The following is a 40,960-nucleotide window of genomic DNA, read 5'->3' as shown; positions in this document are numbered from 1 at the left end:
GGCGGATGAACTACCGGGACGGGGAGCTGTTGCCCACCGGGACCTACTATTACGTGGTGCGCTACGACAGGGACGGCACCAAGGCCCCCAAGACGGGATGGGTCTACCTGAGGAAATAAATGTTAAATAATTTGAATCGATCAGGGCTATCAATACGGTCTAGGTCTTTTAACTAACACGAAGTAAAGATGATAAGAGATAATTACAAAAGAATAGTTTTACTGCTATTGTTAATGCTTATATATAAGCACAATAGTTTGTATGGACAGCAGGATCCCCATTATACTCAATATACCTATAATATGGGAATTATCAACCCTGCTTATATTGCTACTAAAGAAGCATTGAACGTAAGTCTTTTGGCCCGGTCGCAATGGGTGGGTGTTGAAGGGGCTCCGCAAACAGCTACGTTTTCCCTTAGTTCACCTGTGGGGAGGAATGTGGGGTTAGGGCTTTCTGTGATCCATGATGAGATTGGTCCTGTACTTGAAAATAATATATATGCGGACTTTTCCTATACATTGAAACTGTCGGAAAGCTCAAGGCTTGCATTGGGACTAAAGGGGGGAATAACCTTTTTGGATGTGGAACTATTGAATCCCAATGAGGAGTCGGATCCGTTGAATGAACCGGTTCATACATTATCACCGAACTTTGGAGCGGGAGCTTTTTATTTTACCAATAAGTTTTATTTGGGCTTCGCAATTCCCAATATGTTGGAGACAAGGCACTTGGAGAAATCCGGGGAAGCAGTGTCAACAGCCGCTGAAATCAGTCACCTTTTTTTGACTTCAGGATTTGTGTTCGACCTTTCAGATCATTTACAGTTTAAGCCTTCAACAATGGTCAAGGCTGCTATTGGTGCCCCAGTCTCTGTTGACCTGTCGGCAAATTTATGGATAAACCAGAAATTTGAAGTAGGGGTATCCTTCAGGTTTGAAGATTCCCTTAGTAGTGTGGTTGGCTTTAATGTCACCCCTGATTTCAGGATTGGATATGCCTATGATCACACCTTGTCGGGTATAGGAAATTATAACGCGGGATCTCATGAGGTCATGCTTTCCTACACGTTTAACAGATCGAGGATCAAGAGTCCGCGATTCTTCTAATTTATAAATCAACTTAAAATAAAGATAAAATGGAAAGAAAAGGTATTATTGTTTTCCTCTTATTTATTTTGATGTGCCATCCTTTAATTGCGCAAGAGCAAGAGGAGCACACAATTAAAAAATTGTCGGTAAATTCAAGACAGTCGGATTTTGGAGTGTCATTTAAAGGCAACAATGCAGTAGTGTTTGCTTCTTCACGTAAATGGAAGGGAGACAGGACAAAAATATGGAGAGGGAACGGACAGCCGTATCTGGATCTTTATATCGGGGAAATAGCCCCAGACAAAGATATACAGAATGTGAAGAAATTCGGGGGAAGGTTTATCAATACAAAATATCATGAATCCAACGCTGTTTTTACAAGAGACTCTTCAACAGTGTATTTCTCAAGAAACAATTACTTGCGCAATAAGTACCACAAGGACTCTACGGGGTATAATTTGATTCAAATGTACAAGGCAAGGGTAGGTCAAAACGGGGAGTGGGTGGACATAGAACCTATGCCCTTTAATAGTGATGATTACCAAACAGGACATCCTGCATTGAACATTGCAGAGGACAAATTGTATTTTACATCCGATATGCCGGGTACTTATGGGGAAACTGACATTTTTGTTGTGAACATCAAAGAAGACGGGACATACGGACAGCCTAAAAACCTGGGGCCGGAAGTCAATACACCTAAAAGAGAGATGTTTCCTTTTGTAGACGAAGATAACTTTTTGTATTTCTCTTCTGAAGGCTTTTCTGATGGCAAAGGAGGTCTGGATATCTATGTGTCTAAATTGGAAGGCGATCAGGCTGTTGGATTGGTAACAAATGTGGGGGAGCCCGTAAATAGTGCTGATGATGACTTTTGTATTGTTATGAAACCCGGAGAAGACTGGGGGTATTTTTCTTCAGACAGACACAGAAGGAATGTCGATGACATCTATTATTTTGAGTTTTACGATGGCTTTAAAGATAATATTAACATGGAAGCAGCATGTGTGAATGTATTTGATGGGATCGTTAGGGAAGAAGGAACGGGAGCCTTGTTACCCGGAGCCCTGGTGACTGTATATGACGGGAGCGGGAATATGATAGAGTCAACCCGGGCGAATGATTTTGCAAAGTATGCCTTAAGGCTGCCTTGTGGTGATGAAACATTTAGGGTAGTGGCATCGAAACAGAATTACCATGATGACAGTGATACCTTCAAAAATCTGAATACCCGTGTGCCCGGAGGCGTAAATCTTGCAAGTCTGAATCTGGAATTGTCGCTCAAACCAGAAGATTTTGTAAGGGGTTATGGGGATTACCTGATGGTGGACAACCTGAACCCGATCTATTTTAACCTTGATAAATCCGATATCAGGCCGGATGCTGCTGTTGAATTGGAAAAAGTAATACGGATTATGAAAAAGTATCCGGAAATAGAAATAGAAGTAGCTGCCCATACTGATAGTAGGGCGAATGACGGTTACAATATGAAATTATCCGAAAGACGTGCAACATCAACAAAAAATTGGTTGATCGAACGTGGAATTAGCTCTTCCCGTATAAGTGGCAGCGGATATGGAGAAACCCATTTGGTAAACAGCTGCGGGAACGGCGTCCGGTGTTCTGAAGCAGAACATCAGCTAAACAGGCGGACAGAGTTTGTTGTTAAAAACCCTGAAGTTATAAGAAAAAGTACAGAGGAATAAAAAAGTTTTCAGATTGTTGAACAAATGATAGCCGGATGATGTTCGGCAATAGGTGTAAAAGCTTTTTAAAAAGATGTGGATTTGAAAGAGATTTTAAAAAAAATATGGTTGCAGGTACTGACGGATATAAAAAAGTTAAAAGATGAGGAAATTGAAATAAAAGTTGATGAGGAAGAAGAGACAAGAAAATTCAATAAAGCATTGATTTATGATAGTCAGGGGCGTTTTTCCAACTTGTTAACACAGGAATTTTCTGAAAAATATGTTTTTGAGGTTTACACTAACAATACTTTTGAAAAGTTTAAAGAAGAGTCTGAAGATTACACACTGGTTGTGTTTGTTGTTTATTCAAATGGGGATCTTCTGGATTTCTTAAAAATTTATGAAAGAAGTTTCCCCATTTTTCTTTGTTCCTTTGAGAAAAGGATTTATAAAGAAACAAAAAACATCCATGGGCTGATTACTGTTGATCTTACAAGGCATAGGCTTGAAGTGCTTAAAGAACTTGAATGGTATTTTAATATAATGTCAATTGAAAAAACTGATGGGCTTAAAATGTAATGCTTGAAAATGTAAAGGGGGGTGGAAGGACAAGTATTGACCGCAATTTGAATGTAGAATGAAAAACATATCAATCGAATTTTACTAATTAGTCCACATTTTAGGATCAATAAAGGCATCAATAGTCAATGAACATATGCTGATCTGACACATAGCTATCAGGTGACCAATTATGTCCCCCGGTCAGGGAACATATAGTTTTGACTGCAGAAGAGCTAAATGCAAAGTTCAATATTAAAAAAGTCTTATTGCGGGACGGATGGTGGGACAAAAGAAGAAATATGATAGATTCGGGTAAAATCCCGAATACAGCCACTTTTGACTCTTATGTAATATAGTGGAATTGAAGTTGAACAGAGGGACAATATGATGGCTAACTGATAGATAAAGAAGGGAATTTATGTTTTTGTATGTATTGAAATAGGATGGGATATTATGGAATTAAGTAAAGTATTGATATATGATTCAAAAGGTTGTTTTTCCAGGCTGTTGAGCGCTGAATTCTCAGATGAATATGTTTTTGTAGTAAACAAAAACTTTGATAGGGATTATGTCTTTGAGGAATATAGTATGATTATATATGTCGTTTATTCATGTGTTGAATTGATAGACCTTTTTAAGGTATACGATAAGAAATTACCGCTGTTGCTTTGCTCTTTCGAAAGAGAAGTTTATAACAAAGCAAAGCATATAGATGGAGTGATCCCGGTTGACTTGACCAAACATAAATTTGAAATTCTTTGGGATTTTAAGAATTATTTTGATGTAGTAAATAAATCGTATATCATAATTAACAAGTAGTGATTTGTTTAAAATTGTTTGCGGGATAGTAATGAAATTGATATTTTCATATAATGCCTTTTAAAGGACTATAGGGATAAAGTCCAACATCCAATTTTGGGTTTGGATTATGTGATGAAAACTCACCGATAAATAATAATGGGAAGATATGAAGGCATCTGACTTCTATAAATGCGGGCGACTGACACTGCTTCTAACTTTATTTTGCTTTTTCTTTCCGATTCGAGAGAGTATTTCGCAGAATATTGAAATAAAACCTATTCCGGTAAACAACAATGGGTATAGCAGCACCCTGAAGAAAAAACTATTTATTGATGGCGATGGGTTTTTGTGGTATTCCACCTTTAACGGGGTTGTTAAATATATGGGAAGTGAGAGTTTGTTTTACCCATTAAAACTCGGGGATAACAGGGACGTTTTTTTTGTTCATGATATTGTTAAGTCAACAGCCGGGAATTTATGGGTAGCTACTTCTGAAGGGGTGTATTTCCAAAATTTGACTTCTGGAAATTCTTTTTGGTTAATTAAAACCGATTCAAATACAGAAAAGGATATAGCATTTGTCTCGTTAAAAGAGGGACAACATGGGGATATGTGGGTTGGAACCAATACAAATTTAATATATCACTACAGCGAAGGGTTAAAAAAACGATATAGCATAGACAAGAAAAACGATTCGAAGATAAATGGTCGGAGCGAGAAAATTATCATTGAAGAAATTCTGGAAGACGGCTCTTTGATCCTAAAAAGGGGCAGTAAATGGATGGTGTTTGCCAATGGTGAAAGTACCTTAGTTGATTACAAAGAAGCGGAATCCGGATTAAATGGAAAAGAGACCCTGTTGTCGTATAACGGAGCGTTTTTTGATAGGGACAGTACAGGGTATTATTATTATGAAGGGGAGCCGTATTGTTATATGTATTTACCTGAGATAAACCGACAAATCATTGAGGTGCCCCTTAAAGGACAAAGTTTGTTGTATAGACATGAAGACGGACATCCGTCCAATGGGGATGTAGACCTGGTTACTTCGGAAATGAATTTTGTGAAAACATATGTGTTTAGGAATGTTTTGGGGAAGATTCATTTGAAGGAAGAAAAGGAAATTACATTTAATAACAAGATAACAAATTTTACTATAAGTCCCGGAGGGTATTTATGGGTACATACAGATGGGATATATAAAGTACATTATAAGGATGCCAAGTTTACCAAGTTTTTATATAAAGAATCTATAACCGGAGGGGAGAGTGACGAAAACCCGGAAATACCCATCAGTTGTAGGGGATTGATGGAAACTGGACAAGGAGAGCTTTATATTTTTACCAATGATGGATTTTATAAACAGGAAGGCAGGGAAGATGATTTTGTCAAAATTGATTTTGAGAATGAAGCCTTAAACGGGACACCACTCCCAGTAGATTTACTCTACAATTTTTATAAAGAAAGTGATGATGTTTTGTGGGCCTATGGTTTTTTCTCTTCGCTTTATAAATTGAATTTAAAAACCCAGACCTTTGTTGAGATTGCTATTCCTGAGAATCTGCTGGTGCCCAATCCTACAGTTTTTGATATAGAAGAAACTATAGAAAGCAATAAACTGCTCTTAGGGGGGAATTTCGGGTTAATTGAATTTGATATAAACACATCCCGATTTAGAAATGCAGCAAAGCTTAATGATCGTTTTGATATTACGGGAAAACATATTTTTGAAATCCACATTGACAGGGATAAAAAGTACCTCTGGTTAGGGATGGGGACTCATTTGGGGCTTTATAGAAAGAATTTGCATACTGATGAAGTCGATCATTTCGATACAGATACCGAGTCTTTATCGCTGATCGATAATACGATACGGTGTTTCTATGAAGATGATAAGAAAAATATCTGGATAGGGACCGAAAAAGGCTTGCAAAGGATAAACCCCAAAACATTGCAAACCGTTGCCTATAGGGAACAGGATCAGTTAAAAAATGGGAATATTACCGGAATATTGGAAAGTGGGGATTATTTGTGGTTTGGGACTTTTGACGGTTTGGTCAGGTTAAACAAAAAGAGCGATACAATTCAAGGTTTTTATGTTGAGAATGGGATTCCCCATAATGAGTTTAATACAAGATCGGTTTTTGAGTCAAGTGACCATCATTTTTATTTTGGGGGATTAAACGGATTGGTTCGATTTGATCCGAATGATTTTTTTGGAAATAACAGGCAAAACAAGCTGTACTTGACCAGCTATAAAATGTTTTCAAAACGCGATGGGGAGGATATATTGAATCTCTATGGGCTTGGGGATATTTCAACCTTTAAAATTCCATATAATAACAACCATCTGGCTTTGAGCTTTGCTATTAATGATATATTCAATACGGAAAAAAACGTATATCAATACAGGATTAAGGAAACCGATAACGATTGGATTAGCCTAGGGAATTATAATACGGTTCAACTCAGGGGACTGTCTCCGGACAATTATACCCTCGAAGTAAGGGGTTTTTCAAGTACAGGGCAAACTACCAATACACTTGCGTATACGATACACGTCGAGGAAGTTTTTTATAAAAAGATATGGTTTATATTTTCTTTTACCATAGCAATATTGGCAGGAATGTTGTTTTGGTTGCATAGGAAGAAGGAACATTTAAAAGTTCAAATAGAGCATAAGACACGCATTACTTATTTGGAAGCCAAAACGTTCAGGGCCCTTATGAACCCGCATTTTATTTTTAATGCGGTTAACAGTTTACAAAGTGTTTTGTTTTTAAAATCAGAATTCGAAGCAAACAAGTTTTTTGGTGCATTTTCAAATTTGGTACGGCTTACCATGGAAATGGGAGATATGGACACTATTTCCCTGAAGGAAGAGATCAACTATTTAAAAGCTTATATTGATTTTGAGAAACTAAAACTCAGAGGAGATCTTACGGTTTTTTTCGATGTAAGTTCAGAGCTAGATATAGGAAAGATAAGGATTCCCAGCATGCTTTTTCAGCCCATAGTTGAAAATGCCATTTTACATGGATTAGCTCCTAAAAAGGAAAATCGGGAATTAAGGGTAAGTTTTGTGAAAAAAGACCAGAAACTAATAGTGACTGTTATTGATAATGGGATTGGAAGAGCCGCTTCAGAGCGAATGAAAAAATCAAGAAGACGTAACCATAAATCACGGGCTACTTTGATTATGAATGAACGGATCAGCATGTACAACATAATTAACGGAAAAAAAATATCGGTAACAACACATGATTTAAAAGAAGGCAAAGATCCCTTAGGTACTAAAGTGGTACTTTCTATCCCTTTAAAATTAAAGAGAAACTTTATAGACAGAAAATAATTTAGTCACAAATAATCCCGAAAAATGAAAGGATTTGGAACAAAAAGCCGGATAATTTTTTAGGTAGTATGCCCATAAGGAACTACGGCGATATTTTAAATCAGTTCTCTGCAACCTATTAAAAAAGGGGCAGACTTTAGGTGAAAATCTGACCCTTTGGTATTTTAGTTTATATACTCTTTTTGGGATATATTTATTTCGAGCCTCAATACCCAAAAATATCTTCCAGACTGAACTTTTTGAGTTCACCTATTTTCTTAAGGTCGTCATCGCTGATGACCTCTTCTGAACCTATGATACAGTAGGTAAAGGGTTTTTGGGATATTTTACTGTTGTGGAAGGTGTTTATATCTTCAAAAGCAATCCTATCCATGGCCTCATACACCTCTTTGCGTATGTCGTAATCTATTCCCTTGTCTTTTGCTCCCAGATAAAGGTAAATTGGATTACTTTCTGTGATGCGCTGGGTTTGTATGGATTTTTTTATGGATTCCTTGGAGTTCTCAAAAGCTTTTTCGTTTAACGGAAGCATATTTAAGAGCTCGTTCATACCGTCCACCGCTTCCAACATTTTATCTGCCTGACTTCCTACGTAGGCAAACATGTTAAATTTTTGCTCTTTTTTGGAAGGGATTGAATAATTGGCATAAGTCGCATAAGCCAAGGCTTTGGACTCCCGAATGGTTTGGAATACTATAGAGCCCATCCCCCCACCAAAATATTCATTAAAAACAGTAATTACCGCTTCTTGGCCTGGGGTGTAATCCTCTATGTTCCTTACCCATTGTATCTCGCTTTGTACCATATCGTAATCTGCAAACAGCACACGGTTTTTGTCCTGTACTTCATAGGTGTACCTCACCTTTTCAGGATAGGCTGTAAACTTTTTCGGCATTTTATGGATGGATGCCAGTTCTTTCTTCAACTCTTTTAGGGGTTTTGGCCCGAAATATACCACTGAGTGTTTGTAATTCAACAGATTGTGCAAAATCGATATAAGCTGATTGGAAGTCAGGGCTTCTATCTCCTCATTTGGGATGACATCGTTAAACGGATTTTTGGCACCATACACACCATAGTTCACCAAACCCCTTAAGATATTCTGTTTGTTCAGTTTACTATCCGCCCTACCCTTTAATATCCTGCCTTTTAACTGTTCCAGGGCTTCTTCATTGGGCTTACAGTTGTATATGACATGCTCAAACAGCTTGGTTATTTCGTTAAAGTTCTCCTGCAGGCCTGTAAAGGTTACATTAGTCACTTCACCTGAAGCATTTACCGTATAACCGCTGGCTAGTGAATAGAGTTTTTTATTCAGTGCTTCTGAAGTGTATGTGCCGGTTGACAAATAATTAAGGTAGGCAAGGGCTATGGGCAGGTATTTGTTGTTATAACTTCCCATGTCAAAACGATATTGCATGGTAAACAGATCGCTTTCTTTATTCTGTATGTAAAGCAGTTCGGTGTTTTGGAACCTGTCTTTGGTAAGATCTTTGTCAAAATCCACCCATTGCGGCTGTATGGCTCTTACTTCCGTGTTTTTGATTTTGCTGACAAAAGCCGATTCCTTTCCTGCATTGGTCTCTACAGGGGTAATGGCCGGTTTGTCCACCTTTACCATGTTTTTATCCTCTCCCTGCCTTTTATAAATAGTGAGGTTGTTGACCGTAAAATACTTGTTGGCTACCGATACTATATCGTCTTTAGTAAGTTTGGACAAATCATCCAACCATGCCACATCCTTGTCCCATTCACTGTTATTGCTTTTGATGAATATATTCAATAAAGCCCCTAACCTGCTGTTGTTGGATTTTAAGGCCTCTTGCTCGCCCAATTTATAATTGGCGATAATAGCCGTTAATAAATCTTCATCAAACTCCCCTTGCTTTAATTTTTCCATTTCTTCCAACAGGATGTTCTTTACATCGTCTAAGGTCTGATCTGCTTTTGGGGAACCCCCCAGCATAAAAACCCCATAATCCTTGTACTGCAACAGATGATTGTATGCTCCCTGCATTTTCTGTTTTTGATTGATATTAATGTCCAACAACCCTGCTTTTCCGTTGCTCAACACAGAGGTAATAAAGTTCAATATCATGGCTTCTTTGGTATAAGCTGCAGGGGTGCGCCAGGCTATCCGTACATTTTCCGCATTAGGGCCATATACTTCCCTAACCATTGGGGATGTAATAGGCTTTTCGGGAACCGGATTGTAGGTCTCGACCGGTTTTGACTGCATATATGAAAAATGCTTGTCAATTTTCGCAATTAGCTCATCGGTATCAAAGTCACCTACCATAATCACTGCCATATTGTTGGGGACATAGTATTTATTGTAATATTCTTTAATGGCAGTGATTGATGGGTTTTTAAGGTGTTCTATAGTTCCAATAGTAGTTTGTTGCCCATAATTATGTGTTGGGAACAAAGCATCGTTCATCACCTCATTCATTTTTTGTCCGTCATTATCCAGCGATCTGTTCTTTTCTTCATATACTGCTTCCAGTTCGGTATGGAACAGCCTGACCACCGGATTCCTGAAACGCTCGGCCTGTATGGTCAGAAACTTGTCCAGGGTGTTGGAGGGGATGTTTTCCTTATACACCGTTTCCTCTACCCAGGTATGTGCATTGGTCCCCTGTGAACCGATATCAGTCATCAGTTTATCGTACTCCCCCGCTATGGCATATTGGGACGCCTCATGAGAAACCTTATCTATTTCCTTGTAGATTTCCTTGCGCTGGGCTTCATCGGTAGTGGAGTTATATTTTTCGTAAAGTATTTCTATTTTATCCAGCAAGGACTTTTCCTTTTTCCAATCCAATGAACTAAACTGATCAGTACCCTTAAACAAGATATGCTCCAAATAGTGCGCTAACCCGGTATGGTCTTCCGGATCTGTATTACTTCCCGCCCTTACAGCTATGTTGACCGCTATACGTGGCTCCCTGTGGTTTTCGCTAAGGGCAACTTGCAGATCGTTGTCCAACGTATAAAAGCGGGTATTCATCGGGTCGTTTGTCACGTACCTATAGGTATACCCTTTGGAAGTAGCCTCCTTCCATTTGTATTCCTTGTTCTGGGCAAGGCTCATGCCGGAAATAAACAATATGGCACAGACTGTTGCCAACCTTTTGTAATTATTAAATATTAACCTCATATGATCTATAGTTTTTAGTAATTTATATCCATCTGTCTAAAAAAGACCGCCCCGTTGCAGGGCGGTCAAAAACCCTAACTAATTCAAAAAGAAACAAGATTTGGTTTATAGTTTGTTTTTTGGTCTACCTACTTCCTTTAATAATCTCTAATATCCTTTCATTTTTAATGATCATCATACCTTGTCTATCATTTGTAATCCCTTTTTCCAGTTGGTAGGTGTAGGCAGGCACTTTACCTTCAACTATTGTTGGCAGGTATTTGAAGAACAAGCTGTGGTTGTTCTTTCTAAGTGCTTCCCCGGCTTCCATGATATGGGTAGAGACAATGAAAGTTCCCTTATTTTTAGAAAAGGCATCTATTATGGATATGGTAGCCTCTGAAGCATCTTTTACATTGGTCCCTTTAAACAGTTCGTCAAAAACAACGAGCAACTGTTTCTTGGAAGCCACTTCCTGGGCTATATGCTTTACCCTTAACACTTCTGCATAAAAATGACTGTATCCTTTCGATATGTTATCAGGGACATTAATGGAGGTGTATATCCCATCATGTACGGAAAATGTCATTTCCTTTCCCGCTATAGGAAATCCCATGTGTGCCAGGTATACAGCTACGCCAACAGATTTCATAAGGGTGGATTTTCCGGCCATGTTGGCCCCGGTTAAAAAGAAAACATTTTTATCTTTTCCAATGTATATATCGTTAGCCACAGCATTAGCAATAGCGGGATGATACACCCCTTTGATGTCAATATACTTTTCGCTTTTATCCACGGCTTTTGCATAGGCATATTTGTTTTTACGGGCGACATTGGAAACCGTTATATAAACATCTATAGCATAAACGCCTTGTAACAAATCTTCCATTTGGTCATAAAACAAGCCTCTAAGGATATAATCCAGTTTTAAAAGTTGCTTGAAGCCTAAGTGACGAACTTCCTTACATTCCCAAACTGGTTTAAACTTCTTGTTGTTCAGTATTCCCAACAGTCTCTTTACCTCGTCCCGGTAAGGTATATTAGCGGCTTGCTGATCAATGCTTTGAAGAAACCTTTTTAATCTAACAAGCACTGCTATGGTCTTCTCCAAGTCTTCCCTTATCAGAACATACGCTTCATCATTGGCTATCACGTTTAACAGCTTGCCCCGGATGATAGCAAAACCTGCTGTTACCCGATTTCTTGGTGCCGGGGTGTTAAGGTAGTTTTCAAAGACTTCAAATTCCTGGGTGTCAAATGGCAGGGAAACCCTTATTTTTTCAAAAAAAGAAATTATCGAACTCCTTTTGTTGATTTGCTCTACCTTGGTAAATGGATGCTGAAACATCTTTTCCAAAAGCCTATCTCCCCCTTCGGTAATAGTACCGCTGAAAAAACTGAATATAGAATCCCTCTTGTATCGCCCTAGGATATTTAAATCGTTCAGGGTCTGTTGGTCGATTACAAACGCCATGCTTTTAAGGTTTTAAAATGTCTAAAATATTTTCATTTTGAATAATCAACATCCCGTGTCTATCACTGGTAATCCCTTCGGCAACGGTGTAGGTATATCGGGGATTGTTTCCTTCCATAATGGTTGGCAGATAGAGGAATTTGATATTGTCACGCAGTTTTTTTAAATCTTCCCCCGCTTCAATAATGTGGGTTGAAATAATAAAGGTACATTTACCGTTGCCGGCAAAGGCATCCATCACGGCGACCGTTGCTTCATGGGCATCTTTAACGTTGGTTCCCCTGAACAGTTCATCGAATATCACTATCAATCGGTCGTTTTTATTAACGCTCTCCGCCACCTTCTTAACACGGGTCACTTCCGTATAAAAATGACTAAAGCCCATATTTAAGTTATCGGCAAGGTTAATGGTGGTAAACATGCCGTTCTGGATAATGAAGCGCATGCTTTTTGCCGGCACAGGAAAACCAATATGTGCCAGATACATGGCTATGCCAAAGGTTTTCATAAAGGTGGATTTACCCGCCATATTGGCCCCGGTCAAAAAGACCATATTGTCCTTTTCTGTTATACTAATATCATTGGAAACGGCATCAGGTACCAAGGGATGGTAAACCTCATTCATTTCAACGATACAGGTGCCGGTTTCTTCTATTTTAGCAAAGGAAAATCCCAACTCTTTGGCTACCTGTGCTACCGCAATGAACACATCAATCCTGTATGCGTAATGCAGTAGTTTTAACAGCTCTTTTTTAAGGGAAAAGCGAAAGAGTTGGTCGTATTCAGCGGTTTGAGCATGGGACAACTTGCCTATCTTATCCATGTCTTTTATAAAAGAAAGCTCAACCCTATCCAAGATAGCATATATGCCCTCCATGTCCTGAACAAAACAGTCCCCCGCTTTCCTCTCTTTTATAGTTGACATAAAAGAATTAAATTCTTTTAACAAGGCTATGCAACTGAGTACTCCATTTTGAAATTGTTCATACTGAACATTGGCTCCAATGATGCGGTCGAACTTATGTTTTAGCTTATCCTCATCACCAGTAATCCGGGTGCGTTCATCAGTATTACTTAAATAGAATTCTATAGTGTCAAAAATCACAGTAGTGAAAGGGAACGTAAAATCCTGTTCCTTAAAATAACGGATCACATTAACCCGATAAGAAATCTCTTCTGCCCGGGAACAAGGGTGAAGAAACATGTCTTTGAGGATTTTTGCGCCTCCATTGGTGCTGGTATTATTGAAAAGTCCATACACATCTTGGCTTTTGGGCCTTCCTATAATATTTAAATCATTAATGGTTTGTGAATCTATCTTAAAGGTCATAATCTTTGAATAGGATTAAATAATACAAATCGCTACTGAACAGTCTACTTTTACCGTCCCTTTCGTCGTAACCATACGATTAAAAACACCAATGCCAATACGGCCGGAAGAACCACCTTATACAGGACATTTAAATAAGTCAGGCTGCTTTTTTTAAGGTTTATTTCATTATCCGAGGGAATCGGGCGGCGTACATCTATCGGTACTTCATTATCCGATAACCAAAAGAATATTCCTGTAGCCATATTAAAGTTCATTCCTTTAACCCAGGCTCTTTGTTGAGAAAGTTCCGCATTACTAAGGCAGTCGGCATCTCCCAAAATCATAATCTTTTGCTCCTTTTCATCTACTTTACGCCTAAGGGCCAATGCTGTTGTTAGTGGACCCGATGTATCACCCTTGGAAGGGGTGTAAATAGGTGTTTCATCTATAAAGTTAGTGGGGTTTAACTCATTCCAAGACCCTACGGAATCAAGGGGTCTTAACGTCCCTACCTTATCCGATACCAGCACAGGGGTATAACTAAACCCATCTTTTTCTTCATACGAAATCCCTACTGCACCTTCCATACTTACCACCGCTTCATTCTTTTCTATTTCCGCAAATTGATAGGAGATTTCCTTGCCTTCAGGAGTAACAGCAGCAGTAATAAGATCCATCGTATAGCCTTTGTTATGTTCTACTACCTGACCCGGCATAAATTGAACCCCCAGTTTTTCAACAATCGGGTTCATGTTGTCCTGCCGGTTTAGGTCTCCAGCTACGATTAAATTACCGCCCCGGTCAATATAATCGTTTAGGTTTTTTACCTCTTCTTCAGAAAAAGCCTTTTTGGCATCGGCAATGACTAAAATATTGATGTTTTTGGGGATAGGAGAAGACAGTTCAAATTCGGTAAAATTGAACCCGTTGTTTACCAGTGCATATCGAAAGGGTTTCTTTTTAGCCAGGCTATAATAACCCCTGGAGCCAAAATCATTTACATCCCTTTCTCCATGGCCTTTTACAAAACCTACTTCCGGTAAGGTAGTTACTAATCTTTTAAAAGCTGCCGTTATTTGGGCTTCATCTGGAATCACCTTCATATCGTCATAAAAACGTAAATAAACCGTTTCCCCTTCTTCATTGGTAATAGTGGTTACCGTACTGTATAATTCCGCTTTTAAGTCAATCTCCTCTGCAAAACCCTCAGCTCGTTTAAAAACATCAGGATTTACGTCAAAAATGCTACTGGTTTTATTCAAAGCCTGTTCTTCGGTTAGTCCCTCAAACCTTTTATTATGGTCCTTTAACATACTCTCGTCTGTAGGGAGTTCGTAATAAAAATTATAGTCAAATTTCATATTGGGATAAAACCGACTGTACTGTTCGTATCTGTTTATATCCCTTTTTTGGTTACTCGGCGATCCATAGAAAAAATACCTGTCAAAGATATTGGCATAGGTAGTGACCTTTACTTTTCCTTTTAATTGAGAAAGCACCTTTTGGCTGTTTTGGGTTAACGTATTCTGGTTGGTGCGGGTAGCATCATAGTAGCCCTTAATACCCGGAAGGGCACTTACATAACCTATTAGCGCCACCATCATAAAAGCACCGACATAACGTAAAAAAGAAGTTTGCCGTGAGGTTTTTTCCCTAATAGCTTTTAGCCTAAAGAGGGTAAACAAGAGGAACAGTGCCGACACTAAGATAAAATATAATACATCCTCACTGGCCACTAACCCCCTTATCAAGGTTCCGGATCTTCCTTCAATGGATAACCAATAGGTAATGTCCCGTACAAATGCGATGTCTTGCCATAAACCACCAACAGCCGACAGTAATGATAAGCCGGCAAATGTACCAATGGCTGCAACTATTTGATACGAAGTAAGGGAAGACATAAACAAGCCAATGGCAGCATAGGTACAGATAACTAAGTATGCCCCAAAAAGGCCTGTCAAAATCAAGGGAAAATCAAATTCTTTGATCGCTGGGAAACCTAGAAGGGTTTCAGCAAATAGAATGATGACCATAACCAGACCAAAGGCCATCATGGAAACAAATTTCCCCAACACAATTTGCAGGTTAGAAATGGGGGAAGAATACAATAGTTTTATGGAACCTGAACCAAATTCCCGGCTTATCAGCCCCATGGTAAGCAAGGGAATGTACAAATACAAGTGGTTTAAGACTTTACTAAAAAAGCTATTATAGGGACCTGAAAATATCTGAAAGGTTAAATTTTGGGTAGTGTATCCTAATTCTGCATTTTTTACAAAGATGCTTAGGGTTTGCATCAAAACAATACCCGATTGAATGGAAAAAAGAATGAGGATTAACCATGCAATAGGAGAAAAGAACAACTTTTGAAGTTCCATTCTCGCTATTTTAAATATTATTTTCATCTATTTTAAAAATTTAGTGATTATTTAATTTTTGATAATTCAGAGAACACGTCGTTTAGTGAATTCTTCTCAGATCGAATCTCATCTAACCTCCAATTGTTTTTAACGCTTGCCGTAACAATACGCTCAATGGCACCGTCCAGATTTTTAAAGGACAAACGATAATTGAAACCATCCAAATTCTCTATCCTTTCAACCCCTTCAACACTTTGCTTAATATCCTCTTCGGAAGGCATTCCGAGCAAACGGACAAAAACGGTATTGGGCATTAGGTAATTATCAAATTCTTCGGTTTTACCAGAGAAAACCATTTTCCCATTGTTAATCATCAGTATATGGTCGCAAATGGCTTGTACTTCCGTAAGGACATGAGAGGAAAACAAAACCGCACGTTCCTGGGCAATTTCCTTTATCAACTTACGTATTTCTAAAATTTGGTTGGGATCCAGCCCATTGGTAGGCTCATCCAGTATGATAAAAGCCGGTTTGTGGATAATTGCCTGGGCAATCCCGACCCGTTGCTGATATCCCCCCGACAAATTGCGGATTAACCGCTTTTTAAAATGGGCAATGGAACATTTTTCCATGACCTTTTCAACAGCTACTTTGACTTCTTTGGTATCGATTCTTCGTAAATAGGCACAGTTGGTTAAATATTCTTCTACCGTAGTGTCGGTATATAACGGAGGATGTTGGGGCAGAAACCCTATCTGTTTTTTAGCCTCTATAGGCCTTTTAGACAAATCAATTCCCTTGATATAGACATTCCCTTGGGTTTGTTTTAGCACACCGCTCATAATATTCATGGTGGTAGACTTACCGGCTCCATTTGAACCAAGCAAACCATATATGCCTTTATCAGGTATTTCTATATTCAAATCTTTAACAGCCCATTGCGCACTATAGCGGTGGGACAGGTTCTCAACGCTCACTAAAGGATTTTTCATGTTTTTTTACTATTGATAAATAATTATTGAGGAAATACACCTAATTGAACTCATTTGAAAAAAATTCCAATAAGCCTGACTAAGGTTGCTCCCCTCGGAATAGACACAGGCTACCCTCTTGGTTAAAAAATGAGTCTCCCAAAAACTTTCGGGAGGCTCCTTTCAAAAAATCAAATTGAGTTCTTTTAAGGATTTTGTTCCCAATCAGGGTTAAAGCTCATGACCTGAACAGGTATTTGCAAGGTATACCTATCACTATCCGGGGGTAAAGTGGCTATAGTACTCCCCTCCGCTCCCAGTCGGGTAACTTCAGGCATCCTGCCTTCTGCTGCCAACCTTTTCATATCATACCACCTCAAGCCATTAAATGCAAATTCAAACGTTCTCTCGGTCAATATTTTTTGCAATACTTCTTCTTGGTCTGATGATTCAAACTTTACGTAATTTTCGGTAGTAAAGCGATTTTTGCGCAATTGATGCAGTTGTTCATTGGCGGTCACCAAATCATTATCGCGGGCAGCAGCTTCAGCGATTATCAAATGCATTTCACTGACCGAAGTACCCCAGTTAGGGTAGGCGTTCCAAATGGATACCCCAAACGGGACGAATATAATTTCCCCCCTGGCAGGTGGGGTGTTAGGGTCCCAGGGTTGAGTATAGTAAATCTGCCTTCTCAGGTCGTTTTCCTCAAACGAATTATAAAATTCGAGCGTAGGAAACTGGATATTTGTCCCCCCATATTTGGCATAGATAGTTCCGGACCTTTGTACTAATGAAGGAAACTCTGTGGAGGTAGCCATCAGTTCTTCATAATTGATAATGGGATCAAGACTGTAATCTATGGCCATTTGCGCATTATCGGCAGCTATGCTGTATTCTCCCATATACAAGTAAGCCCTGGCCAGCACGCTGTATCCTGCCGCCTTAGAGGCTCGAAAACGATTGTCGCTATTGTCTTCGGGCAAGTTGGGAAGCGCTTCGGTAAGGTCTTCTATGATATGGTTGTATATTTCCTGTACAGTGCTACGATTGGGCACTTCATCTGTAACATCTACTCCGGTCATAAACGGAACGGCCAAGTCTTGGTTTGCAGTAGAAGGGTTATATACCTTGCCATACAAATTAACCAAGTGCAAATATTCAAAGGCCCTGCCCAATAAGGCTTCGGCCTTGAGTTTGTTTTTTACTTCTTCGGTGCCTCCACTTGCGTTTTCCACGTCTTTAATTACCGCATTAACATGGTAAATAAACCCGTAGTGGTCTTCCCAAATAGGTGTAGAGGCACTGGTAACGTCCTCATTAAACTGGGATTGCCAGGTGTAAACCCTGCTATTAATATCTACAGGTGGATCGGACACATCTAACTTATCGGCAAAATCTGACAACAAATTCATTTCATCGGGATAGAAGCCGTAATAATTATTCATCCATAAATCGTAATCCTCAACGGTTTCTAAAAGCCTCACGCCCTTAGGGTCAACATCCAGATAATCGTCACAAGACTGCAAGGTTACAGTCAGGAACAAAAGGAATATAAATGGTCTATCTATATATTTTTTCATCTTTTAAAATTTAATGTTCTTAGAAACTAACAGTAACTGCAAGGGTGTAGGTAGGTGTTAAGTAAGATTTTTCAAAACTACCCGTGGCCGGGCTGAAATTATAATCATTAAACCCTACCGTATAGATATTAGAAGCCTGAAATCTAAGCTCCAGGTCCGAAAGCCCCATTTTGTCGATGCCCTGATTCCTTAAACTGTAAGCACAGGTTAGGTCGGCCAAAGTGAGATAAGCTCCGTTTACCGTGTACATATCTGTAGCCCCAAGGTATACATCATAGCCCGAACGATAACCTACGGCAGGCAATATAGTGGGGTCGGCCTCGTCACCGGGTTGCTTCCAGTAATCTGAAGCCCCTTCTATAGGTCGGGTGGCAAGGGGGGTGGGTACCGGTACACGGGACTTAAACCCTCCAAAATAGTTTACCATAGCATAGGCATAAAAATCGCCTATATCTACCCTATTGCTCAATCCTAAACTTATCTTAGGAATGGAAGAACCTACGTACTTAACATCTCCCTTTTCCTGATCTTCTAAAATAGGCTTGATATTGCCTTCACTATCATAAATCAACGGAGCCCCGTTTTCGTCAACCCCGGCGTATTGGTAATTGAATACAGCACCTACTTCATATCCTTCTAAATAATTAGAATAGCCATTGGCATCTATATATTGCCTGGAAGTTCCATTGTCTATATTATATACACTCAACACCTTACTGTCATTATGAGAAAAAACAAGACCGGTATTCCAGTTAAATCGTTGGTTGGTTATCCAATCGGCATTCAGTTTAAACTCGATACCATTGTTCCTAACCGAAGCTTGATTGATTAAAGCGGTAGCTACTCCCCGCGTAGGGTCAACCCGTGTGGTGGCCAGCAGGTCGGTGCTCTTTTTGACGTAATAATCAATGCTTCCCCTTACATTCTTAAAGAGATCATAGTCCAACCCTACGTTAATGTTATGGGTTTGTTCCCAACGGAGCCCCCTATTTGCCGGTGAAACAAGGTATAGACTCGGGATAAAGTTGGTCATACCAAAATTAAAATTACTATTTCCCGCAATGATTTGTGGGAGTGAGTTTTTGGCAACGTTTCCGTTAAACCCATAGGCAGAACGAAGCTTTAAAACGTTTACCCAATCGGCACCTTCCATAAACCTTTCTTTATTGATGTTCCACGCTAAACCCACAGACCATAAAGGTTTGTAACGATATTTAGGGTCCGTACCAAACAAGTTTGACTGGTCTATTCGTATACTCCCTGTTACAGAATACCTGCCTTTATAGGTGTAGGCTGCATTGGCATAGGCCGAAACATACCTGTCCTCTGCATATTGCTGATTGAAAAGCTCATTATAGAAGATAGTAGGATTACTAAAAGCGTAATTGGGCGAAATACTAAAGTTAGCAAACAAAGATCGTACATCTACTCCTTGGTGGGTCAAAGTCTGGTCGTTATAGCCAAAGTAGGAAGCGGTGTTTGATTCATTAACAATAGTCCTGATCTCAGAACCCAAAATAGCGGTAAGGGCGTGGTCTTCTTTTATTTTTTTATTCCAGTCTAACTGGGCACGAAGTGTATAACCCTGTGTTTTGAGCGCTTGTTGTCTTAAAAAACCTCCCATCGGCACATTGTACACTAATGATTCATTAGGTCCATTGGTTGTATAGCGGTTAATCATTTGACGGGCTACTGTTGAGTTTTCTTTGGCATAGTAGTCCACGTCTGTTCTGGAAGTTTCATACACCCCGCCGAACCTTAAATTTAATTCGTTGCTCAATCGATAGTTAAAATTGGCGGTAATGCGGTTGTTTAATGTCTTGGAGTCATCATTTATCGCATATACATCTGCCAAAGGATAATACATATTGTCCAATAACCCCCTGTCCATCAAAGCCTGGTTATAGTAAGGGTTGGCATTGGAACCGTTATGTAATGGCAATGGATTTCCCGCTTGGTCATGGAAGCGTTCGTAAGGGTAAATGTTATTGATGTCGGGAAAAGGAGAAGATTCACTGATACTTTGCTGGAAAAAGTTGGTCAAATCCAGTGAAAAACGGTCTGAGAAATTAAACGTCCCCCTTCCTGACAGCTGAAAACTTTTGTTGCCATTTTCAATAAAATTAGACTTCGTGTCGATAAAATTGGCATTCAAATAATACAACACATTCTCATTCCCTCCGGATATATCAAGGTTATATAAATTGGTTATCGCTGTACGTTGGAACAATTCACCATATTCTTTGGCATTGTTATAGGAACCCAATTCACTGAATTGTTGTTCTGCCTGTTCAGGTGTGATAACCCCGGCTGCTTGTTGGGCCACAATAATTCTGGGGGCTTGGTAATTATACCAACTGCCGTTATTTATATCGGTTAACCACCCCCATTCATCGGCAGAGGTTGCACCTTCATAAAGGCCCCTGTAATAATCAATATTGGTGTTAGCCCCATCCTTATCCCAGCGGTACCTACCATAATTTTCCTTAGGTGTTATACTGGTTGCCTGACGAAAATCCACCCTCAGTTTACCCGCCTTGGCTTTCTTACGTTCTATTATAATTACCCCGTTAGAAGAGCGAACTCCGTAAATAGCAGCGGCCGCAGCATCTTTTAAAACAGTAACAGACTCTATGTCGTTGGGGTTTATCATGTCTAAGGAAAGGTCTGTGGGAAAACCATCCACCACAATCAAGGGGCTGCTATTTCCATTGATAGTAGAAATACCCCGGATCTGAAAAAGATTATTGCCTTCAAATTGAACATCGTTATTAATGAGCAGCCCGGGTATTTTATTTTGTATACCTTGTAAAAAGTTGGTTGTATTTATCCTACTGTCATATTCCCTGGGGGTAAGGGTAGAAACACTCCCTGTACTTTGCTCCGGTTCTATCTTTTGGTAACCGGTACTTATTACTACTTCATCTAATTCGGAAACATCACGTATTAAAACAACGTCAATCTTATTTCGATCGCCTACCACAATTTCTTGTGTTTTATAACCAAGTGACCCTACTACTAATATGCTCTCTGTACTCGGCACAAGTAAAGAGTAGTTCCCATCAAAATCTGCTTCAGTACCCTTCATGGTGCCTTGTATGAAAACATGTGCACCGGTAACAGGTATACCTTGTTCATCGGTGATACTTCCGGAGACCTGAAGTTGTTGGTCTGCATTATTACCATCTTTTCTCCAGACGACAATAGTTTTGTTTTCCGTAACTCTATAGTTGAAATTATTAGAAGGTAAACTTTCCCCCAGCAATTTTTCTACTTTCATTGCCCCTTTTTTAAGGTGTACTTTGGGAAAATTTTTAAATAAATCTACCTGATATACAAAAGTATACTCTGTTTGATCCATAACAAGATCGAACACTTCATCAACTGTTACCCATCTATCATCCTCAATCTCGATTTTTTGTGATAACGCATTTTTAGGCGTAAAACTAAACACCATAAAACAGCTTAAAAACACCAGTGTTTTCATAAGCATCATAAGTAATCGTTTTCCGTACAGGAAACCGACATCCATAAATTTAATTTCCATAAATTTGTATTGTATTGATTAGTTTAACATTAATTAATCATTCAAGGGGGTGAAATTTCGGCGGTGAGATGTTGATATTTCTACCCTCTTTTTTATGTTGACTCCACCTTGTTATGCTTTACAGATGATAGCCCTTCTGTTTTTTATTCGCTCATATTTGTAATTATTAGGTTTATGTTAGTTTATAGTAATGGTTTTATTGTTTACCTGATAACTGTTTATATACATGGCATTTTTAAAGAGGTTTAATATTTCCTCCAGGTTTTGGTTACGGCTAAGGGTTCCTTTAAACTCAATAACCTCCAATTCCCTGTTTTGGATAAGGATTTCCACATCATACCAACGTTCCAGGACCTTCATGATCTCTTTTAAAGATTTGCTCTTAAACATGAACAGTCCGCGTTTCCATGCCACGGCAGTGTTTATATCGCCTTCCGTTACGGTCAGTTCACCGGTAGACAGGTTTAAACTGGATTGTTGTTCAGGTGCGAGGACTTCTTTTTTGCCCTGGTAACTTACTGCTACCCTACCCTTAACAAGGGTGGTATATGCATTGGTATCGTCCTTATAGGCCTTTACATTAAACTCGGTACCTAACACCTGTATTTCCTGTCCTTTATAATACACTTTGAAATCAGCCCCCCCATGCTCGGTGCTGTGTGATACTTCAAAATAGGCCTCTCCGTAAACGAGTTCCACCTCCCGGGTTTTCCCTTCGGGAAAAGCAACCGGGTATTTTAACCGGGATTCGGAATTCAGCCATACTTTAGTGCTGTCGGACAATTGTATAAAAAACTGTCCTCCCCTTGGAATAGTAAGATAGTCATATGCTACCTCCAATTCTTTGTTTTTTGAAGTGTTATATACAATCTGGTTTCCATTGCTAATTACATTTTTAGATTGATAGGCGGTCCCTTCTTGCAAAGTCACCACCTCTCCATCTTCGCGGGTAAGGGTAGCCTTATTAATGCCAGCTTCTATAATATCCACAACTGCAGGAGGTGTTTGTTGTGTTTGAAATAATTCACCTTTGAAAAAATAAGTAGTTGCAAGTCCTATGAATAGAACCGCAGCTGCTGCATAATGCCATACTGCGAGTTTCCTTACAGGGGCACTGATTTTCTTTAAAATCTTTTCCCTGTCCGCTTTTTCATCTATTTGTCCTCCCAGGGCGAGTCGTTGCTTTATCAGATCCTCTTTAGTCAAATATTTCAGAATATATTGCTTATCCTCATCACTGAACAGATCCGTCTCCTCTAAATGTGTAGGTTTTTTATCTCTTAGCAGCGAAGCTGCAATCTGTTTTGACAACGTTATGGCTTTCTTAAAACTTGATATCATTATGTGAAGCTTATACTACTAAGACAACAAAAAGGGTGGGGTGGGTTAAAAAAAATTAAAAAAAATAATTATGAACCTTAATCCCATTTTAAAACCAACTGGATTGGTTATACGCTGTGGATGAAGTAAGCTATTCATAGAATTATTTAGAAATTTATAAAAAAGCAAAGGATCTTTGACAAAAGAAGACCATGGAGCCCCTTGTATTACAATAACTGAACTACGGAAACCATATTTTTGTATAAAAGTTCAACATTCTAATGCGCAGACAAACCATATTTTAGCCCTGAAGATCTATGATTAATAATAACGAGAAGTATTTACCTAATAGTGGTTTTAACCGTTTATAGGCTATTCTTTTTTGAGTTTTAACCGTATTTACCGAAATCCCCAGCTCTTCAGCGATTTGGGAATTTGTAAGATTTTTAATACTCAATCTAATTATTTTCTTGCATTTATTAGGCAGCGTATTAATTGCTTTTTCAATAATGGTAGATGTTTCCACGATAACTATCTCACGTAAGAAAAAGGACTCTTTTACAAGCTTTTCAATCTCGTGGTTTGCCATGTGGTTGGTAGTGACATAGCGTTTGCTTTTCAAATGGTTTAGGCATTTATTTTTCACAGAGGTATAGAGGAAAGATTTGATACTGTCTCGACTTTTAAATTCAATCTCGTCTTTCCATATTTTAAGAAATACTTCCTGGACAATATCTTTTGATTCTTCGAGGTTTTCAACGTACTTATCGGCAAAGAGACACAGGGGTTTATAAAGCTCCACGAATAATTTCTTATAGTCCTTTAATGACAACTTATATAAGTCTGAATTCATACTTTGTCTCATTAGTGGGCACTTAAAACCCATTGATTTTCAATTGTTTATTTTTTAGTTTATTAACATCTTTGCAATCGTATTTCGTAAGTATCTCTATTACAGGGATTTTGTCGAGTAGCGATATGCTGAGAATCTGTGTTTTATACAGCATAGGAGAGCCATAAAAATGCCAAAGCCCTTATTTATTATTTTAATCTTTGTAATTTAGGCTTTTCGTTATGGAATCACAATTGGAAATAAATAAATTAACCTTTTTGTTGTATAAAAATGCATTTCCATGTAATATTTGGTAAGAATTGTTTTTTATAAAAAATTAAGTACTATTCAAATTTTTGTTTAAAATTGATGTAACTGCTTTATGAAGAAGGATCAGAGGTTAATAGCGATCGTTGTTGATAATGGGATTGGAAGAGTCGCTTCAGGGCGGATGAAAATCAAGAAATCGTAACCATAGATCACAGGCTACTTTGATAATGAATTAAGGGATCAGCATGTACAGCATAATTAACGCAAAATATCGGTAATAATACATGATTTAAAAGAAGGAAAAGATCCCTCATGTACTAATGTGGTGCTTTCTATCCCCTTAAAGTTAAAGAGAAACTTTATAGACAGAAAATAATTTAGTCACAAATAATCCCGAAAAATGGAAAAAGTAAAAGCAATAGTGATTGATGATGAAAAAGCAAGTTTGGATATACTTGAACACTTTTTAGAAAAATATTGTCCACATTCCGTAAATGTTGTTGGTAGATCCACTGAGATAGAGGAAGGTATAGTGCTTATTAATAAACTTAGACCGGAATTGTTATTTATGGATATCATGATGAACGAAGGAACCGGTTTTGATATTCTGGACGAGATTGATGAGTATAATTATAAAATAATCTTTGTAACGGCCTTTGATAATTTTGCAATAAAATCTTTTCAGTATAATGCCATAGATTACATATTGAAACCTATTCAGCTGGAGGATCTTATACTTTCCGTTAATAAAGCCACTAGTGAAATCAGAGCGAATGTGTATACAGAGAAAAGGCAATTGGATATGTTGTCCAATGTTATTGATAATATAAATATAGCATTTCAAAAAATAGTCATCCCATCCAATAACAAAATTGATTTTGTAAAGATGGAAGACATAGTGTATTGTAAATCTGATGGAAGATATACTACTTTTTATCTAATTGACGGTCAGGAACTGGTGTCTTCAAAAAATCTGGGGGAGTATGAAACCATGTTGGATAGTAACTTTTTTTATAGAGTACACAATAGTTATATAATAAATCTAAATCATATAGTAAGAATCACTAAAGAATCGGGTTGTTATTGTTATATGGTAAACGGAAAATCAATTCCCATTGCTAAAAGAAGACAAGACCTGTTGTTTCGTTTTTTAAACGTTAAATAATAATTAGAAGATATAAAAAGGGCTCACAGGGCATTTTTTTTTCGGGTTGTTAACTGTTATAAAGCATTTGCTTTTTTATATGAGATCAGGATATTTTACCATATTTTTTATGCTAATGATGGCTGAAGTACTTCCGCAGGAAGTACCGGATTTTCTAGTGCACAAAAAAATGATCGTTCGCGGAGATTTTGTGGTTATAGGAAATAATGTTGTAAGCAAATACGCTACAAAACCGTATAGCGGTAATGAAAAAAACGATGTGGTACCGGTAAAATATGTTGATATAGATCATGATCCCACAACTTTTAGCTCTAGCTCGGCTGTTTTGAACATACCCAATGGCAGTGGAAGAATTGTTTATGCAGGATTGTTTTGGACAGGAATATACGAATATAGCATAGGTGTTAAGAGGAGACACAATAATAGGTATGTGTACAAAGAAAAAGAAGGGAGAGGAGAAGGCTTTGATAAGGTAAAATTCAAAATGCCGGGGAGTAATTATATCAATATCAACGGAACGATTTTAATGAATCAGACGGACAAACCGGGAAAACCGTATTTGTGTTATGCAGATGTCACTGAAATTATAAATTCATCTAAAACGTATAAAGGAAATTATACCATAGCCAACGTAACTGCTACCCAGGGCTATGTGCTGGGAGGAAGTTCAGCGGGGTGGTTGCTCTTTGTGGTTTATGAACACCCGGAGGAATCCCTTAAGGAAATAAATGCATATAGTTGTTTTGAAGTTGTAAACGCTACTCAGAAGAAGATACCTTTGGGAAACCTCTATACCCCTAATCAAAGTGAAAAAAAAGCAAAACTGGTATTGGCAGCATTAGAGGGAGATAAAAATATCAAGACGGATAAGGTTGGTGTTGGCTACGGAAAAACAAAAACACTGAACGTATTGGGATCAGAGAACAGACCCAAGGATAATTATTTTAACAGCACGATTACATTTAACGGGAGGCATTATAAAGAAAGAACACCCAAGAGTCATAACACCATGGGTTTTGATCTTGCTACAACATATATCTTTAATGAGGATGAATCTTTGGGAGAGAAAGAGGATATATCATTAGTATTAAAAAGTAGAAGGGATAAATTATTTTTGTTTTTTACCGCAATCCGGACCGAAATACCCGAAACAGATCCGGAAACCATAGACACGGTGGAGCATGCTAAGCATTTGGTCAAAGAAATGGATTCTTTCCCTTCAGATGTAGATAGTCTATTGAAGAAGGTCGAAGTTCATTCCATTGCAATGCAAAAGGTCAAAATACGGCAGTCTGCGGATATTCCGGGCATAGAACCTGGATATTACTTGATAACGAATGTGTATAGTGATAAGTACTATGCAGAGGTATGGTTAAGTTATTTGGTTAAAGAAGGCTACCAGCCGGGGTCTTTTATAAATCCGCATAATGGATGGACCTATGTTTATCTGAACAGAAAGGACACTATGTACCAGACACAAGAATTCCTGGTGTCGTTAAGGGAAAAGAATGCCTTTAAAGATGTTTGGATAATGAAAGTGAACTTATAAAGTGACCGGGATCTCGATAATGTTATTTCTTGTGATGGAAAGCGGGGGTCTAGTGTTTGTCTTTTTTACCGCTAGGGCTTAAATTGGTGTCATTTTCCCTGTATATTGGAAAAGTTTCCACAAGAATATTATTCAGAATCAAATTATATAGAAACTAAAAGCACTACAGGTTATTATTATTTTTAACTTTTTAAAACGACCTGTTGATGACCTATAGCCCTTAAGCACCAGAAAAGTATTCTAAGATCCAAGAGTTATCCCCTATGGTCCTTTTATAAGGGAGATAATCTGTTTCCATCCCTTGGAGGGGCTGCCTACCGGAAAGCAGGGGGTGTTAGATTATTTTTTCTCGTAAAAGAGGTACCATTCAAGCGAATGGTACATACGTGTTACGGTCTTTCCTTATTTTCGCTGTGTGTATTAATAATGGTTTGTTTATAGGGTGAACATCTAAACGGATATGAGGGAACAATAAAAAAGCAACAGATGAAAATTTTTCAAAAAACACATGAAGAATCCGACTTCAAACGCCTAATCGCATATAATAAAAACGGGAGAGAGATTTATGTTAACACAAACGGCAGGGAACAATGGCTTGTCTATGAAAATGACATGCTTATCAGGCATGTCACGAGTGATGGTCTTACAAGGCTTTTTGAGTATACTCCGGAGGGAAGGATCCTATCCATAAAAGACAACAGCGGTTTTGAAGAATGGTGGGAATATGACGAAAATGGACATAAAAAGATGTTTAAAAATTCAAATGGAAAAGAAGAGTATTTTGAATATAACCGTGAGGAGCAACTCTTGTATTTTTCATACTTAAAAGATGGTAAAAACGCCACAATATTTCGTTATGACGATCAGGGAAATCAGATTTATTTAAAAGATAAGTTAATCAACCTCGAAGAATGGTGGGAATACAATGATGATGGGAAAAACACATACCACAAAGATAGTAACGGACTGGAAGAGTGGTTCGAATATGACGAAAAAGGACGATTAGTTACTACGAAGACAAATAAAGATTTTATAGAAACAAGGTATTATGATCAGGCCGATAGATTGATACAGGTCAAAAACTCTTCGGGTTATGAACAAATCTACGAATACGACGATCAGGGAAACCAAATTTATTTCAAGTCCCATGTAATTCCCGAATTTAAAGATGCCTGGGAAGAAAAATTAATACCTGCAGGCGATGCGATTGAAACATGGAAAGAATATAATAACCAAAACCTCATGGTCTATCATAAAGACAATGATGGGTATGAAAAATGGATTGATTACGACGCTTATGGAAATGAAATCAGTTATAAAGACACCAATGGTGTAGAAATTAAGAAGCAATATCTTTATTATGAACAACTCACCGATGATACCAAATGGCTATTCCGTTTTGAGCAATTGTGATGTCGATTCAAGTAATTTGGAAAGTTTTATATAGAGATTATAAATAAATTATAGAAGGGATTGAAAACATACGATTTTAATAATATTATAAATCAAACGGAAGTACTTCAACAGTTACATGAACAAATCAAAGACCTGGACTTTGATTATGAAAGCAATCGTTTTTTAGAGCTCCTCTCCCGGTACAGACAGGTGTATAAGGAGATAAATTACCCGTCGGAAGGGCTACACGCGCTCTTGAAGAAAACTGTTGAATTGCCTGAAGAAAAGAAAATTCTAGATCCGGAGCAACTCATTGCACGTTTTTTGGAGATATATGAAAAATTGGATACCCGTTTTGATATCCGGTATTGGCAGTCTGTGATTGAAAGCGACAGGAAAAATTCAGCAATTAAGACTGAGGAATATTGCATGCCTATTGCAGGATTTCTGATGGAACACTCTTACCTTAAATCCGATGTTTTTTTTCTTTTGAAAAAGGCTTATCCTTTTGATCATCTCTTTCAGTCACCGGCCTGGAAGGTATTAATGAGGAATAATGAAAAAAAATATGTGTTCATCGAACGCATAATGAACGGAGGTAATTTTGAACAAGATTTATTGATCGATACCTTGCCCATTCACACCTATGCTTCAGAGCAACTGGCAAGTTTTCTTGATGCCGGGAAGGATAAAGATGACTTTTTACAACCCATTTCAGATGCATCAAGGCAATTGGACGATTTGATGGGCGCCATTTTGCATTCGAGCATACTCCAACGCGATGGGAAAGATCAGGTAGCTTTGCAAGTGTTGAACAATATACCATTTGAAAAAAGGCCTCTGATAGCGTGGCAACGAATGATGCAAATTCTTTATAAAGCCGCGATATTACAAGGGGTAGAGGAGCCCAAAGAAATCTTTCCCAAGGCAATGGCTGAAGCCTTACGGTTTTTTTCGGACGACGAACACTTGTTGTATTTGCAGGCTGCCTTTCGATTGGAAACCCGTCCTGTCAACGAAGCCAAGGAGGATTTGGTTATGTTGCTCAAAAAGCATCCGCAGCAGGACAAATTACTTTTTCTACTCGGCAAATGCTATTTCAAACTGGAGAAATACAAAACGGCATATACCATTTTTAAACATATATCAGAACTTTACCCATTGAACCTGGAGTATGCCAGTTTTATCGCCCGGTCCCTGGACGGTATTTTGAGTCAGCCGATAGTAGCAGGAAAGCAAGAGGTTTATGTGGAACGCATGCTTCTTCAGTTGGAAATGGAAATCTACGATTTGATAGCTGTACCGGATGAACTCAACAGCGACCCAGATATCAGGGCATTGAAAAACTATGCTGAATCCACTTCCGAAGCAATAACAGATAAAGATTCGAATTTTATTGATAAAGTCAATAAAGTGCAGTCGATATTGGATGAAGCAAGAACTCCAAAAGTCCGGAATTTCCTGATAAATAGGCTGTTGAAACTTTATCCAACTTACGACGATTTGGCAAATGACAAAGACAGACTTCTTCATTTTTATGAGGAATTTCCAGAGATATATGATACCTCACATGCTTTGGCCGGGGCATACATGGGGGAAGAAGATTATGAAAAGGCACTGTCTTTTTACGAAAAAGCAAAAGATCTGAATGGTAATATTTATGTTTATCAAGGAATAGCCAGGGCTGCCCTTCATCTAGAGCAATATGATAAATCCATAGCCGCCAGTCGTGTTTTTCAGCAGGCAAGAAGATATGATAGGACAGGTTTCTACTGTATGGGCAAGAGCTATTTCAATATGGAGGAATACCTTCACGCTTATGAAAATTTTAAGTGGATGGTTCAGATTGTTCGCCCGCAGCCCAGCGCCCATGATCAATACGTGTTTATGGCTTCCCTGAGTAAGTTTATGGGACAAAAAGAGCAGGAAGGGATGCAAACCACTTCTTTTAAAGGAGAAATAGAGAAAGCCTTGGAATTGTTTGATTCCTTCAAAAGACCTAATGGTTTTGAAGAGTCCAAGGATGGCCAATGGGCGGTTTTCCATGCTGCAAAACTATGTGAATATGCACTTTTGTATGAAAAAGGCCTTTTGTACGTAAATGAACTGATGGCGATATGGTATGCGGCAGGTTTCTACAATCTGAGAGGTGCAGACCTGTTAAAAGGCCGACTGCTGATGGTTACGTTGCGGTTTGATGAAGCCCAATCATTTCTCCAGTCCAACATTGAATATTTAGAACAATCTGATGCCGGGCAAGAGCAGATAGACGAAAATATCGAACTCTTGGGTCGCGTCAAGGAACAATTGGCAAAAGACAGTGAGCTAAGTGGGAAACTCCGCTTTCTGATACAAAAATCGGCTGAAGATCCCGATCATTGGCGGCATGTGTATGTACAGTTGGTGCAAAAAGCCATGATGACCAAAGAACATCAAGTAATGATTACGGCCGGGTTGCAATATTTTTCACTTTACGACTTTCCGCATGCCGACGATATTTTTATGGCATATTGGACGGCAAATGCCTATAAGGAAACCAATCAATGGGACAAGGCAAAGCCTTATTTCGAGCGTTGTGTGGCTTTAGGAGAACAATTTCCCGGTCAGTCACCCAATTTGGTCGCTATGGCCGGTTTAAAACTTCGCCACAATTCTTAAAAATTAAAAAAATGATGTATCCACATAAATACGAAAACCCCGATCAATTAAATGAAAAACAGCTATGGCTATTGGCAACTTCTGCCATGCTGTCCCAACTCAACACCGATCGCCATGATACCTTACTCCCAAAAGGGAAGTTCACAAGCCCAAAACTGGTGAAAAACGTAGAGCAGGTGCTTTCCCGTGACTGGGAGATCAAGAATCTGGCAGATTTGAGTGATGCCATCAAATTATTGCATGAAAGGGTCACCTTCGGACAAGATTTAAACGGATGGGAGGTATTGAGTGGCATCGAGCTACAACAAGCAGTCCAATCAAAAACTATTGGTGATTACCACCACGTGATGGATATGGTGCAGAACTACCGATTCAGCTTGAAAAATAGTGATATGGCCTGGCATTATGGTCGCTGTTCATGGTTGATTCGTGAGTCAGCCTTTTTGAAATACATCAGTGAAGAAGAAGCTTGGATATTGTTGGAGGAAAATGGGAAGAAAATCAAAGCTGCTTTTTCGTCCTGGGCAGAATTCGGACTTTCCTATATGGTAGGGGCGCAGTATTGGAGAAGTAGTAGCTATACACCGGATACTGTTAGGAGGTATATCAAGCATTACCGGTTTTTGATGACCAATAATGAGTCCCCCTGGAAAAATGTGCCGTGGGAGGTAGAATTGTAAAGTTTAAATAAAATGAAACGAACATGAATTTTATTAATCATAAAATACGCAAAAACGTATGATTAAAAAAAATTCATGTGAGCCTGCCTGCCGCAGGCTGGAGCGAAGCAGTTCCATGTGTGCAACAAATTTTTTGCACATTTTGGATATTTCAAAAAATTTTAAACATATGAAAATAGAAATACCAACTTATGAAGATATTAAGGAACTTAACTTTTGGGATCCACCACAACCCAGTAGTTTGGTATTGATACTTGTAAATCACCAGGGAGAGAAGATAGCGATTGATTTTCTGCCGGACACAGAAGATGATAACGGCTATCCTACCGACCTGATGCGCCCAAAGAATATCTTGTTGAATGAACAAAAAGTAGAATTAAGGCCGGAGGAAAAGAAAAAGATCCTGGATTTACTGAAGCGCCTGATAGATGAAAAAAGATTAGGGCATCCAGAAGGAGGTGCTGCAAAAGCGGCAAAAGAAATGATGATGTATTTCAGCGAAATCGAAGTCCCGGCATACAAAGACCTCAAGGAAATCAATTATTGGGTGCCACCACAACCCGCCAGTTTGATGTTGACGCTGGTGAATCGTCAAGGAGAAGAGATAAAGATTGATTTTCTGCCGGAAATGGAAGATGATCTTGACTATTATAGCCCAAGAGATATTTTTTTTAATGGGCATAAAGTGGCACCAAAATCGGAAGAGGGGGGGAAGATTTTGGATTTATTGAAGCACGTGATAAAAAAGGAAGGTCGATTTCCGGGACTGATAGAAGTGGCAAAAGAAATGATGATGTATTTCAGCGAAATCGAAGTCCCGGCATACAAAGACCTCAAGAAAATCAATCATTGGGTGCCGCCACACCCCAGCAGTTTGATGTTAATGCTGGTGAATCGTCAAGAGGAAGACATCAATATTGATTTTGTGCCGGATATGGATGATGATACTGACTATTCTATTGACCTAATGCGTCCGCGGGACATTTTTTTTAATAAACATAAAGTGAAATTAAAATCGGAGGAAGAGAGAAAGATTCTGAATTTGCTGAAGCACTTGATAGATAAAAAGCGATTAGGACATCCGGAAGGACATTCTGTAAAAGTGGCTAGAGAGATGATAGCTTATTTCAGCGAAATAGAAGTACCTGCCTTTAAAGACATTAAAAAATTTCACTATTGGGTTCCCCCATACCCCAGTAGTTTGGTGTTGACGCTTGTGAATCATCAAGGAGAAGAGATAACAGTTGATTTTCTGCCGGATATGGAAGATGATAATGACTATCCTACCGACCTGACGCGTCCAAGGGATATTTTTTTTAATGGGCATAAAGTGGCATCAAAATCGGAGGAAGAGAGAAAGATTCTGGATTTGCTGAAGCACTTGATAGAAGAAAATAAATTGGGGCATCCGAGAGGATTCGGAGTACTATTGGCAATGGAAATGATAGACTATTTCAATTCTTGATAACTAATTTATAATAATCGGAAACCCAAAAGTTTAAATCATTTCGATATCAAAACCTGTAATAAACAAAACTAATATGAGCGATATAAAGAATCGTATCGACGAAGCCCTGAAACAAGAAAATATAACCGGTTTAGACAAGCTCAACAAGGAGCTGCTGTCTATGGGCAGTGCTGAAGAAAAAGAAGCCCTGGCCGATGCCTATCTGTCTATGTTTGGACAGTGCCAATACGATTATATGTGTGGGAAATATAACGAGGAGGCAGGTATTTGGGAACTACTAGACTGGGTGGAAAAAGCTAAAAAACTCTACCCTGAAATGGATAACTATCATTACTGTCGGGGACATGTCTATGATATGCTGTCGGAGGTGAATACCGACAAAAAGGAAAAGTTGGATTTGATGGAGCAGAGCAGAACATGCTTTCGGGCACAATTGGACGTCACTCCAAAAGATAGTGATTTGTTGGTCCATTTAGCTGAGAGTATTTTAAAACAATGCCATTTTGAAGAAAAATACCCTGCCTCGACGATGAACGAAGTGCAAGCGTTGTTTGTTTCAGCTATAAAGATGGAAAGAGCGTCAGATGATCAACCCACTTTTTTTGGTTTTAAAGGAATTGCGATTTCCGTTTTCCTTAATACTTGCTACGAGCTGCTACTGCATCGGGAAAGCCGCTTGTACCACTCGCCATTTTTGCAAAGTTTTAAGTCCATACTTACGCCATACCTCGAAGGCAATCCTATTGTAGCTTACCATTGGGTCGACACCCTTATGAGAATTGCCGCTTGGCGCGCAGAAAGGGAGCTTGATCCTGTTGTTTTTGACGATGATTTTGATGTTGAAGTTTGGACCGAAATAAATAAACTGTTGGAAAATCTGAAAGACTTAACTTTTTCCGATGAACATTTCTCTGTGTTTTTGGGACATCTTTTTAATAATGCGGCCCAAAAGAATGAAAACACCGAATTTTTGGACCAAGCTATAAGGTATTATTTACAAGCACATCAAATAAATAATCAATCTTGGGCCTATCCCCATTACATTGCAAAATGTTTGAAAGAAAAAGCCATTTGGCTATTGGAAAAAGGCAAAAGAAAGGGTGCAAAAGCTTGTTTCGATCAGGGGTTCACCCTACTCGAAAATGCACAGGCTCATATTGAAGATTTTCAGTTGAGCTTAACACATGGTGACTTTTTATATGAATTTGCAAAGCTATTTGAAACTTTCTCGAATAGGGAAACCTTGTTGCAGGCCCGGCAACACTTTGAAAAGAGCATAACACTCGGTCGGCAATTTTATACACAACCCTATTATGGCCTTGCCAAAACAATCTTGTTGCTTGATGGCACACAGGCTTGTCTGGATGTGTTGCAGGACTGTGGCGAAATTTTTTCAAACGAATATCATGTACATGATTTCATGGGGATTATAGGCGACCCCGATTTTAAGGATGTTCAAAATGAAATACCAAAACTTATTGAAACCATAAAAAAGAAATGAAGACAATAGAACCATTAGAACAAGAATTCAAGCGACTACCCGAAAATTTTGAAAAGATGAAAGATGCTGTGCTGAGCAAAGAGGGATTGGTGAAAATGATGGCAAAACATGCCCTTTATGAAATAGAGCCTTTCTATTTTGAACATTGGAACGAATACATGGAAGAAGGGGAGGTATTGGTTGTTTTTTCTGAAGATGATTTTAACCCTAAAACCGACGATCTTTACACCCATTGGGTAGACGTAGGTGATCGTAAAATTCATTTTAGGCGTTGGCATATAGGAAAAACCACATATTACGATACGGTTTTTGAATATCACGACGATTACGTTAAAAGTGCTACTGTTTTTTTTAGTTCCGAAGAAATTAAACCTATAAAATTGGCATATATGGAGTACAAAAACGGGATGCCATATCACTATATAGAAGCAGTAGAAGGCGGAACGGTTCATAAAGAATACCGTGTTGAAGACCAAGAGTTGGCAGGTTATTTTATGTATTCAGGGTCGAAAGATGTTGATTATAAAGAGGATGTAAAATTTGAATATGACCCAAATGGAAGCGGTCTAAACAGGATTGTCCTGATTGATCCAAAAAATGATACCGAACGCCTTATTTCCCAAAGACCGAAGAAAGGGCAAAATATGGAAGATGTGTTGGCACAATTAGAAGAAAATCTGGTAGAAGAAATCACCCAACAGATTCAGGAGAAAGTCCGTATAGAAGAAGAAAAGGTGTATTGTGTTTTGTTACAACACTGTGTGCAAGGACCATTCCCACCTGCCGTTGCCATAGGGTTGGAGTCGGAGTATGATGAGGAGTGTTTGTTGGGTGCGGCAGACCTGAGGTATTTTTCAGAAGATGGTACCCTGCCCCTAGATCTTTACACCCCGGAAATAGAAGAGGCAGAAGTATTTGTACGGCAAAAGAGGGATATGATGAAACTGAGCGAAGAAGAATATGAAGCTTGGGAAGAAGAGCTGAAAGCTTTTTATCTACGGGTCTGCAAGCGGATTTTCCACATGAATTTCTCAAAATCGTTTACCAAAACAGACCATTTTATCGTTTATGCAAACGATATTGATGCGTGGAATGCAGAAGAATACATTGCAGAAATGAGGGCTTATACAGCTGAAAAGGGGTAATGAACATCCACTGGGTTGAGAACGAAAGTAGGGATTGAATATTTTGGTTCTTAGTTTTATAAAACCTATTAATGAATGATTAAGAAATAAAAAATGCCGACCAACGAAGAAATAGAACAGGAATTTGATCAATTGGTGCAGAATTTCGAAGCAATGAAAACTTCTGCATTGAATAGGGAAGGTTTGGTTGAAATACTTGCCAAACATCCGCTTTATGAAATAGAGCCTTTCTATTTTGAACACTGGGACGAATGTATCGATGACGAATCGTCATTACTGGTTTCTTCCGAAGAAGACCTCAATCCTGAAGAAGACACACTTTTTACCCATTGGGTGAATGTGGATATGGAACAGCGAAAAACCCATTTTAGACGCGAGCATCTAGGAGAAACCATATATTACGATACAGTTTTTGAATATCACGACGATTACATCAAAAGTGCTACGGTATTTTTTAGTCCCAAAAAAATTGAACCCATCCGTTTAGACTATTTACAATTAAAGGGAAACATACCACAGCATTATACAAAAGTAAGAAAGCATGGTTTGCTCAATAAAGAATACCGATCCGAAGATGGGCTGCTTCAAGGTTATTTTGCTTATTCTGATTCGAATGATGGTAACGTTGTTGTTGATTTTGAATACACACCAGATAGCGCTGCCTTAAACAGTATCGTGCTGACCAATAAAAGTAGTAATAAACAGATTATTATCTACCAAAGGCCTAAAAAAGGACAGAACATAGCGAATGTGTTGGCTCAGTTAGAGGAAAATATGGTAGAAGAAATTACCCAACAGATTCAGGAGAAAGTCCGCATAAACGAAAAAGTATATTGTATTCTGTTACAATACGGTTCGCAAGGACCATTTCCGCCTGCTGTTGCCATAGGACTGGAGTCGGAGTATGATGAGGAATACATGATAGGTGCGGCAGACATGCATTATTATTCAGAAGACGATACCCTACCAATAGATCTTTACACTCCGGAAATAGAAGAAGCGGAAGTATTTGTACGGCAAAATCGGGATATGATGAAGCTAAGTGAAGATGAGTTTGATAGGTGGATGGACAAAGTTGAAGCTCTCTATTTAAGGGTTTGTAAACGACTTTATCACATGGATTTTTCAATGTCATTCCACAAGACAGACCATTTTTTGGTTTACGCCAGCGATCTCGATGTTTGGAACGATGAGGAATACATTGAAAAGATGAGGGCTTATATAGTCAAAAATAAAAATTAGTTTAAAAGTTTAAAGAAAAAGACTTATGTTTTCAGAAGATTATCAACAGGTGGTTGTTGCCATTCTCAATGTGGCATTATGCCCTTACGGCTTACTGTTATTTTTTGTTTGTTTTCACGGTAACAGGTTCTTTGTCCCAACAGGAATGAACACAACAAAGCTTAAAAAGCTGCCTTATTTTATTTATATCATCATTTATACTGCTGTGGTATTGGGTATTACTTATGCTATTGGTTTTTTTACGGTGGATGATTTTAATATATGGATGGTGTACCAGCCCAAATATTATTGGCTCAGTTTTGTGGCTTGGGGTATTACAGCATTCACCATTAGGGAGTATTTTCGTGGAATGGAAGGTAACATTATGGGCTTCATTTTCTTTCCTATGTTGTTTTTTTCTTCCCTGGCTCTTTTTGTAGTGAATATAGCGGACTTGTTTTCTTTCTTGATTGAGGTCTTTACGTGAGCCAAGTGTTCGCTCGAGCCTATACAATAAGAGCAACACAAAGCCACAAATAGAAAAAAGCTGTAGTTGTCTTGGGAAAACGTAAAGTGCTATAACCAAATGATGTAATAGTGCGGTAGCAGGAGAATTTTTGTCAAGTTTTACATCCAATGAACTAAGGTCAACATCCCAAAATACAGATTCGGGAAAGAAATTTATTAAACTCTTTCTTTTAGCTTTGAATAAATTGACTTTAGTTTGATGACTTTTCCCATGGACGGATACCATTAACTGTCCTTAACAACATTCATACTTATTGTAGGGCTTGTATATTCAAACTGTATTACGGTGTATTTGGGAACCGAAAGGAATGCAACGCTTTGTTGCATACTATTATCTCCTTACACCTCTTTTATGCTACACCAATATATTGAATTATGGTTTGGCTATGCAGCGCAAAAAAGCCTTCATCTGGGGCAAAAATATCTATTTTTCGCTTCAATCAAGAAAGTTTAAACGAGTTCAATGGGAAAAGAACGCAAAAACCATAGTATCAAGGAACTTCAAACCTATATAAGTATTTGCACCGGGACTCGGATACCTTTTCCAATACACCTCTCCCTATCCCGAACCACTTCATAAATAAGCCATTTAACTAATGAACTGAATCCTTAAATGAATGAAGTGTTATACTAAGAAATATAATGTGTTAATTTTAAGAAGCACTCTCAGTTAACAATCAACTCTTGTATCTATGAATAAACTTTTACTTTTGTTTTTTTTGTTTTTTTTCAGCTTTTTCCTATTCTCAAGTCGGAATAGGAACTCCAATGCCTGACGCTTCATCTCAGTTGGATGTGGTTGCATCTGATAAGGGAATTCTTATTCCACGGGTAGCACTTACAAGTGTATCTGACACTACTACCATTATGAACGGTAATGTAGAAAGTCTGCTTATATACAATACTACATCATCAACGGATCTACTCCCGAGATACTATTATTGGAATACTGACAAATGGCTTAGAATTATTAATTCTAATGATGTCCATGGAGTTGATGATTCCCCCGATAACGTTGTTATTTACAATCCTGTTCTGTAAATGGTTTAAAAAGATAACCTATGGCATGATTTTTAAATGCATCTATAGCATATTTTTCATGTGATGTACAAAAAATAACCTCGAAGTTGATAAAATTAAGTTTTCTAATAAATTCAATGCCACTCATTCCCGGCATTTCCATGTCTAGGATTAATAGTTGAGGAGGGTCCTTCTTCAAGATTTCAACACAGGAAAACGGATCGGAGTATTTTTCTAATTGATCAACCTGAGGGAAATTCTTATTGAATAGCAACTCTAGATTATTCAAGTCATCTAAACAATCATCAATTATATGAACTTTCATAGAAAATCGTATGTTTCTTTTATATGTATAACAAGGTACAAGTTCTGTTAAAAACTTGCAAATTGTTTCTAAGCTGCAAATATGTGGATAACAAAATTTATGTGGGAATCAAAAAATATTTTTAAGCTTATCCCTAGATTCTTTTTTAATTTCAAAATAACAATAGATGTGACCTTTTGAAATTTTCTGTGTCTAAACAAATGAATAAACCAACCAAAATACCTCTGGGGATAGTTATCATGAAATATTCCATATTATTTACATTTATTTTCTTTATTGGATTAATATCAAATGCACAAAAAAATGGCAGTCGGGTCAAGAAACAGTTTGACAGTGTGTTTTATGATGTCGCAGTAAGAGTTTCTTCGATTGATATGGGTAAAGCCGAAACAATTGCGGACTCATTATACAGAACTTCAAAAACGGAAATCCATAAAATTAAATCACTTATGCTTTTAGCAGATTTGCTCCAAAGGCAAAGTAAGCGTGAAAAAGCTATAGACTATGCATTAATAGCTGAACAAATCGCCAATACTTCGGCAAATGCTGAATGGAAAGCGAGAATTTATGGGTTTTTATCTACCCAATATAGAATTGTAGGATTAACAGACTTAGGAAGGGAGTATCTCCAAAAGGGGTTAGAGAATAGTAAAGATATAAGGATTAAAAGTGTTTCTGACCAATATTTAGGAATGGTATATCAAGAAATGGCACATTATGCAATGAATGATGAAAATTATTTAGAGTCAGTTAGTTTATTAAGGAAAGTGAACAAGCTGTTTAGGAATATGCAAAATGAAAAGTCCATGAATTTCTTCTTAGGAAATAATGAGGAAATGTTGGGGAGGAGTTTTTTAGGGATGAAAGTATATGACTCTTCAAAATATCATTATAATAGAGCTCTCGAATTTCTAAATAAGGCAGGAGCAGAAAATTCTCAATGGACTGGGCTGATTTATCGCGGGAAGGGATTGATCTTGTTGGAAGAAAAAAAATATGTAGAAGCAAAACAGTTTTTGGATAAAGCACTTCTAATAGCAGAATCGATGGACCATATGACATTGAAGTCTTTGGTTTATAAAGATGTATTCAGATATTATAAAGAGACAGGGAATCAAGAGGGTTATATTGAATATAATAGGAAGTACCTAAATGAAATTAAAGGAAATATAAAGGCAGAAAAAGTTGCCTCAAATGCAGAGGTTAATAGAATTTTAAAAAAACAACAAAGAAGTTTCTCTCAATTATATAAGCTTATTATAGGAATAGTTGTTCTATTGCTTGTTAGCTTAGTTTTTATTTTTATAACAAAAAGAAAACAAAGAAAGGATCGTGAACGATATCTAGAGATAATATCTAAATTAGAATTAGAAAGACAAGAAGAAATCAGCAAGCTTTCGATTTCTGAAATCAATGATATTAGTGAAAGAATACATGGGAGTAATAGCTCTTATAATAGGCCAATGCAAGAAGAGACGGAAATGATGATTCTTGAAAAGTTACAAGAATTTGAAAACCAAAATGAGTTTCTTGATTCAGAATTTACATTAACTAAACTTTCGGCAAAATTTAATATTAACCCTAAATATCTTTCCTGGGTAATTAATGAACATAAAAAGAAGGATTTTAATAATTATATCAACCAGTTGCGTATTTTTTATATCATAAAAAAAATGCGGAATGATTTCAACTATCTTAATTATAAAATAAGTTATTTATCTTCAGAATGTGGTTTTTCATCACATAGTAAGTTCACGGCTATCTTTAAAAAAGAAACAGGTTTGACACCATCATATTTTATCAACCAATTGCGTAAAGAAAACGTAGATGGAAAAGTTTAACCTAAAAGGTTGTTACTTTTCAGAGGGTCTGTAAATTTTAACTCTATCTGTTAAAAATAACCTGTAGGTAGTATCTCACCAAGTGTGTAAAGTTTAAAAAAATCGAGGGTTGCAACCCTCGATTTTTTTTGATTAATTTTAAATTTTATACACTTATGAAGAA

Annotated in this window: 28 protein-coding genes; 18 read left to right on the top strand and 10 right to left on the bottom strand. The window is 38.0% G+C overall.

Features of this window, described 5'->3' with window-relative positions:
• Positions 1–5: 5 nt before the first annotated feature.
• The 6 genes from OOZ15_RS20470 to OOZ15_RS18650 all read left to right on the top strand — a co-directional run bounded on the left by OOZ15_RS20470 (position 6) and on the right by OOZ15_RS18650 (position 7,493).
• Complete coding sequence (locus OOZ15_RS20470; RefSeq protein WP_416337328.1) at positions 6–119, top strand: T9SS type B sorting domain-containing protein; 114 nt, start codon at positions 6–8, stop codon at positions 117–119.
• 69 nt (positions 120–188) lie between these two features.
• Entirely contained in the window at positions 189–1,109 is a 921-nt protein-coding gene (locus OOZ15_RS18670; protein ID WP_265957968.1) for a PorP/SprF family type IX secretion system membrane protein, read from the top strand.
• Between the two features lie 29 nt (positions 1,110–1,138).
• Entirely contained in the window at positions 1,139–2,797 is a 1,659-nt protein-coding gene (locus tag OOZ15_RS18665) for an OmpA family protein (RefSeq protein ID WP_265957967.1), read from the top strand.
• A gap of 81 nt (positions 2,798–2,878) precedes the next feature.
• Positions 2,879–3,358 carry a hypothetical protein gene (locus OOZ15_RS18660; RefSeq protein ID WP_265957966.1) on the top strand — a complete coding sequence of 160 codons (480 nt, stop codon included), beginning with the start codon at positions 2,879–2,881 and terminating at the stop codon, positions 3,356–3,358.
• A gap of 435 nt (positions 3,359–3,793) precedes the next feature.
• A complete protein-coding gene (locus OOZ15_RS18655) occupies positions 3,794–4,159 on the top strand; it encodes a hypothetical protein (RefSeq protein WP_265957965.1) in 366 nt (121 codons plus the stop codon).
• A gap of 148 nt (positions 4,160–4,307) precedes the next feature.
• Complete coding sequence (locus OOZ15_RS18650; protein WP_265957964.1) at positions 4,308–7,493, top strand: sensor histidine kinase; 3,186 nt, start codon at positions 4,308–4,310, stop codon at positions 7,491–7,493.
• Between the two features lie 205 nt (positions 7,494–7,698).
• Here the strand turns inward: OOZ15_RS18650 and OOZ15_RS18645 are convergent, their stop codons facing one another.
• From OOZ15_RS18645 to OOZ15_RS18605, 9 genes are all read right to left on the bottom strand, one after another.
• Positions 7,699–10,653, bottom strand: coding sequence for a M16 family metallopeptidase (locus OOZ15_RS18645; protein ID WP_265957963.1), 2,955 nt, complete (start codon positions 10,651–10,653; stop codon positions 7,699–7,701).
• Between the two features lie 124 nt (positions 10,654–10,777).
• The gene (locus tag OOZ15_RS18640; protein ID WP_265957962.1) at positions 10,778–12,106 is read right to left on the bottom strand and encodes a MutS-related protein; all 1,329 of its coding nucleotides are present in this window, start codon (positions 12,104–12,106) and stop codon (positions 10,778–10,780) included.
• Between the two features lie 4 nt (positions 12,107–12,110).
• Positions 12,111–13,436 (bottom strand): MutS-related protein, encoded by a 1,326-nt coding sequence (locus OOZ15_RS18635; protein WP_265957961.1) that lies wholly within the window; start codon positions 13,434–13,436, stop codon positions 12,111–12,113.
• Between the two features lie 50 nt (positions 13,437–13,486).
• The gene (locus OOZ15_RS18630; RefSeq protein ID WP_265957960.1) at positions 13,487–15,823 is read right to left on the bottom strand and encodes a Gldg family protein; all 2,337 of its coding nucleotides are present in this window, start codon (positions 15,821–15,823) and stop codon (positions 13,487–13,489) included.
• Positions 15,824–15,843: 20 nt separating this feature from the next.
• Complete coding sequence (locus tag OOZ15_RS18625; RefSeq protein WP_265957959.1) at positions 15,844–16,770, bottom strand: ABC transporter ATP-binding protein; 927 nt, start codon at positions 16,768–16,770, stop codon at positions 15,844–15,846.
• 185 nt (positions 16,771–16,955) lie between these two features.
• Positions 16,956–18,332: a RagB/SusD family nutrient uptake outer membrane protein gene (locus OOZ15_RS18620; RefSeq protein WP_265957958.1), complete on the bottom strand. Its 1,377-nt coding sequence runs from the start codon at positions 18,330–18,332 to the stop codon at positions 16,956–16,958.
• Positions 18,333–18,351: 19 nt separating this feature from the next.
• Positions 18,352–21,879, bottom strand: a complete 3,528-nt coding sequence (locus OOZ15_RS18615; protein ID WP_265957957.1) for a SusC/RagA family TonB-linked outer membrane protein — start codon at positions 21,877–21,879, stop codon at positions 18,352–18,354.
• Between the two features lie 177 nt (positions 21,880–22,056).
• Positions 22,057–23,220, bottom strand: coding sequence for a FecR family protein (locus OOZ15_RS18610; RefSeq protein WP_265957956.1), 1,164 nt, complete (start codon positions 23,218–23,220; stop codon positions 22,057–22,059).
• A gap of 280 nt (positions 23,221–23,500) precedes the next feature.
• Positions 23,501–24,052, bottom strand: a complete 552-nt coding sequence (locus OOZ15_RS18605; RefSeq protein WP_265957955.1) for an RNA polymerase sigma-70 factor — start codon at positions 24,050–24,052, stop codon at positions 23,501–23,503.
• A gap of 649 nt (positions 24,053–24,701) precedes the next feature.
• Here OOZ15_RS18605 and OOZ15_RS18600 point away from each other — a divergent pair.
• The 11 genes from OOZ15_RS18600 to OOZ15_RS18550 all read left to right on the top strand — a co-directional run bounded on the left by OOZ15_RS18600 (position 24,702) and on the right by OOZ15_RS18550 (position 38,652).
• The gene (locus tag OOZ15_RS18600; RefSeq protein ID WP_265957954.1) at positions 24,702–25,466 is read left to right on the top strand and encodes a LytR/AlgR family response regulator transcription factor; all 765 of its coding nucleotides are present in this window, start codon (positions 24,702–24,704) and stop codon (positions 25,464–25,466) included.
• Between the two features lie 79 nt (positions 25,467–25,545).
• Complete coding sequence (locus OOZ15_RS18595; protein WP_265957953.1) at positions 25,546–27,015, top strand: hypothetical protein; 1,470 nt, start codon at positions 25,546–25,548, stop codon at positions 27,013–27,015.
• Between the two features lie 486 nt (positions 27,016–27,501).
• The gene (locus OOZ15_RS18590) at positions 27,502–28,428 is read left to right on the top strand and encodes an RHS repeat domain-containing protein (RefSeq protein WP_265957952.1); all 927 of its coding nucleotides are present in this window, start codon (positions 27,502–27,504) and stop codon (positions 28,426–28,428) included.
• A gap of 60 nt (positions 28,429–28,488) precedes the next feature.
• Complete coding sequence (locus OOZ15_RS18585; RefSeq protein WP_265957951.1) at positions 28,489–31,068, top strand: tetratricopeptide repeat protein; 2,580 nt, start codon at positions 28,489–28,491, stop codon at positions 31,066–31,068.
• A gap of 11 nt (positions 31,069–31,079) precedes the next feature.
• Positions 31,080–31,748 (top strand): DUF1266 domain-containing protein, encoded by a 669-nt coding sequence (locus tag OOZ15_RS18580; RefSeq protein ID WP_265957950.1) that lies wholly within the window; start codon positions 31,080–31,082, stop codon positions 31,746–31,748.
• Between the two features lie 169 nt (positions 31,749–31,917).
• Complete coding sequence (locus OOZ15_RS18575; RefSeq protein ID WP_265957949.1) at positions 31,918–33,213, top strand: hypothetical protein; 1,296 nt, start codon at positions 31,918–31,920, stop codon at positions 33,211–33,213.
• A gap of 76 nt (positions 33,214–33,289) precedes the next feature.
• Positions 33,290–34,717 (top strand): hypothetical protein, encoded by a 1,428-nt coding sequence (locus tag OOZ15_RS18570; protein WP_265957948.1) that lies wholly within the window; start codon positions 33,290–33,292, stop codon positions 34,715–34,717.
• Positions 34,714–35,862: a hypothetical protein gene (locus OOZ15_RS18565; protein WP_265957947.1), complete on the top strand. Its 1,149-nt coding sequence runs from the start codon at positions 34,714–34,716 to the stop codon at positions 35,860–35,862. The genes OOZ15_RS18570 and OOZ15_RS18565 overlap by 4 nt, the downstream gene beginning before the upstream one ends.
• 93 nt (positions 35,863–35,955) lie before the next feature.
• The gene (locus OOZ15_RS18560; protein WP_265957946.1) at positions 35,956–37,104 is read left to right on the top strand and encodes a hypothetical protein; all 1,149 of its coding nucleotides are present in this window, start codon (positions 35,956–35,958) and stop codon (positions 37,102–37,104) included.
• Between the two features lie 25 nt (positions 37,105–37,129).
• On the top strand, positions 37,130–37,570 hold the full coding sequence (locus OOZ15_RS18555; RefSeq protein WP_265957945.1) for a hypothetical protein: 441 nt from the start codon (positions 37,130–37,132) through the stop codon (positions 37,568–37,570).
• Positions 37,571–38,307: 737 nt separating this feature from the next.
• On the top strand, positions 38,308–38,652 hold the full coding sequence (locus OOZ15_RS18550) for a hypothetical protein (RefSeq protein ID WP_489666416.1): 345 nt from the start codon (positions 38,308–38,310) through the stop codon (positions 38,650–38,652).
• Here the strand turns inward: OOZ15_RS18550 and OOZ15_RS18545 are convergent.
• A complete protein-coding gene (locus tag OOZ15_RS18545) occupies positions 38,630–38,956 on the bottom strand; it encodes a LytR/AlgR family response regulator transcription factor (protein WP_265957943.1) in 327 nt (108 codons plus the stop codon). The genes OOZ15_RS18550 and OOZ15_RS18545 overlap by 23 nt on opposite strands.
• A gap of 200 nt (positions 38,957–39,156) precedes the next feature.
• Between OOZ15_RS18545 and OOZ15_RS18540 the strand changes: the two genes are divergently transcribed.
• Complete coding sequence (locus tag OOZ15_RS18540; RefSeq protein WP_265957942.1) at positions 39,157–40,797, top strand: helix-turn-helix domain-containing protein; 1,641 nt, start codon at positions 39,157–39,159, stop codon at positions 40,795–40,797.
• Positions 40,798–40,960: the final 163 nt, after the last annotated feature.

The organism is Galbibacter kalidii (assembly GCF_026241135.1).
In the GTDB taxonomy this organism is placed as follows: domain Bacteria; phylum Bacteroidota; class Bacteroidia; order Flavobacteriales; family Flavobacteriaceae; genus Galbibacter.
This window is presented reverse-complemented; position numbering and strand designations above follow the sequence as displayed.

Bases quoted from the DNA above. Each gene is read 5' to 3' on its own strand.
- OOZ15_RS18635 (WP_265957961.1), bottom strand. From the start codon at position 13,436: ATGACCTTTAAGATAGATTCACAAACCATTAATGATTTAAATATTATA.
- OOZ15_RS18600 (WP_265957954.1), top strand. From the start codon at position 24,702: ATGGAAAAAGTAAAAGCAATAGTGATTGATGATGAAAAAGCAAGTTTG.
- OOZ15_RS18665 (WP_265957967.1), top strand. From the start codon at position 1,139: ATGGAAAGAAAAGGTATTATTGTTTTCCTCTTATTTATTTTGATGTGC.
- OOZ15_RS18580 (WP_265957950.1), top strand. From the start codon at position 31,080: ATGATGTATCCACATAAATACGAAAACCCCGATCAATTAAATGAAAAA.
- OOZ15_RS18670 (WP_265957968.1), top strand. From the start codon at position 189: ATGATAAGAGATAATTACAAAAGAATAGTTTTACTGCTATTGTTAATG.
- OOZ15_RS20470 (WP_416337328.1), top strand. From the start codon at position 6: ATGAACTACCGGGACGGGGAGCTGTTGCCCACCGGGACCTACTATTAC.
- OOZ15_RS18605 (WP_265957955.1), bottom strand. From the start codon at position 24,052: ATGAATTCAGACTTATATAAGTTGTCATTAAAGGACTATAAGAAATTA.
- OOZ15_RS18610 (WP_265957956.1), bottom strand. From the start codon at position 23,220: ATGATATCAAGTTTTAAGAAAGCCATAACGTTGTCAAAACAGATTGCA.
- OOZ15_RS18640 (WP_265957962.1), bottom strand. From the start codon at position 12,106: ATGGCGTTTGTAATCGACCAACAGACCCTGAACGATTTAAATATCCTA.
- OOZ15_RS18650 (WP_265957964.1), top strand. From the start codon at position 4,308: ATGAAGGCATCTGACTTCTATAAATGCGGGCGACTGACACTGCTTCTA.
- OOZ15_RS18545 (WP_265957943.1), bottom strand. From the start codon at position 38,956: ATGAAAGTTCATATAATTGATGATTGTTTAGATGACTTGAATAATCTA.
- OOZ15_RS18540 (WP_265957942.1), top strand. From the start codon at position 39,157: ATGAATAAACCAACCAAAATACCTCTGGGGATAGTTATCATGAAATAT.
- OOZ15_RS18615 (WP_265957957.1), bottom strand. From the start codon at position 21,879: ATGGAAATTAAATTTATGGATGTCGGTTTCCTGTACGGAAAACGATTA.
- OOZ15_RS18630 (WP_265957960.1), bottom strand. From the start codon at position 15,823: ATGAAAATAATATTTAAAATAGCGAGAATGGAACTTCAAAAGTTGTTC.
- OOZ15_RS18560 (WP_265957946.1), top strand. From the start codon at position 35,956: ATGCCGACCAACGAAGAAATAGAACAGGAATTTGATCAATTGGTGCAG.
- OOZ15_RS18590 (WP_265957952.1), top strand. From the start codon at position 27,502: ATGAAAATTTTTCAAAAAACACATGAAGAATCCGACTTCAAACGCCTA.
- OOZ15_RS18555 (WP_265957945.1), top strand. From the start codon at position 37,130: ATGTTTTCAGAAGATTATCAACAGGTGGTTGTTGCCATTCTCAATGTG.
- OOZ15_RS18565 (WP_265957947.1), top strand. From the start codon at position 34,714: ATGAAGACAATAGAACCATTAGAACAAGAATTCAAGCGACTACCCGAA.
- OOZ15_RS18655 (WP_265957965.1), top strand. From the start codon at position 3,794: ATGGAATTAAGTAAAGTATTGATATATGATTCAAAAGGTTGTTTTTCC.
- OOZ15_RS18575 (WP_265957949.1), top strand. From the start codon at position 31,918: ATGAAAATAGAAATACCAACTTATGAAGATATTAAGGAACTTAACTTT.
- OOZ15_RS18595 (WP_265957953.1), top strand. From the start codon at position 25,546: ATGAGATCAGGATATTTTACCATATTTTTTATGCTAATGATGGCTGAA.
- OOZ15_RS18645 (WP_265957963.1), bottom strand. From the start codon at position 10,653: ATGAGGTTAATATTTAATAATTACAAAAGGTTGGCAACAGTCTGTGCC.
- OOZ15_RS18620 (WP_265957958.1), bottom strand. From the start codon at position 18,332: ATGAAAAAATATATAGATAGACCATTTATATTCCTTTTGTTCCTGACT.
- OOZ15_RS18570 (WP_265957948.1), top strand. From the start codon at position 33,290: ATGAGCGATATAAAGAATCGTATCGACGAAGCCCTGAAACAAGAAAAT.
- OOZ15_RS18625 (WP_265957959.1), bottom strand. From the start codon at position 16,770: ATGAAAAATCCTTTAGTGAGCGTTGAGAACCTGTCCCACCGCTATAGT.